Here is a 56,388-nt window from a genome sequence, read left to right on the forward strand (position 1 = left end):
GCAGCGGCGAACAAGTCCGAAGCCTGATTCTACGTTCATAGAGTTTCGCTCGACGACGCGTCTCCCGTAGGAGCTGTCGAGTGAAACGAGGCTGCGATCTTTTGATCTTCGGCCAGCAAAAAGCCCCGCACCTCGAAAGAGGGCGGGGCTTTTTGTTGGTTATATGAGTTGACTGAGTATCAAGGCTGAAATCGATAAAGATCGCAGCCTCGTTTCACTCGACAGCGCCTACTCTTCGCCCATCTGCGACTGCAGATAGTTTTCCAGGCCGATCTTGTCGATCAGGCCGAGCTGGGTTTCCAGCCAGTCGATGTGTTCTTCTTCCGACTCGAGAATGTCTTCGAGCAGTTCACGGCTGCCGAAGTCGCCAACGGTTTCGCAATGGGCGATGGCGGCTTTCAGGTCAGCGTGGCCGGTCTTTTCGATGCGCAGGTCGCATTCGAGCATTTCGCGGGTGTGTTCGCCGATGTGCAGCTTGCCCAGGTCCTGCACATTTGGCAGGCCTTCAAGGAACAGGATGCGCTTGATCAGCTTGTCCGCGTGTTTCATCTCGTCGATGGATTCGTGGTATTCGTGCTTGCCGAGCTTGTTCAGACCCCAATCTTCATACATGCGCGCATGCAGGAAGTACTGATTGATCGCGACCAGCTCATTGGCAAGGATCTTGTTGAGATGCTGGATGACTGTAATGTCGCCTTTCATGATCGGAGTCCTGCCCTGTATTAACTGTATATAAGGCGGAGTTTGAGCTTGGTGTTTATAAGTGTCAAACCTAAGTTATTGAATAATAAATGAAAATTAATCGGAATAAGAATGTTTGTGTTCCGCGTCTGGACGCTAAGCAATTGATTTTCAGGCATAAAAAAACCGGACGCGAAGTCCGGTTCTTTGAAATGGGGGCATTTACGCAGCAGTAAATTCTACAGGGTAGGGGATCGCGGCCTGGGCGGTTTGCAGCTTGGTCAGGGTTTCGCGGACCACTTCCTTGGCAAGGCAGGCGCATTTGCCGCACTGGCTGGCGACGCCGGTGGCCTGGCGAACTTCTTTGTAGCTGCAGCAACCTTCATAGATCGCTTCGCGGATCTGTCCGTCGGTGACGCCAGTGCAGAGGCAAACATACATAAGTAAGAACCGTCGCTGGTTGTGACTCAATTGCGATGGATCTTAATGTTAACGAGAATGATTGTCAAAGTGCTTTCGGAACGCTTCCCAGCCAATTTCCCAGCGACTGACGAACGGTATTTTCCAAATGCGCGTCTGACCCCATGAATACGCAGTGGATAACCGAACAGGGAAAATCCGTTACGGACAGGCCAAACACGCAGTGTATGATGGTCGTCCCTTGCGAAGAGGGTTCGTGTCACAGGGCTGTCGCCTGAGGGTGACAGGCTGGCCCGGACCCTGAACTTCAAGTTTCTACACCAGGAGATATCAATGAGCGTACTCGTAGGCAAACAAGCCCCAGACTTCACCGTCCCGGCCGTACTCGGCAATGGCGAGATCGTTGACAGCTTCACCCTGTCCTCGGCCATCAAAGGCAAATACGGCCTGGTGTTCTTCTACCCGCTGGACTTCACCTTCGTCTGCCCGTCCGAGCTGATCGCTCTGGACAACCGCATGGCTGACTTCAAGGCGCGCAACGTTGAAGTGATCGCTGTGTCGATCGACTCGCACTTCACCCACAACGCCTGGCGCAACACTCCAGTGAACAATGGCGGCATCGGCCAGGTGAAATACACCATGGCTGCCGACATGAAGCACGACATCGCCAAGGCATACGACGTTGAATCCGAAGGCGGCGTGGCTTTCCGTGGCGCGTTCCTGATCGACGACAAAGGCGTGGTTCGCTCGCAGATCATCAACGACCTGCCGCTGGGCCGTAACATGGAAGAGCTGATCCGTCTGGTCGACGCGCTGCAATTCCACGAAGAGCACGGCGAAGTCTGCCCGGCCAACTGGAAGAAAGGCGACAAAGGCATGAACGCTTCGCCGGAAGGCGTTGCGGCTTACCTGACCGAGAACGCTGCGGCCCTGTAAGGCGCAACGTCGAGGTACAAAAAAACCGGCCCACGTGGCCGGTTTTTTCATGCGCGGGATTTGCTCGACGAGGATCAGTCGTCGAAGTCTTCCCAGCCGCCCATCTGCTTCCAGCGATTGACGATGCCGCAGAACAGCTCAGCGGTCTTTTCGGTGTCGTAACGCGCCGAGTGCGCTTCACGCCCGTCGAAATCGATGCCGGCGGCCTGACAGGCTTTCGCCAGCACGGTCTGACCATACGCCAGACCCGCCAGGGTCGCGGTGTCGAAACTGGAGAACGGGTGGAACGGGTTGCGCTTCATATCCAGACGCGCAACTGCGGCGTTGAGGAAGCCCAGGTCGAAACTGCTGTTGTGTCCGACCAGAATTGCCCGCTTGCAGCCGTTGGCTTTGAGCGCCTTGCGGATGCCACGGAAGATGTCGGTCAGCGCGGTTTCTTCGCTGACGGCCATGCGCAGCGGATGATCGAGCTTGATCCCGGTGAACTCCAGCGCTGCCGCTTCAACGTTCGCACCTTCGAATGGCTCGACGCGGAAGAAGTAGGTGTGATCCGGGTACACGAAACCCTTTTCATCCATGGCGATGGTGGTCGCGGCAATCTCCAGCAGGGCATCGGTGGCTGCGTTGAAGCCACCGGTTTCTACGTCGACGACAACCGGCAGGTAGCCGCGAAAACGCGCTGCCATCGGGTGACGGGAACCGCCGCCACCACTTTGACCGTCCAGCTCATCGTCGAAATGCTCTTCACTCACGCGTGTTCCTCCAGCAGGCGCCAGCGCAGTTTTTCACCGGCGCGCAGCGGGATAACGGTCAGCTCGCCAAATGGCAGGCTGGTTGGGGCAGTCCATTCTTCGCGAACCAGGGTGATGCGATCGGTGTTTGCCGGCAGGCCGTAGAAACGCGGGCCGTTGAGGCTGGCGAAGGCTTCGAGCTTGTCCAGCGCATTACGCTGTTCAAACGCTTCGGCATACATCTCGATGGCGGCGTAGGCGGTATAGCAACCGGCGCAACCGCAGGCGGCTTCCTTGGCGTGCTGGGCGTGGGGCGCCGAGTCGGTGCCGAGGAAGAACTTGGCGCTGCCGCTGGTGGCGGCATCGAGCAAGGCTTCCTGATGGGTGTTGCGCTTGAGGATCGGCAAGCAATAAAAGTGTGGCCGAATCCCGCCCACCAGCATGTGGTTACGGTTGTACAGCAGGTGATGCGCGGTGATGGTCGCGCCGACGTTGGCCGAAGCCTCGTTGACGAATTGCACGGCGTCACCGGTGGTGATGTGCTCGAACACCACTTTCAGCGTCGGGAAGCGCTCGACCACGCGGCGCATGTGCTCATCGATGAAGATTTTTTCGCGGTCGAACACATCGACGTCGCCACGGGTGACTTCACCGTGGATCAACAGCGGCATGCCGACTTCGGCCATGGCTTCCAGCGCCGGGAAGATCTTGTCGATGCTGGTCACGCCGGAATCGGAATTGGTGGTCGCGCCGGCCGGATAGAGCTTGGCGGCGTAGACGAAACCGCTGGCCTTGGCCTGACGAATTTCTTCCGGTTGGGTGCGGTCGGTGAGGTACAGCACCATCAACGGCTCGAACTGACTGCCGGCCGGGCGGGCAGCGAGAATGCGCTGACGATAGCCGTCGGCTTCAGCGGCGTTGCGCACCGGCGGTACCAGGTTCGGCATGATGATCGCGCGCCCGAAGGTGCGGGCCACATCGGCAACGGTATTGGTCAACACGGCACCATCGCGAAGATGAATGTGCCAGTCGTCGGGACGCAGCAGGGTCAGGCGGTCGGACATGAGGGGATTCCAGGCGGGTCAAACTGAGGCGAATGCTACCGGAAAAGACTCTTGCAGGCACCCGCTATCAAGTTTTGCCACAAGCGTCCGATATCCCGAAGGTATGCCGTAAACATTGTGTGAATCGGTGTTTGTGTTTCACAAGCCAATGGAGCCTCCCGTGCGCCAGCGTTATTTAGCCCTGCTCAGTGTGTTTGCCAGCCTTCCCGCGATGGCGCTGACTTACCAGACCCGTCTGGAGAACATTGAGTGGACGGTCGCCGGCGACAAGTTCGAATGCCGCCTGACGCAACCGATCACTGATTTCGGCTCGGGCGAATTCGTGCGCAAGGCCGGTGAGCAGGCGATCTTTCGCCTGAACGCCTACAACGCCATGCTTGGTGGCGGCTCGGCGACGTTGCTCGCTGCCGCTGCACCGTGGCAGCCGGGGCGCGGCGACATCAATCTGGGCTCGGTACGGCTGGGCAGCGGCAATGTGTTGTTCAACAGCTCGCAATCCCAGGCCGGTGGGCTGATCAGCGGTCTGCTGGACGGCCGCAGCCCGGTAGTTCGCCGTGCGTCTGGCGATGGCCGGGTGTCGGAAGTGCGTTTGTTGCCGGTGAAATTCAGCAAGGCGTTCAACGACTATCAAGGCTGCGTGGCGAAATTGCTGCCGCAGAATTTCGACCAGATCAAGCAGTCGCAGATCGGCTTCCCCGGCGAAGGCGTTGAGCTGGACCCGGCTGCCAAGGCCAAGCTGCAAGTGATGCTCGAATACATGAAGGCCGACCCGACGGTGAACCACATTGACCTCGACGGCCATTCCGACAACAGCGGCAATCGCCTGACCAACCGCGAATTGTCGCGCCGCCGCGCGCTGGCGGTAGTCGATTTCTTCAAGGCCAACGGCATTCAGGAATCGCAGATCACCGTGCGTTTCCACGGCGAGCAGTATCCGATCGTGCCGAACACCAGCAAAGCCAATCGTGCGAAGAATCGCCGGGTCAATGTGAAACTGTCGCGTGCGGCTCCGACCACAGCTCCTGCGCCAGCGCCGCAAGCGAGTACGCCAGCCACCGCCGCAGCGACTTCCTGACTCGCCGGTCATCGTCGCGCTCTCGACAGATTCTGTCGCTTTGTCGTCTTAAGCTGTCGCGCCTCTGTAAATTATCGCGTTTGAGCGGTAGACTCCCCGGCTTTCCGTAGAACCCCGTGGAGTGATGGCATGGCGGACGTAAACAAGGTCGTTCTGGCGTATTCCGGCGGCCTGGACACTTCGGTGATCCTCAAGTGGCTGCAGGATACTTATAACTGTGAAGTGGTGACTTTCACCGCCGATCTCGGTCAAGGCGAAGAGGTCGAGCCGGCCCGCGCCAAGGCTCAGGCCATGGGCGTCAAAGAAATCTACATCGACGATCTGCGCGAAGAGTTCGTGCGTGATTTCGTGTTCCCGATGTTCCGCGCCAACACCGTTTACGAAGGCGAGTACCTGCTGGGTACCTCCATCGCCCGTCCGCTGATCGCCAAGCGCCTGATCGAAATCGCCAACGAAACCGGCGCCGACGCCATTTCCCATGGCGCCACCGGCAAGGGCAACGACCAGGTGCGCTTCGAACTGGGCGCCTACGCGCTCAAGCCAGGCGTGAAAGTGATCGCCCCTTGGCGCGAGTGGGACCTGCTGTCGCGCGAGAAGCTGATGGACTACGCCGAGAAGCACGCGATCCCGATCGAACGCCACGGCAAGAAAAAATCCCCGTACTCGATGGACGCCAACCTGCTGCACATCTCCTATGAAGGCGGCGTGCTGGAAGACACCTGGACCGAGCACGAAGAAGACATGTGGCGCTGGACCGTCTCCCCGGAGAAGGCTCCCGACACCCCGCAATACCTGGAACTGACTTACCGCAACGGCGACATCGTCGCGCTGGACGGCGTCGAAATGACCCCGGCCACCGTACTGGCGACGCTGAACAAGATCGGCGGCGAGCACGGCATCGGTCGTCTCGACATCGTCGAAAACCGTTACGTCGGCATGAAGTCCCGTGGCTGCTACGAGACCCCGGGTGGCACCATCATGCTGCGCGCTCACCGCGCCATCGAATCGATCACTCTGGACCGCGAAGTCGCTCACCTCAAAGACGAGCTGATGCCCAAGTACGCCAGCCTGATCTACACCGGCTACTGGTGGAGCCCTGAGCGTCTGATGCTGCAACAGATGATCGACGCTTCGCAGGTCAACGTGAACGGCGTAGTGCGCCTGAAGCTGTACAAGGGCAACGTCATCGTCACCGGCCGCAAGTCCGACGATTCGCTGTTCGACGCCAACATCGCCACCTTCGAAGAAGATGGCGGTGCTTACAATCAGGCGGATGCGGCGGGCTTCATCAAGCTCAACGCGCTGCGCATGCGCATTGCTGCCAACAAGGGCCGCAAGTTGTTCTGAGTGGCTCAGACCGACGCGCAATAAAAAAGGCGGCCTGTTGAGGGCCGCCTTTTTTTATCTTTTTTTTCTGGTTCATCAGGCTCCCTCGTGTATCTGCGCGCAGTCTTGACCCGGTTCAACTGGTTCGTCCCAGTAATGTCACCGTCTGCGAACACAGGTTATATACGATGCACAGTGTGGCTCCTGAGCCTTTCTTGGCCTGCCTGATCTGTTGCAATGCGGAGTGGGCAAGCGCGTCCGACGCATGATTACAAAGAAATACGAGAACCCGCGCGTGCTTTTTATCGACGCCTTTTAGCGTTTCGAAGATGGCATCGAATTCCTTCGCTGCATCAACTTCTCTTGCGTCAATGATGTTCAGTTCACTTACCCAGGGTGACAGCTTGATATTCTGCATAACCGGATGGGATGGGTCGCGTGGACCGAGCGGTGGGTCCGGCGCGTTGTGAACTCTGCAGGGAATCGGCACTCGGCCTGGCCCGGTTTTACCCGACACGATGCAACTGGTCAGCTCAAAAGCACAACGCTCGCCTGCTTCGCGAAAGGATTCGTCCCTCTGGTTATTTTGAGTGGTTTTCAAAAAGCTTTTGTCTTTGCCGAAGTCTGAAGGCGAGTAAAGCGAGCGATGATTGAAGTTGAGAGTGATAAAGAACAGGAATAACAAGTAAAAGGGGAAACTGATCAGAAACCAGACGTAAATTTCCCGGTCCTTGTTATCGAGAAATGGTAACGATACCGCCGCCGAGGTTTCCGAAAGAATTGCAAATATGGCGATGACTGTCATGGGGTTGGTGATTTTGTTTTTTATCTTTAGCATTGTTTTGCTTCTACATGGTTTGTCTAGTTTAAGTTGGTTGTTTCAGCGATAGTAAAGGCGCTTGTGTAAGTGCGCGGCTGTTAACTAAAGTTTTATAGAATCAACGATGTTGTGTCGAACAGGTGGTTGTGTCGGTTCGTTACGTCGTATGTCCCAGTGCTTGCCCAAGGCCAATTTGACAGGTAAATCATCGTGTATGAAGGTTCGTAATTGCGCCTGTTGAAGTTTTCCAACGACCCACCATGGCGTAGGACTCGACTGCATGAAGATCAAACTCCGCCGGTGTATGAAAGATCGGAAGGCGGTTGCAATGGGGCAAGGGCAGCGAATTTGTGGGAATTATCCTCAATGCCTGTAGGGAATGTCTCTGGATGCAAATGCGTGTAAAAGTTGCCATGCCTTGAAGCAAGTGACTGGGATATCGTGCGTGTTCTAAAAATTCGAACAGCGAAAACTGGACTTGCCCATGAATAAAGTGCTGATCGTGGATGACCACCCCGTCATTCGACTTGCGGTACGTATGCTGATGGAACGGCATGGCTACGAAGTCATTGCAGAAACGGATAATGGCGTTGATGCACTACAAATTGCTCGTGAACAAATACCCGATCTTGTCATCCTGGATATTGGAATACCCAAACTCGACGGGCTGGAAGTTATTGCGCGCCTGACCTCCACTGCCATGCCGGTGAAAGTGCTGGTGCTGACTTCCCAGGCTCCCGGGCATTTTTCAATGCGTTGCATGCAATCGGGCGCAGCGGGCTACGTGTGCAAACAGCAGGATCTGACCGAATTGCTCAGTGCGATCAAGGCAGTACTGTCCGGCTACAGTTATTTTCCCAATCAGGCGCTGCACACCGTGCGCACCAGTCTGGGCAATGCGAGTGAAGCGGACATGGTTGATCGTCTGTCCGGGCGGGAAATGATGGTGTTGCAGCAGTTGGCGCGCGGCAAGACCAACAAGGAAATCGCCGATGGCATGTTTTTAAGCAACAAGACTGTAAGTACCTACAAGACTCGCCTGTTGCTGAAACTCAATGCGCGTTCTCTGGTTGATCTGATCGAGCTGGCGCAGCGCAACGGCCTGGTTTGAACGATTCGACAGCTGAGAACGTCATGGGCCGATCAAGCTCGGTTGTCGCAGAAAATGAAAAGCCTCCGTCTAGGGAGGCCTTCAGATATCACAGATCATAATCGTAGTCGGCCAATTGCCTTTGCAGTCGGCGCTCCTCAAGCAGGTTGTCGATTGTGCGACGCTTGCTAAGGTTGGTCTTGGCCACTTCAACCACCGGTTCGACCTCATCGGCGTCGGTGGCAATAAGATCCTCTTCTACATCCAGTTGCTCTGTGTCGGTACTCATGAAGTCAACTCCCGGCTAAGACTGCCTTTGGCGCTCCTTATATCGACATTACTGCGGCGGGTAAAAAAGATTTTTTCAATCGATGGATGCGAAAAACCGATGACCGCTCAATCGTCAGAAGTTTTATGTTTGTATTCGCATAGATCTTCGATGCGGCAGCTGCCGCAGCGCGGTTTACGCGCCAGGCAAACATAACGACCGTGCAAAATCAGCCAGTGATGAGAGTCGAGCAGGAATTCTTTCGGTACAAACTTCATCAACTTCATTTCTACTTCCACCACATTTTTCCCCGGCGCGATGCCGGTGCGATTGCTGACGCGAAAAATGTGCGTGTCGACCGCCATGGTCAATTGGCGGAAAGCGGTGTTGAGCACCACGTTGGCGGTCTTGCGCCCGACGCCCGGCAAGGCTTCCAGTTCTTCCCGGGTTTGCGGGACTTCACCGCCATGACGCTCAACCAGCAAACGGCAGGTTTCAATGACGTTTTTCGCCTTGCTGTTGTAGAGGCCGATGGTCTTGATGTACTCGGACAGCCCCTCGACACCCAGCGCATGAATCGCGGCGGGTGTATTGGCGACGGGAAAGAGTTTGGCGGTCGCCTTGTTGACGCCGACATCGGTGGACTGCGCCGAAAGAATCACCGCAATCAGCAGCTCGAACGGCGAAGAGTAGGCCAGTTCGGTTTTCGGCTCGGGATTGTCTTCGTGCAGTCGGCGAAATATCTCAAGACGTTTTGCAGCATTCATGGGCGATGCGTTTCCTTGATGACAGAATTGCGGCGTGTCCACGCCTGACGGGCGGCGAGAAGCAGGCCCAGTAAAACCAAAGCGCCGGGAACCAGCGTAATCAGACGCAGCCCTTCGGGGAACAAAACCAGACCTGGCCAATGCTCCGAAAGGCCTCGGCCAAGGCTGCCATAACCGATGATCTCGCGCAGCCCGCCGACTACCAGCATGAGCGCGCCGAACATTGCGCAGCGTTTGAAGCTGACAGCGACGGGCTCGCGGAAGGCACCGTGGTATTCAAACACGACGCAGTGCAAGGCGATCAGCCCTATGTAGAGCTCAGACGTCTGCTGCCATGGCAAAAACCAGCGTTGCGCCACAATATCCGCGCAACTGGTCAACGTCGCAGCAAGTATCAGGCTGGCGAGCAAGGCACGGGTGCCCGTGAGGCGCTCGCGTAGCGGCGACATGCAGACGGCAAATACACCGAGTACCGCGCTGAGCATCAAGGTTATCCCCAGTGCAGCGCTGAATGTTGGTGTGGCGCCCAGTAGGGGCACCAGCATCAATAAATTCACCGTGCGCTTCATGGGCCAGTCCCCAACAGCAGCGCCCGATGCTCATCGAAATAACGCAGTGCGTCATGAATTGCGTCAATGGCGGCACGGGAGGTAATGGTCGCGCCAGCGATTTGATCGAACTCCCCCTGATCCTTTTTCAGCGCCCAGCCGGCGTCTGTGGGCTCAGTACGGGATTTGCCGATGAAGGCCTGAAGCCAGGCATTCGGCCATGCACCGATGTAACCACCCAATCCTGGCGTTTCGCGCTGCTCAAGGGTTTTCACGCCTAAAAGTTTGCCATTAGCATCAATGGCAATCAGCAGTTCCAGAGTACCTGCGTAACCTTCACTGCGACTGCGCAACAGCACCGCAACTGTCTGTCCGGAGCGGGTCGCTCGATAGCCGCCTGACAGCGTGCTATGGCGCAAAGCAGGCTCGGCGAGCGTCAGCGGTTGCTCCAGCGGCTGATTGTCGTAGAGCGCGGCAGGCATGACATCAAGCAATTTTCGGCTGTCGAGCAAGCGCTGCTCGCTGGCAATCTGCGGTGCACTGCTGCGCTGCAACACGTATGTCGCACTCACGCCAACGAGTGCCAGCAGCACCACCGTCGCGACACTCGCTGAGCGATTCACGCGTTCACCTTCGACTGGCGGCTGAGGGCGAAGCGTTCGAGTGCCGGCACCAGAAGATTCATCAGCAATACCGCAAACGCGACGCCGTCCGGGTAACCACCCCACGTGCGAATCAGATAAGTCAGCAGGCCGACGCCAACACCGAACAGCAGGCGGGCAAGGGCGCTTTTCGCGCCGGACACCGGCTCGGTCACAATAAAAAATGCCCCGAGCATGGTCGCGCCGCTGAGCAGGTGAAACAGCGGCGAACCATGGGAATCCGACCCCGAGCCGTTCCAGCACAACAGGCTGATGACGAACAGACTGGCGAGCATCCCCAGCGGTGCGTGCCAGGAAAAGATCCGCCGCTGCAACAGCCACAGGCCGCCGAGCAGAAACGCCAGATTCACCCATTCCACACCGCGCCCGCCGAAACGGCCGAAGGCCGGGTTGCTGGCGAACAGCTCCTGCATGGTCAGGCTTTTATTGATGCGCAAACTGTCGAGTGCCGTGGCTTGCACCCAAGCGTCCGGCGCCTGCGCTGGACTGAAAACCTGTTGCAGCGCCGCAAGAGAATCCAGGCCATGAGCGGGCCAATGGGTCATCGCTTGCGGGAACAGCACCATGCTCAGGACAAAGCCAAGCATCGCCGGGTTGAACGGGTTTTTGCCGACGCCGCCATACAGATGTTTGCCGAACAACAGACCTGAAGCGGTCGCAATGACCGTCAGCCACCAAGGGCAATAAGCCGGCAGCGCGGCGGTCAGCAACATCGCACTGACCAGCGCGCTGCCATCAAGCATTGCCGCTTGCACCGCTTGCACCGCTTGCCGACGCAGACAGGCGACGCCCGCTTCGACGAGCAAAGCACTGACAACCGCCAGGGAAAGGTTGATCAACACGCCCCAGCCATACAGCCAGAATAAAGCGAGCAGACCCGGCACAGCGGCCAGCAGCACGGTGTTCATCGCCTGTTGCAGGCGATCGTCCACTGGCTCAAGGGGCGGCATGGTCTTGCACCCGGCGCTCGGCGTCACTCACGGCTTGCTCCAGTGCTGCGATCTGCTCCGGCGCAGCCTCCGCTGCCTGAGCCTTTTTCAACTCGGCGCGGCGCATGGCCAACTGGATCTTGGCTCGCTTCAGTTCGGCGTCGTTGGTAGTTGCGGGAACGGCGGGAATTGCCGGTTGGCTGCTTTCCAGGTTCGCCAGCGCTTGCTCGGCGGCTTCGAATTGTTGCTGCAGGACGATCAATTGCGACTGCTGCTCGAACGTCGGCGGGTGACCGAAGGCTTTCAGCGATTTGTGCAGTTGCGCTCGACTCATCGCCACATCGACCTTGGCCTTCTTCAGCGCCGCATCAGCGTTCGCGGCTTTTTGTGCACGCACCCGCTCCAGCGCAGCCTGCACCGGGTCGGCGGTCGATACTTGCGGTTGTGCCGCACGCGCGGCTCGCGCTTCACGTTCAGCCTGCTTTTGCTGTTCTTCATGCAACAAGCGCTGGTTGCGGCGCTCGAAACGCTGGCGCGCATGGTCACGCTTTTCAGCGCGGGCGCGCTGTTCTTCGAGATCGAATGCGAGACCGCCAACCACTGGTATCGTGTTCGCAGGCAAAGGATGCATTTCGATGCAGTCGACAGGGCACGGCGCAACGCACAGATCACAACCGGTGCACTCGTCGATCAGCACCGTGTGCATGAGTTTTGCCGCGCCGACGATGGCGTCGACCGGGCAGGCCTGAATGCACTTGGTGCAGCCGATGCATTCGGCCTCGCGGATAAAGGCGATTTGCGGCGGTGCCGGGCCACGGCTGATGTCCAGTTCCAGGACCGGTATTTTCAACAGCTCGGCCAGCGCAGCGATAGTCTCCTCGCCGCCCGGCGGGCACTTGTTGATCGGCTCACCGTCAACAATGCCTTGCGCATAGGGTTTGCATCCGGGATGGCCGCACTTGCCGCATTGGGTCTGCGGCAGCAGGGCATCGATGCGTTGAATCAGACTCATGTTTTGATCAATCCACTGAATCCGAGAAAAATCACTGCGACCAGTCCGGCGCTGATCAGATCGATCGGCAGGCCGCGAAAGGGCAGGGGAATATCGTTGTCGACCGTGCGCTCGCGCAGGTCGCAGAACACGCTCAGCACCAGCCAGAAACCCAGCCCTGCACCCAGACTCAAAGCTGTCGCGTGCAGCAGGCCATGATCGTTTTGCGCATTGATCAAGGCCAGCCCGAGTACCCCGGCATTGCCCAGCAGCAGCGGCCACAATCCAGCGAACGGCCAATCGGGCAGGCCGCGCGCCAGCAGTTTCAGCAACGGCGCGATCAACAACACACTCAATGGCAGAAACACGAACAGGCGCAGCGCTTCAAGCTGCAACGGCAGCAGTATCCACTGCCAGATCGCCTGACCGATAACGCCGACCACCACCATCAGGCACAACGTCGCCAACCCCAGCGCATGGACCTGGCGTCGGCTGCCCGCCAGCAGCGGAGCGACGCCCAGCGGCCAGTGCAACACGAAGTTGTTGAGCAGCGCAGCACTGATCAGCGTTAACACGAGTTCGGTCATGGTTCTGCCAGCGAAACGGGCGGGTGTCTCTTAAGGGTAGGCACTATCGGGCCAGATATGAAAAATCCCACCGGCATGCAGAGCACGTCGGTGGGATCGTTTTACGGCAACCTCTTACTTGATGCGCTGACCCGGCTTGGCGCCGCTGTCCGGGCTCAGCAGGTAAATCTCTTCACCACCAGGGCCCGCCGCCATCACCATGCCTTCGGAAATACCGAACTTCATTTTCCGTGGCTTGAGGTTGGCGATCATCATGGTCAGGCGACCGTCGAGCTTGGACGGGTCCGGGTAGGCGCTCTTGATCCCGGAGAACACGTTGCGTTGCTCGTCACCGATGTCGAGGGTCAGGCGCAGCAGCTTGTCGGCGCCTTCGACGTGTTCGGCCTTGACGATCAAAGCGACGCGCAAATCGATGGCGGCAAAGGCGTCGAAATCGATTTCCGGCGACAGCGGATCCTTGGCCAGTTCGCCGTTGCCCGCAGGCTTGGCTTCGCCAGTGTCGGTCTGGCTGGCGGTCAGGTCTTCTTTCGATGCGTCGGTCATGGCTTGCACTTTTACCGGGTCGATGCGGGTCATCAACGGCTTGAATTCGTTGAGCTGGTGATTAGCCAGCAGGGTGGTGTGGTCATTCCAGGTCAGCGGCGCGACGTTGAGGAACGCCTCGGCATCTGCGGCCAGCAGCGGCAGTACCGGTTTGAGGAAGATCACCAACTGGCGGAACAGGTTGATGCCGGTGGCGCAGATCGCCTGGACTTCATCCTGCTTGCCTTCCTGCTTGTTTAGCGACCACGGCGCCTTGTCGGCGATCCACGCATTGGCACGGTCAGCCAGGGCCATGGTTTCACGCATGGCGCGGGCGAAGTCGCGGGCCTCGTAGGCGTCGGCAATGCTCGGCGCGGCGGCGAGGAAAGCCTCGGTCAGCTCCGGCGCGGCATTGTTGTCGACCAGCAGGCCGCCGTTGCCCTTGTGGATAAACCCGGCGCAACGGCTGGCGATGTTGACCACTTTGCCGACCAGGTCGGAGTTTACCTTCTGCACGAAGTCTTCGAGGTTCAGGTCGAGGTCATCGACGCCACGGCCAAGCTTGGCCGCGTAGTAGTAGCGCAGGTATTCCGGCGACAGATGATCCAGATAAGTGCGGGCCTTGATGAAGGTGCCGCGCGACTTGGACATTTTCTGGCCGTTGACGGTCAGGTAGCCGTGCACGTTGATGCCGGTCGGCTTGCGGTAGCCGGCGCCTTCGAGCATGGCTGGCCAGAACAGCGCGTGGAAATTGACGATGTCCTTGCCGATGAAGTGATACAGCTCGGCGGTTGAGTCCTTGCCCCAGAACGCGTCGAAGTCCAGCTCCGGCGTACGGTTGCAGAGGTTCTTGAAGCTGGCCATGTAACCGATCGGCGCATCCAGCCAGACGTAGAAATACTTGCCCGGCTCGCCCGGGATCTCGAAGCCGAAGTACGGCGCATCGCGGGAAATGTCCCACTGCTGCAGGCCGGCATCCAGCCATTCGGCGATCTTGTTGGCCACGGCGTCTTGCAGGGTGCCGCTGCGGGTCCAGGCCTGTAGCATTTCCTGGAAGTCCGGCAGCTTGAAGAAGAAGTGCTGGGAATCCTTGAGCACCGGGGTGGCGCCGGAGATCGCCGACTTCGGATCCTTCAGATCGGTCGGCGCGTAGGTCGCACCGCATTTTTCGCAGTTGTCACCGTACTGGTCTTCAGTGCCGCATTTCGGGCAGGTGCCCTTGATGAAGCGGTCGGCCAGGAACATTTTCTTTTCCGGGTCGAAATACTGGGTGATCGAGCGCTGGGCGATGTGCCCGGCGTCACGCAGCTTGAGGTAGATCTGGCTCGACAGCTCACGGTTTTCTTCGGCGTGAGTGGAGTGGAAATTGTCGAAATCGACAAGGAAGTCGGCAAAGTCGGCGCTGTGTTCAGCCTGCACGTTGGCGATCAGTTGTTCCGGGGTGATGCCTTCCTTTTCCGCGCGCAGCATGATCGCCGAACCGTGGGCGTCGTCGGCGCAGACATAAATGCATTGGTTGCCGCGATGCTTCTGGAAGCGCACCCACATATCGGTCTGGATGTATTCCAGCATGTGGCCAAGGTGAATCGAACCATTGGCGTAGGGCAGGGCGCTGGTGACGAGGATCTTGCGTGGCTCGGACATGGGGCTTCGCTACTTGATGAAACGGAGGTCGGCCACTATAAAGCGCCGGCGCATATTTTTCACCCCTGCGCCACTGGGTACTTTGAGTGTTCTTGTGGCGAGGGGATTTATCCCCGTTCGGCTGCGCAGCAGTCGTGGAAATCGTTACACACGCAGCTCCTGATGTACCGGGTGCGCAGGTTTTGGGGCGGCTTCGCCACCCAACGGGGATAAATCCCCTCACCACAGTGGCTTTTCAGCGCAAGTAATCTGTTCGCCTCAAATCGGTGTCCAGCGTACGATAGCCGCCATCTTTTCCAGTCTTGTTATCGGAGTTGCCCATGAGCGCCGTCACTCGCGCAGCGGTGGAAGCCGTCCTCAGCCAATACACCGACCCTTACCTGAACCAGGACCCGGTCAGCGCCGGGTGCGTGAAAAACATCGAGATCATCGGTGACCGCGTCAATGTGCAGCTGGAAATCGGCTACGCCGCCGGTCTGTTCAAGAGTGGCTGGGCGCAATTGCTGCAACTGGCCATCGAAAACCTCGACGGCGTGGTCATCGCCCGCGTCGAGGTCACCAGCGTGATCGCCGCGCACAAGGCCCAGGCGCAGATTCCCGGGCTGGCCAACGTCAAGAACGTCGTCGCCGTCGCTTCCGGCAAGGGCGGCGTGGGCAAATCCACCACCGCTGCCAATCTCGCGCTGGCGCTGGCCCGCGAAGGCGCCAAAGTCGGCATCCTCGACGCCGATATATACGGCCCGAGCCAGGGCATCATGTTCGGCATTCCCGAGCGCACCCGTCCTGAGGTCAAGGATCAGAAGTGGTTCGTGCCGCTCAAGGCCCACGGCGTGGAAGTCATGTCGATGGCCTTCCTGACCGACGACAACACGCCGATGGTCTGGCGCGGGCCGATGGTTTCCGGGGCGCTGCTGCAGTTGGTTACGCAAACCGCGTGGGGCGATCTGGATTATCTGGTCATCGACATGCCACCAGGCACCGGCGACATCCAGCTGACCCTGGCGCAGAAAGTCCCGGTGGCGGGTGCGGTGATCGTCACCACGCCGCAGGATCTGGCACTGCTCGACGCACGCAAAGGCGTGGAAATGTTCCGCAAGGTCAACATTCCGGTGCTGGGCGTGGTGGAAAACATGGCCGTGCACATCTGCTCGAACTGCGGGCATGCCGAGCATCTGTTCGGTGAAGGTGGTGGCGAGAAACTGGCGACCCAGTACGGCGTCGAACTGCTGGCCTCGCTGCCGCTGTCGATGCTGATCCGCGAACAGGCCGATGGCGGCAAGCCAACCGTGATCGCCGAGCCGGACAGCCAGATCGCCATGGTTTATCAGGAACTGGCCCGCCACGTCGGCGCGCGTATTGTCTTGCAGGAAGCGGCCACGCCGGCGATGCCGAATATCACCATCAGCGACGATTGAATAAACGCTGGATGAAATGTGGGAGCGAGCCTGCTCGCGAAGAGGGAGTGTCAGTCAACGAAGATGTTGGCTGACCCACCGCTTTCGCGAGCAGGCTCGCTCCCACAGTTGTTTTGTGTTGGCAGTCAGATCCGCAACCCGCCATCCATCTCCAGAATCCGCCCGGTGTAGTAGTCGTTCTCGAAGATATACGCCGCCGAATGGGCAATCTCTTCGGGCTTGCCCATGCGCTTGAGCGGAATCCCCGACGTCATCTTCTCCAGCGCTTCCGGTTTCATGCCCAAAGTCATTTCGGTTTCGATGAAGCCCGGTGCGATGCCCGCGACGCGAATGCCGTAACGCGCCAGCTCCTTCGCCCAGGTCACGGTCGCCGCTGCGACGCCGGCCTTGGCTGCGGAATAGTTGGTCTGGCCGACGTTGCCTGCGCGGGAGATCGAGGAAATATTGATGATCGCGCCGCTGTTCTTCAGCTCGACCATCTTCGCCGCGACTTCACGGGTGCAGAGGAACACGCCGGTCAGGTTGACGTCGATCACCGCCTGCCACTGGGCCAGGCTCATCTTGGTCATCTCACCGTCCTTGACCTTCAACAGCAGACCATCGCGCAAAATGCCTGCGTTGTTGATCAGGCCGTGGATGGCGCCGAAGTCTGCGGCCACTTGCGCGACCATGTGCTCGACCTGTTCTTCATTGGCGACGTTGCACAGGTAGCTGCGCGCTTCGACACCCTTGGCTTTACAGGCGGCCACGGCGTCGTCGAGTTTTTCCTGATTCAGATCGACCAGGGCCAGTTTCGCGCCCTTGCCGGCGAAATACTCGGCCATGGAACGGCCCAAACCCTGGCAACCGCCGGTGATAATGATTACTTTGTCGTTGAGTTGCATTCGCATGTCCCGCTGGCAGGTCTGAGTTGTTTTTGTTGTCGGCAACGCTCGATCGGCACCGGTCAGGCCTGGTAGCACACGAACATTTGCCCGATGCGCGCCGGTTACTTTTCGCTGCGCGCCTGTCCGTTTTCTAGACGGAACCCATTTAAGGAGTCACAAATTGAGCGCTGAAGTGGCGAAGAATGCCCGAGAATTGCTTCTCAAGGAATACCGAGGAGTGCTGTCGACCCACTCCAAATCGATGCCGGGTTTTCCCTTTGGCTCGGTTGTGCCGTATTGCCTGGACGAGCAAGGCCGGCCGCTGATCCTGATCAGCCGCATCGCCCAGCACACGCATAACCTGCAGAAAGATCCGAAGTGTTCGATGCTGGTGGGCGAGCGCGAGGCCGACGATGTGCAGGCGGTCGGGCGGCTGACTTATCTGGCCGAAGCGCAGAAGCTCGCAGAACCGGCAGCCATCGACGCTGCCGTCGAACGCTACTACCGCTATTTCCCCGACTCGCAGAATTATCACCAGGCCCACGATTTCGATTTCTGGGTGCTCAATCCGGTGCGCCATCGCTACATCGGCGGGTTTGGCGCGATTCACTGGATCGACGATCTGACCCTGGCCAACCCGTTCGCCGGCAAGGCTGAAATCAGCATGGTCGAGCACATGAACAGCGACCATGCCAAAGCCATCGCCCATTACGTCGAGCTGGCCGGGCTGCCCAACAGCACGCCGGCGCAACTGGCCGGCATCGACAGCGAGGGCATGCACCTGCGCATCGGTCAGGCCATCTACTGGTTGCCCTTCGCGGCGCCATGTAATACGCCGACACAAGTGCGCGAGGCCTTGGTTTCTCTGGCTCACGCCCAGTCCTGGCCGAAAAAAGCGCAAAGTTAAGCTTGAATTCACGCAAGGGCGACGTCATCTAGGGCTTACTGCAAGGCATTTCTTGCGTTGAGGAAACTTTGATGCGCCCTTTTCTGTTGCTCTTTCTGCTGTTTCCAGTGCTGGAGCTGTTCGTATTCGTCAAAGTGGCAGGCTCTATCGGGTTCTTCCCGGCCCTGCTGCTGATCATTCTCGGCTCGATGTTCGGTGTGTTCGTGCTGCGCGTCGCCGGTCTGGCCACCGCATTGCGTGCCCGGGAAAGCCTGAATCGCGGCGAGTTGCCCGCGCAGACCATGCTCGAAGGCCTGATGCTGGCACTGGCTGGTGGCCTGTTGATCATTCCCGGCTTCATCAGTGACGTCGTCGGTCTGGTGATGCTGTTGCCAGTCACCCGTCGTCTGCTGGCGAACAAGATGCGCCAGCGCGCCGAAGATCAGGCCATGCGTCAGCGCGCCTTCGCCGACGACCTGCAACCCCGTGGCGGCCCGGCCCCGCGCGAGCCGCTCGGTCGAGAGCCGAATGTGATCGAAGGCGAGTTCGAACACCGCGACAACAAGTGATATCAGCATCGACACGGCACCCTCGGGTGCCGTGCTCGTTTATGGCGCTTTTTTACGGTGTGGCGATGAAAAATTTTTTCCGCCAGCCCTTGTAATCGGCTTGTACGCCCCTATGTATCGGTCACCGAAAGGTTTCCGGTATTCAAACCGGACAGACTTGCGCGGTTCGCTCGACGGACCGCAACCGGCGCAGGCCGGATTCGTTAAACCCGCCGGGACTACACCGGCCGATGAAAACCACAATTAGGAGAGATCGACAATGAAGCTTCGTCCTCTGCATGACCGCGTCGTCATCCGTCGCAGCGAAGAAGAAAAGAAAACCGCTGGCGGTATCGTCCTGCCAGGTTCGGCTGCTGAAAAAGCCAACCACGGTGTGATTCTCGCTGTAGGCCCGGGCAAAGCTCTGGAAAACGGTGAAGTGCGTGCACTGTCCGTGAAGGAAGGCGACAAGGTTGTGTTCGGTCCTTACTCCGGCAGCAACACTGTGAAAGTCGATGGCGAAGACCTGCTGGTAATGAGCGAGAACGAAATTCTCGCGGTTATCGAAGGCTGATACTCCCGTTCATTTTCCCGTTACTACAAAGTATTTAAGGAATATCGATCATGGCTGCTAAAGAAGTTAAGTTCGGCGATGCCGCCCGCACCAAGATGCTCAAAGGCGTCAACGTTCTGGCTGACGCGGTAAAAGCGACCCTGGGCCCGAAAGGCCGTAACGTGGTTATCGAGAAGAGCTTCGGCGCTCCGACCATCACCAAGGACGGCGTTTCCGTCGCCAAAGAAATCGAACTGGATGACCGCTTCGAAAACATGGGCGCGCAGCTGGTCAAAGACGTTGCCTCCCGTGCCAACGATGACGCTGGTGACGGTACTACCACCGCTACCGTTCTGGCTCAGTCGATCGTCAACGAAGGCCTGAAAGCCGTCGCTGCCGGCATGAACCCGATGGACCTGAAGCGCGGCATCGACAAGGCGACCATCGCCATTGTCAAAGAGCTCAAAGCCCTGTCCAAGCCATGCGCTGACTTCAAAGCCATCGCTCAGGTCGGCACCATCTCGGCCAACTCCGACAACTCCATCGGCGACATCATTGCCGAAGCCATGGAAAAAGTCGGTAAAGAAGGCGTGATCACCGTCGAAGAAGGCTCGGGCCTGGAAAACGAACTGTCGGTTGTAGAAGGCATGCAGTTCGACCGTGGCTACCTGTCGCCATACTTCGTCAACAAGCCGGACACCATGGTTGCCGAGCTCGACGGCCCGCTGATCCTGCTGGTCGACAAGAAGATCTCGAACATCCGCGAAATGCTGCCAGTGCTGGAAGCCGTTGCCAAAGCCGGCCGTCCACTGCTGATCGTGGCCGAAGACGTTGAAGGCGAAGCCCTGGCGACTCTGGTTGTGAACAACATGCGTGGCATCGTCAAAGTCGCTGCCGTCAAGGCACCGGGCTTCGGCGACCGTCGCAAGGCCATGCTGCAGGACATCGCTGTTCTGACCGGCGGTACCGTTATCTCCGAAGAGATCGGTCTGAGCCTGGAAAGCACCACCCTGGAGCACCTGGGTAACGCCAAGCGCGTAACCCTGTCCAAGGAAAACACCATCATCGTTGACGGTGCTGGCGTGCAGGCAGACATCGAAGGCCGTATCGCCCAGATCCGCGCCCAGGTTGCCGAAACTTCCTCGGACTACGACCGTGAAAAACTGCAAGAGCGTCTGGCCAAGCTGTCCGGCGGCGTTGCAGTGATCAAGGTTGGCGCTGGTTCCGAAGTTGAAATGAAAGAGAAGAAAGCCCGCGTTGAAGACGCCCTGCACGCAACCCGCGCAGCCGTTGAAGAAGGCGTGGTACCTGGCGGTGGCGTGGCGCTGATCCGTGCTCTGGAAGCACTGACCGAGCTGACCGGCGACAACGCTGACCAGAACGTCGGTATCGCTGTGCTGCGTCGCGCTGTTGAAGCGCCGCTGCGTCAGATCGCTGCCAACTCCGGTGACGAGCCAAGCGTCGTCGTCAACGAAGTGAAGAACGGCAAAGGTAACTTCGGTTACAACGCTGCTTCCGGCGAATACGGCGACATGATCGAAATGGGCATCCTGGACCCAACCAAGGTAACCCGTTCGGCTCTGCAAGCTGCAGCCTCGATCGGCGGTCTGATCCTGACCACCGAAGCAGCGGTTGCCGACGCACCGAAGAAAGAAGGTGCAGCTGGCGGCGGTATGCCAGACATGGGCGGCATGGGTGGCATGGGCGGCATGATGTAAGCCAACCCTGGCCCTGTAACGCAAAACCCCGCTGGCGAAAGTCAGCGGGGTTTTTTATTACCCCAATTTCGAAGCTCACTGGTATCCCCCTGTGGGAGCGAGCCTGCTCGCGAAAGCGGTCTGTCATCCGACATGCAAGCCAGTTGAGCCGACAATTCGCGAGCAGGCTCGCTCCCACAGGTGCTTTATTTCAGGCATTGATCGGCTGTGTGTTCATCGCCGTCGAAGTCTTGCCAGCCGGGCGATACAGCACCCAGTAATAAGCCCCCAGGCAAATCAGCCAGCAGAAAATCGCCGTCCACACGTTGTGCGAAAAGAAGTGCGCGCCTTGCATCATGCGACTGATCGAGAACACCGAACCCAGCGCAAAGGCGAACACAAACGCCTGCCGCGCCAGTCGTGGACGGCGGTCGCGCAGCACGAAGAACAGTGCAAACAGGGTGAACCCGGTCGCCGCATGGCCACCCGGCCAGCAACGTCCCGGCTTGTCCGTGGCGGGGCGATGTTCCATGAGTTTGCTGTAGGTCTCGTGGCCGCCGAATTGCTCCAGGCTCCATGGGCACTGCACAGCGGTGACGGCTTTGACCGGAGTGACAAATGAAGTCGCCAGCCCCAGCGACAGCACCAGGCAGCCCAGTTCGCGCTTGAACGGTTTCAGCCGTTCGATGAAAAACGCGCCGATGAAACCCAGAATGGCAAACACCGAGAAGCCGATCACCAACTGTTTTGCCCGGTCATGCAGGATGTCTTCAAGCACATAGCTGTGCCGCCCGATGAAATCCCCCGCGACCGGGTCGTAGAACATCTGCGCCAGAACTATGTCCAGATCGGTCAGTTCGAGCAACAGCAGAATGATCGCCGCCGCTGCGGGAATGCCCAGACACAACCACCAGTTCAGCGGTCTTGAAGCGGGAAGGGCAGAGGTCGACACCATGGCAGGTTCCTTGGTCGATGAACGGAGGAGAGAGCGTAATCGCGCGGAGTCTGCGCGCGCTGGCGTCGGCGATTTGTTAACCGAAAGTGAAAAAAACGTCGTCGCGCGCGCAGTGCAGGTTTATCGAAAAACGCCCCTAGCCCTGAGCCACACTTGGCCGTAAGCTGCGCGGGCCAAGACGGCCGTTACCCCGTTCGGAGGAGATGTCCATGCGAATTCTGCTGGTCGAAGACAACCGTGACATCCTGGCCAATCTGGCCGACTACCTGGGCCTCAAGGGCTATACCGTCGATTGCGCCCAGGATGGTCTGTCCGGTCTGCATCTGGCGGCGACCGAGCATTACGATCTGATCGTGCTCGACATCATGCTGCCCGGCATCGACGGCTACACCTTGTGCAAACGCCTGCGCGAAGACGCCCGGCGTGACACGCCGGTGATCATGCTCACCGCCCGCGATCAACTCGACGACCGGCTGCAAGGCTTCAAGTCCGGCGCCGACGATTACCTGATCAAACCGTTTGCGCTGTCTGAGCTAGCGGCCCGCGTCGAAGCGGTCATGCGCCGTGCTCAGGGCGGCGGTCGCCGGGCGTTGCAGGTCGGTGACCTGAGCTACGACCTCGACACCCTGGAAGTGACCCGCGAAGGCAAGCTGCTCAAGCTCAACCCGGTCGGCCTCAAGCTGCTCGCGGTGTTGATGCAGAAGAGCCCGCACGTGCTGCGTCGGGAGATTCTTGAAGAAGCGCTGTGGGGCGATGACTGCCCGGACAGCGACAGCCTGCGCAGCCATGTCCACCAATTGCGCCAGGTGATCGACAAGCCATTCGCCAAGCCACTGCTGCACACCGTGCACGGTGTCGGTTATCGCTTGGCCGAGGGGCGAGATGGAGTTTAAGCAGAGTCTTTCCCAGCGGATCATCATCGCCTTTGCGCTGATGAGCGCACTGGTCGCCGGCGCTTTCGCCATGGGCATCGTTGCGACGGTGCACCTGGTGGAAGAGAAACTGATTTCCGCAGGGCTGGGCGGCGACCTGCAACGTTTGCTGCTGATGGACAATGTCTCCGACTGGAGCCATCGGCCCGAGCCGGATCAGTTGTTCTACTTCAGTGGCGGGCCGGGGGATTTTGACCTGCCCAAGGATCTGCGTCACCTCGATGCCGGTTTCCATGAGGTCTTTCGCGAGCAGCTGTCCTATCACGCCATGGTCGAAGTGGTGGATGGTCGGCGTTATGTCTTGCTGCAGGACCAGAGCGATTTCGAAGAGCGCGAGCGCGTGCTGTTTGCGGTGGTGCTGGTGGGCTTCGTGCTCAGTCTGGCGCTGGCGGTGTTTCTTGGCTGGGTGCTCGCGCGCAAGGTGATGGCGCCGGTGGTGCGCCTGGCGCGGCAGGTCCGTCATCGCGACCAGCTGCTCGGGCTGGCGCCACCCTTGGCGCCGGACTACGCGGCGGATGAAGTCGGTGAACTGGCGGTGGCGTTCGATGCCACCCTGGGGCGCTTGCGTCAGGCACTGACCCGCGAGCGTCTGTTCACCAGCGACGTCAGCCATGAATTGCGCACGCCGCTGATGGTCCTGGCCAGTTCCTGCGAACTGCTGCTGGAAAACCCCGGAATCGATCAGCGCGGTCGTGCCCAGGTCGAGCGCATTGCCCGGGCCAGCGAGGAGATGCGCGAACTGGTACAGACCTTCCTGATGCTGGCGCGCACGCAGAACGAAGAGGCCGCAGCGGCGCCCCAGCAGAACCTCACACAAGTGGCCGAGAGCCTGCTGTGCCTGTGGCGTGAGCCGATCGAGCGCAAGGGGCTGACACTGATATTCGAGCCGGGCACACCAGCGGATACTCGCTACAACGCGACCTTGCTGAACGCGGTGATGGGTAACCTTTTGCGTAACGCACTGCATTACACCGAACAGGGCTTCATTCGCCTGACGCTCACCGCCAACGGTTTCGTCGTTGAGGATTCGGGCGTGGGCATTCCCGAGGAAAAACGCGAGGCGATGTTCGAGCCCTTTGTGCGCGGCAGCGAGAAGCGTGGCGAAGGGCTGGGCCTGGGTTTGTCGCTGGTGCAGCGTATCTGCGAAAACCAGGGCTGGACGGTCAGCTTGAGCACGATGGACCCCAATGGCTGCCGATTCGAGGTAGATCTTGGCGTGAATGCCAGCAAATAGTGGCTCGAGGCTACTCCCGTACACCTGTCTGAATCCTGTATAACGTTGTAATAATTTACGGATTTACCTGACAGATTTTTCACAATTGGATGACCTGACGCTGACACGCCGCTGTTTAAGGTGGCGTCATCAGAACAGGAGTCCAGATGATGGCCGGCCCGATCAAGCTCGATTTTTCCGAAAAGTACGACGACCAACACGCACAACGATATCTGCGCAAGCACCAGCAAAGCCTCGGTCGCCGCCTGTCGCACTTGCGCGATGAGCAAGTCGGTCGCAAGGCCTTGGCGCTGGCGGGAGATCCCGGGCTGGTGCTGGATCTGCCCTGCGGTGCCGGGCGTTTCTGGCCAATGCTCGCGGAGAAGCCCAACCGGGTGATCATCGGCGCGGACAATTCCGAGTCGATGATCAAGACCGCGATGCAGGGACAACCGGCCGAGGTGGTCAAGCGTGTACAACCGCTGCACACCTCGGCATTCGATATCGCTCTGCCGGATAACTCGGTCGACAGCATCTTTTGCATGCGTCTGTTGCACCACATCGGCGAGGCCGAGCACCGTCGGGTGATCCTGCGCGAGTTCGAGCGGGTGACCCGCGACAGCGTGATTGTTTCGTTGTGGGTCGACGGCAATTTCAAGGCCTGGAAGCGCAAGCGTGCCGAGCGGGATCGGCCAAGTCATGATTACCAGAATCGGTTTCTGATTCCGGCGGCGACGATCGAGAAAGAATTTGAACAGGCGGGTTTCCGCATTCAGGAACAACTGGACTTCATACCGCTCTATGCGATGTGGCGAGTTTACGTATTACGCAAGAGGTAGAGGATGGCAGTGCAAGCAGCGGTTGAAGCGGATGTCGCTCCCCAGGATCGTTTCGATTATTACTGGAACCAGCGCGGCGAATGGGTTGAAGAGCCCAATGTGCGCCGTGGTGGCGAAAGCGGGGTGCAGCGCATCGTCGACCGTGACGGGCAGCTTTTGTACGCCAAGCGCCAGACCGGGCACATCTATCGCAGTTGGTTGCACCCCTTCGGTCGCCCGACCGTATTGCGTGAACTCGACGCCCTGACTGGCGTTAGCAAACTCGGCGTGCGCGTACCGCAGATCGTCTTTTGCGGCGCCCAGCCGGATCCGCAGCACAAATGGCGCGCGCTGCTTGTCACCAAATCGCTCGATGGTTTCCAGGAACTGGAACACTGGCTGGCCGCTGCCGGTGGTCGCGATCAGTGTGGCGACGTGGTTTACGAGAAAGTCCTCAAGGACCTCGCCGAGAACCTGGCGCGCATGCACAAGGGCCGCTGGCAGCACAGCTGCATTTACATCAAGCACGTTTTCGTTCGGGTCACCGGCGAAGGCGAAGCGGCGAAGGTTGAAGTGGCGTTGATCGATCTGGAGAAGTGCCGCCAGCGTCTGACCCCCTATCGCGCCGCGCAGCATGACATGAAGCAACTGCGTCGCCATTCGTCGTTCCGCGATGCCGACTGGAAGAAACTCGTCTACTTTTATGAGACGGCGTTTGGCAGCGCTATCAAAGGTTTATAGCGATGAAACTCGAAATTGCACGAGGTTTGTTCCTGATCGGGGCCTTGGCAGTTGCTTCACTGGCGGTGGCTGCCTGGGAGCAGCCGCGCATGCAGGTCATAGGGGCGTCCGGGAACGACGCTCATTGTTCGGTTCCACGGGTGGCGAAAGCCTCTGTGGCAACCCAGCCCGATCATGATCTGCTGTTGTTCATGTTCGGACTGTCCCAAGGGATGAGGCCAGCCAGTTGACACGATTCAAGCCCAAATAAAAGGCCTCGCAATTGCGAGGCCTTTTTTATTCCACAACTTTCAAGATATATATCGTCCTCTGTGGGAGCGAGCCTGCTCGCGAAGGTGTGTCAGTCGACATCAATGCAACTGAAATACCGCATTCGCGAGCAGGCTCGCTCCCACAGGGAAATGTGCTTATCTGGCATCTGGCTTAGCAAGGAAGGTATAAACACACGGCAGCACGAACAACGTAAACAACGTGCCAATCGACATCCCTGTGGCAATCACCATGCCGATATCAAAGCGGCTCACGGCGCCCGCGCCGGTTGCCAGAATCAGCGGCACCATGCCGAACACCATTGCCGCCGTCGTCATCAGTACCGGGCGCAAGCGAATTGCTGCCGCTTCCTCCACCGCGTCACGGGCGCTCAGGCCCTTGTCCTTGCGCAACTGGTTGGCGAATTCGACGATCAGGATGCCGTGCTTGCTGATCAGGCCGATCAGCGTCACCAGCCCCACCTGGGTGTAGATGTTCATGCTCGACCAGCCGAGGAACAACGGGATCAGCGCGCCGCAGATCGACAGCGGTACGGTGACCAGAATCACCAACGGATCGCGGAAGCTTTCGAACTGTGCGGCCAGCACCAGAAAGATGATCGCCAGCGCCAGAGCGAATGTGACCCACAATGCGCTGCCTTCCTGCACGTACTGGCGCGAGGCACCACCGTAATCGAAGGCAAACCCGGCCGGTGCTTCTTCGCGGGCAATCTGCAGCACGGTATCGATGGCTTCGCCCATGCTCACCAGCGGGAAACCGGAAATCTTCGCCGCGTTGAGCTGCTGGAACTGATTGAGCTGGCGCGGCCTTGCGCGGTCGCTGACCTTGATCAGCGTCGACAGCGGCAGCAATTCGCCCTGGGTGTTTTTCACGTAGTAATTGTTCAGCCAGTCCGGGTTGTCGCGGTAGGCCCGTTCGACCTGGGCGATGACCTTGTAGCTGCGCCCGTCGATGGTGAAGCGGTTGATCTCCGCCTCGCCCAGCAAGGTCGCCAGCGTGCTGCCGAGGTCTAGCATCGACACGCCCATCTGCGCAGCCTTGTCGCGGTCGATATCGACCACTACTTCCGGCTTGTCGAACGCCAGATCGAGGTCGACGAAGGCGAACTTGCCTGACTCCATGGCGCGTTTCTCGATGCGCTCGGCGACTTGCAGCAGCAGTTCATAGTCATTGGCGGTGTTGACCACGAATTCGAAGGGCAGGCCTTCACCGGTGCCGGGCAGGGAGGGCAGGTTGAAACCGAAGATCTGCAGGCCGGGAATGCTCTCCAGTTTGCTCTGCACCTCGGGGAGGATTTCCATCTGCGTGCGGCTACGCTCATTCCATGGCTTGAGCAGGAAGCCGCCGATACCGGCCTGCACGCCGCTATAGCCGTTGATCTGGAACGAGGAGTAGTACTCGGGAAACTCCTTGAAGATGGTGATGAATTCGTCGGTGTAGGTGCTCAGGTAGTCGAGGTTGGTCGGCTGCGGCGCGCTGGCCATCATGAAAATGATGCCCTGGTCTTCGTCCGGGGCCAGTTCCGACTTGGTGAACTTGAGAAACACCGGAATCAGGCACAGCACGATCACCGCGAACACCAGCACCACCGGCCGAGTATTCAGCGTGCCATGCAGCATGCTTTGATAACGGCGCTTGAGGCCTTCAAAGACTCGGTCGAGACGATGGGCCAGGCCGCTGGGATTCTCTTCGTGGCGCAGCAGAAACGCGCACATCATCGGCGACAGCGTCAGGGCGACGACGCCGGAAATCACCACTGCGCCGGCCAGGGTCAGAGCGAACTCCTTGAACAGCGCCCCGGTCAGCCCGGTGAGGAAACCGATCGGCGCATACACCGCCGCCAGGGTGATGGTCATCGACACCACCGGCATCGCAATTTCCCGGGCGCCTTCCAGGGCTGCATCGAACGGCGTCTTGCCTTCCTCGATGTGCCGGTGGATGTTTTCCACCACGACGATCGCGTCGTCCACCACCAGACCGATGGCCAGCACCATCGCCAGCAGCGTCAGCAGGTTCATCGAGTAACCCATCATCTGCATGAAGAACATCACGCCGATCATCGACAGCGGAATGGTCACCACCGGGATCACCACCGAACGCAACGCGCCGAGGAACAGGAACACCACGACGATGACGATCAGTACCGCTTCGAACAAGGTCTTCACCACCTCATCGATGGAGGCCTGAATGAACAGCGTGGCGTCGTAGGCGATTTCGCTTTTCAGGTTCGGCGGCAGCTGCGCTTCCAGCTCGGGCATCAGCTTGCGCACTTCCTTGATCACGTCCAGCGGGTTGGCGCCGGGAGTGGCCTTGATGCCGATATACACCGACGGCGTGCCGCCGAACGAGCTGATCGAATCGTAGTTTTCCGCGCCCATTTCCACCCGCGCGACATCACGCAGCAACACGCGGCTGTCGCCATCGACCTTGAGCGGAATCGCCGCGAAGGCTTCCGCGGATTTCAGTTCGGTGTTGGCGTTGATGCTGGTGACGGTGTACTCGCCTTTCACCTCGCCGGCGGCGGAGAGGAAGTTGTACTGGCGCACCGCCGCGGTCACGTCGGCGGCGCTGAGGCCGAAGCCGGCGAGTTTCACCGGGTCGAGCCACAGACGCATGGCGAACACCTGATTGCCGAGAATTTCCGCTTCGGCCATGCCCGGCAGCGTCGCCAGTTTTGGCTGGATGACACGCGACAGGTAATCGGTAATCTGCGGGTTGCTCAGGTCCTTGCTGAAGAAACTGATGTACATCAGCGCCGAAGCGTCGGCGGATTCCTTGCTCAGCACCGGGTCTTCGGCGTCCTGCGGCAGCTTGTTCTTCACCTCGTTGGCCTTGGCCAGCAGTTCGGTGAACAAGCGGTCGGTGTTGGCACCGATGCGCGCGTAGATCGAAATCACCGAGAAGTTCTGCCGGCTCACCGAAGTCATGTAATCGATGCCTTCGGCGCTGGCCAGACTCTGTTGCATCGGCTGGGTGATGTAGCCCTGAATGGTTTCGGCGTTGGCCCCGGGATAAGCCGTGGTCACCGTGATCAGGGCGTTTTCCATTTGCGGGTACTGGCGCAGCGGCAGCTTGCTCCAGGCCTGAAAGCCCAGCAGCACAATCAGCAGGCTGACCACGGTGGCGAGCACCGGGCGGCGGATGAACGGATCGGTAAAAGCCATGGGGATTCCTTGATCAGTCGGCGCGAGGCGGACTGTTCTGCTCGCCGAGGGTCTTGTCGTCGCTGATGGCAATGTGGGCGCCGTTGTCCAGTTTGATCTGGCCAGCCGTCACCACTTGTTCGCCGCTCTGCACGCCCTTGTTGATCATCACCAGGCCATCGCGGCGTTCACCGGTTTCGACGAAACGACGTTCGGCGATCAGCAGCGGTTGGCCGTTTTCATCCTTGGCGACGCTGCCGTCCTCGGCCTTCTTCTGCCCGACCACATAAACCGAGTTGCCGTACAGGGTGTAGGTGATCGCGCTTTCCGGCACGACGATGTGCTTCTGCGGATCGGGCAGCAGCACTTCAAGGCTGGCGAACATCCCCGGCAGCAGCTTGCCGTCGGGGTTGGCCAGGGTGGCGCGGACGAGGATATTGCGCGTGGTGCTTTCGACGATCGGGTTGATCGCGCTGATCTTGCCGGCAAAGTTCTGCCCCGGATAAGCGGCGACGGTGAACTGCACGGGCTGGCCGATAGCGAGTTTTGGCACCGCTTGTTCCGGCACGTAGAAGTCAGCGTAGAGGCTGCTCAAATCCTGCAACGTGGCGATTTTGGTGCCGCTGGCGAGGAAGTCGCCAACGTCGACCTGACGGATGCCGATGGTGCCGCTGAATGGCGCGAGGATGCGCTTTTTCGCCAGCGACGCGTTGAGCTGATTGACCGTGGCCTTGTTCTTTTGCAGCACGGCGGAGAGGCGGTCGTACTCGCCTTTGGAGATCGCGCGGCTGTCGACCAGTTGCGCGCCACGGCCGAAGTCCAGTTGCGCCAGGCCCAGATCAGCCTTGGCGGTTTCCAGCAGAGCGGTCTCTACGGCGCTGTCGAGTTGCAGCAACGGTTGCCCGGCCTTGACCTTCTGCCCGGATTCGAATTTGAGTTCAGTGACGGTGCCGGAGACTTCCAGACTCAAGTCGACACCTTGCAGTGCCTTGAGCGTGCCGACGGTGGGCAGACGCATCTGCCACGGCTGTTCGCCGGCAGTGGCCACGGCGACACTGATCGGCGGCTTGGGCTTGGAAAAGCCCTGGATCATCGTGTAGATCGAAAAGGCTTTGTATCCGCCCAGCACCAGGACGAGCAGCAAAACAACACCCAACATGATCAGCATGCGGCGACGCAGCATATGTCCAGTTCCTTGGATAAATCATGAGACAGGCGGGCACATTACTCCGAGTCAGGTGGGGATTCCAACTGGCAGTTATTACGTGAAGGCCGGATATGAACCCTGTGGCGAGGGGATTTATCCCCGTTGGGCTGCGAAGCGGCCCCCTGAATCCTTCAGTCATACCGCAATTGCAGTTTTAAGGGCGGCTGCGCCACCCAACGGGGATAAATCCCCTCGCCACAGGATGGGGGGCCATCTCAAAAATGAGCGGGTATCAGGCCATCAAGTGCAGATGGTTGTCCCAGAGCCCCGCCGGCAATTCCAGCGGCTTGGCCAGCAGTTGTTCCTGGCGGCAATCGTAGTAACGGCAACGGCCCTGCCCCGAGGTCACGACAAAGCCATCCTTTACCGCACCGACGCCGGCGCAATCAGGCAAAGGCGCATCGAGGCGCAGTTCGCCGCTGTCCAGATCCCAGATAAAGAAACGATTGCCACGCGGTGCCGTCAACGCGACCAGACGCAGATCGCTGTGCACCGCGACGCTGGCGGTGTAGTGCCCCATCGCCTGCAACTGCTGCTCGGCCACCGGGAACGCCACGAACGCTTGTCCCGGTCGCTTGATCGCCAACAGCTCCGAACGCTCGTGGGACGGCCCCATGAATTGCTGACCGGCGACGATGGTGCCGTCACTGGCGATGCCCAGGTGGCGGACGCTGTTCATCTGCTGGGCGAGGGTTTCCTTGCTCAGCAACGTGCCGTCGCGCTGCATCAGCACCAGGCTCGGTTCCATGGCGTTAAGGTTCATGTCGACGCGGCTTTCCGCCTCGGTGCGAATGCCGCCGTTGGCCACTACCAGCGTCTCGCCGTCTGGCATCCACGACACCTGATGCGGGCCGAGACCGTGAGTGGAAATCTCGCCCGTGTGCACCAGCCGTTCGCCCTCGAACTTGTACACGCCGAGCAGGCCACGGCCGGGATCGCTCGTGTCATTCTCGGTGGCGTACAGGTATTCGCCGTCCTTGTGCACCACGGCGTGGCCGTAGAAGTGCCGGTCCGGCTGCGAGGTCACGGTCTGCAGCAGCTTGCCGTCGCGCAGGTCGATCAGGTAACTCTCGGTTCCCGGACGCCGCGCGACGAACAGCGCCAGCGGCTGCGTCGGATGATTGATGATGTCGTGGCAACGCTGGCCGACGTGGGTGGCGAACACCCGCGTACCGTCGAGCCGATAGCCGACTGCGTAATGCTTGCCGTCAGTATCGTCGCGCGCCGACAGCAGCAGCGGGCTCTGATCCTTGCGTTTGAACAGCGTCCAGCCGCCCAGCGTCACTGCTCCCAGCAGTGCACTACCTAAAGTCAGAACCTGACGTCGCAGCATGGCACTCGCCCTCATCAGTCACCGTCGTTGGCGTTGAAGCCCAGTTGGATGCCCAGCGCCTTGGCCAGCTCGCCTTCATGCAGGCGATGGACGACGTTGAGGCTGTCGTAGATATCGTTGAGTTGCTGGCGCCCGGCGTCGTCCTCGAGCATTTCGCCGAGCGAACGCTGGGTGCTGTCGAACAGCTTCAGCGAAGCGGCATAGGCGGCGTCGATCTTGTCGGCCAACGGCTTCTGTTCGGCCGGCAGCAGACCGCGCAGGCCTTTGTTGTCGACGCCTTCCCAGACGGTTTTGGCGGCGGCAAGGCTGGCTTCCAGCGCCGTCAGCGACGACTGGCTGCGCCACGCATCCGCCTGGAATGGCTGCGGCACGCCTTTGCTCTGGCGGCCCATAGGCGTGCCGAGTTTTTTCTTCAGGGTATCCAGTGCCGTCACTTGTACGCGCAGCAGATCGGCGATCGCTTCGTGGGAGTCGGCGTAGCGCTGGTTAGGGAACTTGCTCATCTGCGCGAGCATGCCGTCGGTATTGTTCCAGCCCTGCAGGATCTCTTCGGCCAGTTGCTTCTGGCGTTCGCCGATGGCGATCAGCAGCGGGCAGTATTTGGCTTTCTGCGCATCGTTGGCGACGTCAGGCTTGGCGTCGAAGAGGATGTATTCGTAAGCCGACAGTCCCTGCACCACGACGCTGGATTTGGCCAGCGCGGCGGCGTCGATCTGCGGCTGGGCGACGACCAGTTGCTCGACCTGACGGCCGACGAGGTTTTTCTTGTCCGGCCAGAACTGCACTTGCCACGAACGATTGCCTTCGGCCAGCGGACCGATCAGCAGCGGTTGCAGTTCGGCCCAGGCTTTCTGCGCGTGAAGGAAATCGGCACGGGCAGTTTCCAGGCTTTCCTTGCCCTGGCAATAGGCGAGGGCGCTGACCGCCAGTTGCCGGTCGGCTTCGACCCAACGGGTGTAGGTCGGCAGGATCACCGATTTGGCGATCGCCGCCGAAGTGACCGCTTGCGGGTCCTGCGGCGAGCAGGCGCCGAGGGCGAGCGCGGCAAGGCTGGTGAACAGTAACTTGGGACGGAACATGTCGGGCTCCCGATGTTTTTTCAGTATTTAAAGTGAGTTCAGAAACGCCAGCAACGCAGCGCGCTGCTCGGCATTGAAAGACAAAACCTGTTGCTGCGCCGCCGTCGCTTCGCCGCCATGCCAGAGCACCGCTTCGAGCAGGTTGCGTGCGCGACCGTCATGCAAAAACTGGGTGTGACCGCTGACCGCTTGCGTCAGACCGATCCCCCACAACGGCGGCGTGCGCCAGTCGCGGCCGGAGGCCTGAAATTCGGTGCGGTTGTCCGCCAGGCCTTCGCCCATGTCATGCAGCAGCAAGTCGCTGTATGGACGAATCACCTGATTGGCCAATTCCGGTTCGGCGGCATCGGCGGCAGTGGTGTATTTCGGCGTGTGGCACGACTGGCAACCGGCCTGGAAAAACAGATTCTTGCCGGCCAGCACCTGTGGATCGTTGACGCCACGGCGCGCCGGCACTGCGAGATTGCGGCTGTAGAACAGCACCAGCCGCAGGATGTTGTCGCTGACTTCCGGTTCGCCGTCCGGGCCATTGCCGTTCGGCGCCTGTTTGCAGGCAGTCTGCGCCTCGGTGCAATCGTCGAACGGCCGCAGGCTGGTGGTCAGGCCCATGTCACCGGAGAACGCGTGAACATTCTGTTGATTGAGATTCGGTTGCCCGGCTTTCCAGCCGAACCGGCCGATAACGGTTTTCTGCAACTGGTCATCCCAGACCTGGTTGGGTCGGCCATTGATGCCGTTGCTCTCTTTCGCCTGGGCGGCGGCGTTGGCGAGGATCGCTTGCTCAGGGATGGCTTCGAGCAGGCCCAGACCAATCATCGGCGGCGCCACCCGCGCGGAAAAACGCGTGTCCGGGTGCATCGGCCCGTAACCGAGTTGAGTGATCTGCAAGGTCGGTTTGCGCAGCTCGACCTCAGTGCCGTCCTTGAAGCGTACGGGCACCGGCGTGTAGTCCACCCGCACCTTGCCTTCCGGGGCAACGCCGGGCACGGCCATATCCTGGAACTGCCCGCCATATACCGGCTCCGGCACCACGCCGAGCTGTTGGATGACTTTGGCGTATTGCGGCGCGTCGGGAATCGACAGGCGCACCAGCATCGACACCGCATTGGATGCGTCAGGTGCCGGCGGATGCCCGCGACCGTCCTTGATGTGGCAATTCTGGCAGGCGTTGGTATTGAACAACGGGCCGAGGCCATCGCGGGCCGTGGTGGTCGACGGCGCGATCACCCACGGGCTGCGAAAGAAACTGTTGCCGACACTGAAGTCCACCCGCCGCGAGGGCGGCAAGTTGGCCGATGGCAGGGAGAAGGCGTTCTGATCGCTCTTGCGCACAGTCGCCGCACCGCCCGAACGCGCTTCCCCCGGCTCGGCCTTGGTGAAACGCGGGGCGTCATCGCAGGCACTCAGGCCCAGGGCCAGCAACAGTGCGGACAAGCGAAGAGGCAGCGAGGGCATCAGACATCCTGCGGACGGGCAAAAATGAAGGCGCAAAGTCTAACAGGGCGGGGGAGTTTGAATAAGAGGAATTATCGTTTGCTTGATACAGCGCAAATCTGCAGAGCGATGCAAACCCCCTGTAGGAGCTGCCGAAGGCTGCGATCTTTTGATTCTGATCTTCAAAAATCAAGATCAACAGATCGCAGCCTTCGGCAGCTCCTACAGGGGACTGTGAACATGGGGTATGAAAAAGGCGACCCGAAGGTCGCCTTTTTTTGACGCGGACGCTGCGATCAGAATTCGTGATCGGCGCTGTCCGGGTTCAGGTCGCTGATGCCCAGTTTGCCCGCAGCGGCTTCGATCGAGCCGGTCTGCTTGACCAGCGCGGCGATGGCGTCGCGAACGACCTGGTTGCCAGCGGTGTTGCCGGCAGCGATCAACTGGTCGTAGTGCTCACCCTTGTTGGCGTGATCGACCATGACCTGGATCTTCGCTTCGGTCGCGGCCAGATCGGCTTTCAGCGCGGTGTCGGCAGCCGGATCGGCCTTGGCCACCAGCGACGACAGGCTGGCGCCGGTCATCTTGGTGCCGTCAACACGGGTGTACTCGCCCAGGTAAACATTACGAATGCCTTTGGCGTCGTAGAAGTGCGAGTAGTGGGTGTTGTCGCTGAAGCAATCCTGCTCGTCTTCAGGGGAGTTGGCTTCCAGGGAAACCTTCATGCGCTCGCCCGCCAGTTCACCCAGGGACAGGCTGCCCATGCCGAAGAGCATTTTGCGCAGGCCGGTTTCGCCTGGCTCCGCTTCCAGGGTGGCGCGGTAGTTGTCGGCCACGTTCGGCTTCCAGTTGGCGACCATTTCTTCCAGATCGCTGACCAGCAGTTGGGTCACGGCTTTCAGGTAGGCGCGACGACGGTCGTTGTGACCACCGGTGGCGCCGGCGCCTTCCAGGTAGTCCGAGGCCGGACGGTTGCCAGCGCCAGGGCCGGTGCCGTTCAGATCCTGGCCCCAGAGCAGGAATTCGATCGCGTGGTAGCCGGTGGCGACGTTGGCTTCGGAACCGCCCAGCTCGTTGAGGCTGGCGAGTTTTTCCGGGGTGATTTCTTTCACGTCGACTTTGTCTTCGCCGACCTGCACTTCGGTGTTGGCAATGATATTGGCGCTGGCGCCCGGGTTACCCAGTGCGTGCTCGTAGGATTTGTCGACGTAGTCGATCAGGCCTTCGTCCAGCGGCCAGGCGTTAACCTGACCTTCCCAATCGTCAATGATGGTGTTGCCGAAGCGGAACACTTCGCTCTGCAGGTACGGCACGCGCGCGGCGACCCAGGCAGCCTTGGCGGCTTTGAGGGTGTCGGCATTCGGCTTGGCGAGGAACGCGTCGACCGCAGTTTGCAGGGTTTTCGCAGTGGATTCGGCATCGCTGTAAACGGCGAAGACCATGTCGGCATAGTGCGCGACCACAGCCTTGGCGGCAGCATCGTCAACTTTACCGGCAGCAGGAGCCGGTGCAGCGGCAGGGGCTGGAGCAGCGCTGCTGGAAGCCGGAGTCATTTCGGAGGCTTTTTCTTTGTCCTTGCCTTCGCCGCAACCGGCGAGGGAAATAGCGATGGCCAGCAGACTGGCGGTAGCCAGAGGCATACGAATCATGGCGAACATCCTGCTTCGGTAGTTGAATGGACTGGCGCCGGGGGCGCGCAAAACTGCGACATAATGCAAATCTTTCGCATTATGTGTAAAGGCGTGCTTGGAAATATTTCTTATTTGCGCATGAAGATCAAAAGATCGCAGCCTCGTTGCACTCGTCAGCTCCTACAGGAGGAACGCATTTCAAATGTAGGAGCTGCCGAAGGCTGCGATCTTTGCTTTTATAAAAAAGCTGCGATCTTTTGATCTTATAAAATAGCCGCGTTGCTGCGTTGCGCCTGCTTGAGGTAAATACCCAGCTCCCGCGCCGGCAGCGGTTTGCTGTAGTGGTAGCCCTGACCTTCGTGGCAACCCTCGGAAATGATGTAGGTTTCCTGCTCGGCGGTTTCTACGCCCTCGGCAATCACCTGCATGCCCAGGCTCTTGCCCAGCTGGATGATCGCGCGAACGATGGTCGCGTCATCGTCGTCATCGAGCAGGTCCTGCACGAAGCTCTTGTCGATCTTGATCTTGTCCAGCGGCAGGCTTTTCAGATAACTGAGGGACGAGTAGCCGGTGCCGAAGTCGTCGATCGCGATCAGCGCACCGGAGCGGCGCAGGCTGAGCAGATGCTGGGCGGCGGTGGTGATGTCTTCCATCAGGCCGGTTTCGGTGACTTCCAGTTCCAGACTGCGCGGCGGCAAGCGGTACATCTGCAACAGGTTGTTGACCACCCGTGGCAGCTCGGCGTGGTGCAGTTGCACGGTGGACAGATTGACCGCCATGCGCAGATCGACAAAACCCTGATCGTGCCACTCGCGCAATTGCTTGCAGGCCTGATCGAGCACCCACTCGCCGATGGCGATGATCGTGCCGTTCTGTTCGGCCAGCGGAATAAACAGGTCCGGCGGCACCAGCCCGTGTTCCGGATGTTGCCAGCGAATCAGCGCTTCGACGCCAACCACGCGGTGATCGCGATAACTGATCTGCGGCTGATAGACGAGGTAGAACTGGTCGCGGATCAGCGCATCGCGCAAATCTTTTTCCAGCTCGCGACGACGGCGCATCTCGCTGTCGACGCTGGCGATATAGAACTGATAGCGATTGCGCGAGCGGGTCTTGGCCAGGGTCATGGTCTGCTCGGCTTTCTGCAACAGCTTCTCGGTGCTGTCGCCGTCCTCCGGAAACAGGGTGATGCCGATGGTCGCGCGCAGGCGGATTTCCTGATCGTCGAGGGCGAAGGGCGCCTCAAGATCATCGAGAATGCTCTGCGCCAGTTCTGCTGCTTCATAAGGCTGTTCAATGTCGGCCTGCACCAGCGCGAACTGATCGCCGCCCAGGCGAGCGAGGGCGCCGAGACGACCGCTGTGGGCACGTAGACGATCGGCCAGGGCCAGCAGCAATTGGTCGCCGGTCTGGTAGCTGAATTGCTCGTTGATGCCCTTGAAGTCATCCAGGCCGACGCACAACACCGCGACGCGGCGCTGCAGCTTGCCGGCATCCACCAGAATCTTGTCCAGTTGCTGCTGCAATTGCTGGCGGTTCGGCAGGCCGGTGAGGAAGTCGTACTGGGCCATGCGCAGCAGGCTGTTTTCCGCTTCGTGGCGCAGATGGGTGTTGCGCTCGATGGACTCGAGCAACTGGTTGGCGGTGTTGATCCACAGGCCCAGCTCGTTTTTTTCGTGGCCCTTGATCTGCGGAATCTTGTGCTCGCTGGGACGATCCGGGTTGATCTCGGTGAGGTGCTCGATGATTCGTGACAGCGGTTTGGTCAGCAACCAGTGATAGACCAAATACAGCACCAGGCCCAACGCCAGTGCGCGCAACACCCCGGAAATGAAAATGATCACTGAGCTGACGATAAACCCTTCGCCATAAGTGGCAGTGTCGAGGGTGATGCTCAGGTCGCCGTAATATTCGCTGTAGGGGCCACGGCCGACCAGTTGCGTGGTGAAGGTGCGTTCCTGACCGAGAATCAGGTCGGTCAGCCAACGGCTATTGGAATGCTGCAGTTCGCGGGATTTTTGCGCCAGCATGGCTTCGTTGGGATGGCCGATGGAGGCCTGACGCACGGCGTCGTCCTGGAACAGCCCTTCGATCACCTGCATGCCCATTTCCCGGTCCAGGCTGTACACGGCCTGGGTCGATGGATCGCGGAACATGTCGAGGATGCGCTCGGCGTCGCCGGCAACCGCCTGACGGGTCTTGTAGGCATCGAAGACAATCTGCGCGCAGCTCAAGACTACGCCTACGATCAATGCCGACAGGAGCACGACCCGGAGCAACTTCACCGACAAGCTGTTCTTGAGTTCCAGCTTCAAAGGGTTATTCCTTGTTCCGTGCGGGTAGCGTCAAGTTGCCATGAGTATTGGCAATCCCGGGTTGGCAGTCAAAGGGACAATCGGGCACGGGAAAAGTCGCCGTGATCCTGGCCGCAATGTCGTCATTTGAGTAATAGCTCTGAATTAACTGTGTCGGTTGCAATTGCCTTCAACTTGAGCACTGGGCCAAAGATTTTTTCCTGTCTGTGATGGTAGACCGCTGGGGGCTGGCGGCAAACGGCGCGAAGCTACTTTTACCGTGCGAGAAACGCCATGCGCCGGGCATAAAAAAACCCGGCCGAAGCCGGGTTTATCATCTGGCGCGCAGCTTAAGCGGTGAAGGTTTTGCCTTCGAACTGCTCGGCCACGAACTTCCAGTTGACCAGGTTCCAGAACGCTTCAACGTACTTCGGACGCAGGTTGCGGTAGTCGATGTAGTAAGCGTGTTCCCAGACGTCGCAGGTCAGCAGCGGGGTGTCGCCGCTGGTCAGCGGGTTGCCGGCGCCGATGGTGCTGGCCAGGGCCAGGGAACCGTCAGCTTTTTTCACCAGCCAGCCCCAGCCGGAACCGAAGGTGCCGATCGAGGTTTTGCTGAATTCTTCCTTGAACTTGTCGAACGAACCGAACGCTGCGTTGATGGCATCTGCCAGGGCGCCGGTTGGTTGACCGCCGGCGTTTGGCGCCAGGCAGTTCCAGTAGAAGGTGTGGTTCCAGACCTGAGCGGCGTTGTTGAAGATGCCGCCCGAAGAAGTCTTGACGATTTCTTCCAGGGTCTTGCCTTCAAACTCGGTGCCTGGCACCAGGTTGTTCAGGTTCACGACGTAGGTGTTGTGGTGCTTGTCGTGGTGGAACTCCAGGGTTTCCTTGGAGATGTGCGGCTGCAGGGCATCGTGTGCGTAAGGCAGCGGCGGCAATTCGAAAGCCATGATGATTCTCCTAATCAGGTCTGTTGCGGTGAGCGCAAGGCCGATCACGGGCGGCCGGAAATGCACCGGCGAGTTTTTACTCTTTGCGGCGCAGGGTTCGGATCATAGCACCGGGGTCGCGCCTTAACCACGCAACAACTGTGTGGGATAGAGGTTCCAGAGCCTTTGGCAATTATTCATCCGGCGATGATCAACTGCGCGGCCACGGCAAACATCATCAACGCCACCACCAGATCGAGAATGCGCCACGTGCTCGGGCGGGCCAGCCACGGTGCCAGCCACGCCGCGCCTAGGGCCAGGGTGAAAAACCACAGCAACGATGCACTCGCCGCGCCGACCACATAAGCGCCCGGCACCGATTGCTGCGCGCCCAGCGAGCCGATCAGCAAAACCGTATCGAGATAAACGTGGGGGTTGAGCAAGGTCACCGCCAGCGCGCTGAGCATCACTGCGCGCAGCGAACGCACGCTCTGGTTTTCGCCTTGCTCAAGGCTCTGTTTCGAGCAGGCCCGGCGCAGCGCCTGGCTGCCGTACCAGATCAGAAACGTCGCACCGCCCCAACGGGCGATCGCCAGCAGGGTCGGGTTCTGCGCCAGGATCGTCGCTAGGCCGAACACCCCGGCCGCGACCAGAATTGCGTCACACACCACGCACAATGCCGCCACCGGCAAATGGTGTTCACGGCGCAGGCTTTGCGCCAAGACAAAAGCGTTCTGCGTGCCGATCGCCATGATCAGGCCGAACGCCACCAACAGGCCGTTTACGTAGCTTTGCCACATGGGAGAGATCCTTGAAAGAGAGTGCTTGCTGGCTATTCTCCGGTGTGACGCTGTATAAGAAAAACCAATAGTGCTGATCGCCCATTAGGAAAACTGATGTTCGACTATAAATTGCTTTCCGCGCTCGCCGCTGTGGTCGAGCAGGCCGGATTCGATCGCGCCGCACAGGTGCTCGGCCTGTCGCAGTCGGCGATTTCCCAGCGCATCAAATTGCTTGAAGCGCGGGTCGGCCAGCCAGTGCTGGTGCGCGAAACACCGCCATCGCCGACCGAGATCGGCCGACGCTTGCTCAACCATGTGCAGCAGGTGCGTCTGCTCGAGCGCGACTTGCAATCAGTGGTGCCGGCGCTGGACGAAGAAGGCCTGCCCGATCGCCTGCGCATCGCCCTCAACGCCGACAGCCTCGCCACTTGGTGGGCCGAGGCCGTCGGCGATTTCTGCGCCGAGCAGCATTTGTTGCTCGACCTGATCGTCGAAGACCAGACCGTTGGCCTCAAGCGCATGCGTGCCGGTGAAGTGGCCGCATGCCTGTGTGCCAGCGAGCGGCCGGTGGCGGGAGCCCGCAGCGTATTGCTCGGCGCCATGCGTTATCGGGCGCTGGCCAGTCCAGCCTTCCTCGCTCGGCATTTTCCCGAAGGCGTGCGCGCCGAACAGCTGCCGCGCACCCCGGCGCTGGTGTTCGGTCCGGACGATTTCCTTCAGCATCGCTATCTGGCGCTGTTGGGCGTCGACGGCGCGTTCGAGCACCATTTATGCCCGTCCTCCGAAGGCTTCATCCGCCTGACCGAAGCCGGTCTGGGCTGGGGCCTGGTGCCGGAACTGCAGGTGCGCGAGCAATTGCAACGCGGGGTGCTGCGCGAATTGCTGCCAGATAAACCGATCGATGTGCCGCTGTACTGGCATCATTGGCGCAATGGCGGCCAGTTGCTCAATCTACTGACCGAGCAACTGCTGCGCTCCTCAAAGCAATGGCTAGTGGCTTGAACGCAGCAACAAGCGTCAAGCTGCAAGCGGCAAGAACACGTACCGTTTCAACTTGCAGCTGAAAGCTCGAAGCTTGCAGCTGCTTCCCTGGAGTTTTTGATGAAGATTTTGGTTACCGGCGCCAGTGGCTTTATTGGCGGGCGCTTTGCGCGTTTCGCCCTGGAGCAGGGCCTTGAAGTGCGGGTCAACGGTCGCCGGGCCGAGAGCGTCGAACATCTGGTGCGCCGGGGCGCGGAGTTCGTGCCGGGCGATCTGACCGACGCCGATCTGGTGCACGACCTGTGCAGCGATGTCGAGGCCGTGGTGCATTGCGCCGGTGCTGTCGGTGTGTGGGGGCGTTATCAGGACTTTCATCAGGGCAACGTCGAAGTCACCGAAAACGTCGTCGAAGCCTGCCTCAAGCAGCGGGTGCGGCGGCTGGTGCATCTGTCGTCGCCATCGATCTATTTCGATGGCCGCGACCATGTAGGCCTGACCGAAGAGCAAGTGCCCAAACGCTTCAAGCATCCCTACGCCGCGACCAAGTATCTGGCCGAGCAGAAAGTCTTCGGTGCCCAGGAATTCGGTCTGGAAACCATCGCCCTGCGCCCGCGTTTCGTCACCGGTGCCGGTGACATGAGCATCTTCCCGCGCCTGCTGAAGATGCAGCGCAAGGGCCGGCTGGCGATCATCGGCGACGGCTTGAACAAGGTCGATTTCACCAGCGTGCAAAATCTCAACGAAGCCATGCTTAGCAGCCTGTTGGCGCAAGGTTCGGCGCTGGGCAAGGCCTACAACATCAGCAACGGTACGCCGGTGCCGCTGTGGGACGTGGTCAATTACGTGATGCGCCGGATGGACGTCGATCAGGTGCGCAAATATCGCTCCTACGGTCTCGCGTACAGCGTCGCGGCGCTCAATGAAGGCGCGTGCATGCTCTGGCCGGGACGCCCGGAGCCGACCCTGTCGCGTCTGGGCATGCAGGTCATGAAAAAAAATTTCACCCTCGACATCAGCCGCGCCCGGCATTATCTCGACTACGATCCGAAAGTCAGCCTCTGGGCTGCCCTCGATGAGTTCTGTGCGTGGTGGAAAGCCCTGGACATCCGTTGAAACGATTCGGCCGGGCGGCAATGAACCGCCTTGCGGGTTGAGGGTCAATGCCTGCGGCTGCGGCGGTTATACTTCGCTGCATTTAGCCATCACCGCGTTTGCCAAAGGTTGCCTCAATGTCCATGCGAAACGATGCCCACGACGACGATTTCGATAACGTGCCAAGCCTGCGCGCTGACCCGTTCGACGACGATGACATCGCGCCCGGCCCCCGTACTTCCGTGCATTCGCGCAGCGCGCCAGTGGTCAAGGTCAAGGCCGCCAGCACCGGGCCGCTGTGGGCGCTGGTCGGTGCGTTGTTTTTCGCCTTCATCGGTCTGGCCTGGTGGAGCTTCCAGCAGATCTCGCTGATGGAACAGCAACTGGTCGCCACCCAGGAAAGCTTCGCCCGCATCAGCGAAGAAGCGGCGGGGCGCCTGCAGGATATTTCCGGCAAGGTCGTCGCCAGCCAGAGCAACGTCAACAGTGACAGCGAAGCGCTGAAGCTGCAGATCAAACAACTCGAAGGCAAGCTGCTCGACCAGAGCAAGCAGCAGCAAGGCGTGGCCGGGCAGACCAGCGAGCTGGACAAGCGGCTGGCGCAAATGACCGCGCAGACCACCGAACAGCAGAACGCCAATACGCAGTTGCAGGCTCAGGTCAAAGCCTTGAGCGCCGAGCTGGCGACCATCAAGAGCACCCCGGCCGATACCAGCAAGGTCGATGCGCAGTTGAAAGCCTTCGACGCCCAGTTCAAAAGCCTCGGTGCCGATATCGCCGCGCTGAAGAAACAGGGCAACCCGAGCGCGGCGATCGATCGTCTGGAGCAGGACATCGTGGTGCTGAAAAGTCAGCAGGACAATCGCCCGGCAGCGCCGCAGGGTGGTAGCAATACCGCCGAGTTCGATGCGTTCCGCGCGCAGATGACCCGCAACCTCAATACCTTGCAGGCGCAGATCCAGAATCTCCAGCAGCAGATCAATTCCCGCCCGTAGCGACTGATCTGTTGCCTGGAGGGCTTTGTCCCTCACCACAGGGGCCTGTAATCCCCTGCATCATTCTGAATACTCGTACATCAGCCCAAGCCGTCTACGCTCTTGAGACACCAAAAAGAACGAGGGATGCGCTATGGGGTTTTTGCATAAAGTGGCCTGGCTCGGCCTGATTCTGTTGGCCGGTTTCGGCCAGGCCAGCGCCGCCACCGCCGCCAAGGATGACAGTCAGGCGGCCATCGCCCTGCTGGAAAAAGCCTTGGCCTACTACCACGACAATGGCGACAAGGCCTTCGCCGCCTTCAGCCGCCAGGGTGAGTTCGTCGACAAGGATCGCTACGTGTTCGTCCTCGACACCAAAGGCGTCATGCTTGCCAGTGGCGGGCCGTCATCGGCGCTGATCGGTCGTGATGTCAGCGAAGTGCTCGGGCCGGATCTGCAGAAGGCGTTCAAGGATGCGCTGAAAGTGCCGGAAGGCAACGGTATCCAGCAGGCCGAATACCGCTGGCAGAACTGGGCCGACGGCAAGGTCGAGCGCAAGCATGTGTTCTACCAGCGCGTCGGGCAGCGCATTCTCGCGGTGGGTTACTACCTGCCACGGGCCTCAGCTGAGCAGGCCAGGGCCTTGCTGGACAAAGCCGCGACGGATCTGAGCAAGGACGAGAAGGGCACGCTGGTTGCGATCAACTCGCTCAAGGGCGGATACCTGCAGGATGACCTGTATGTCTTCGTGGTCGATCTGAACAACCAGCGTTATGTCGCCCACGGCACCAATCTGCGCTTGATCAACACTGATTTTGGCAAGGTCAAGGACCCGGAAGGCAAGCCAGTGGGCGAGCCGATTCTGGCGCTGATCGGCAAGCAGGATGAAGGCGAATACGAATACCGCTGGAAAAACCCGGTAACCGGCAAGATCGAGGACAAGCATGCGTACCTGAAAAAGGTCGGGCATTTCCTCGTCGCGGTGGGCTATTACAGCCCTTGAGCGAACACCGTTCCCTTGTGGGAGCGAGCCTGCTCGCGAAGCGCTGTGTCATTCAGCTATGTGTCGGCTGACACCGCGCATTCGCGAGCAGGCTCGCTCCCACAGTGGTATTTGTTGCGGCAATCATTTCGCGCCGTGTTCGCGTCCGCGCAGCAGGTTGTTCGGCATGGCAATCGCCGCTGCCAGCCCCAGCAACGACACTGCCGTGCTGACCCAGAGCAAGTGGCGGAAGGTCACCAGCAGTTCCGCGCGCAAAGCGTTCTGCGCTTCGCCGGGTGCGGCGTTCAGGCCATCGAGCAGGACGTTGCCCGAATGCCCTTCGCTGATCAGCGAACTGTTCGTCAGGTGGGCGAAACTGGAATCGTGCAGCAACGCCAGCAGCAGCGCCGACATCAACGCCACGCCCACCGCGCCGCCCAGTGAGCGGAACAGGTTGGTGGTGCTGGTGGCGACGCCGATGTCGCGTTGTTCCACCGAGTTTTGCGTGCCGACCAGCGAGGTCGGGAACTGCATGCCGCCGGCGATGCCGCTGAGCAGCATGAACAGACCGCTGAGCAGCGTTGCTTGTGGCGGACTGAAGGCCATGCCGAGAATCGCGATTGGCATGAGGATCGCCCCGGTGAGAATCTGCGGTTTGTAGCGTCCGGTAATCGAGGTGCGGCGGCCGGCGAAATAGGCACCGATCGGCAAGCCCATCGCCAATGGCAGCAAGTGCAGCGCTGCGCTGTCGGCGCCAGCGCCGGTGACGCTTTGGAAGCGCAATGGCATCAGCACGATCAGCGAAATGGCCTGGAAACTGGTGAAGAAGATCGTGCACCAGCACAGCAGCGCGCTGCGATTGGTGAACAAGTGCATCGGCAGCAATGGCTCGCGTGCACGGCGTTCATGCCAGACGAACAGCGCCAGCACCACCACGGCACAAGCGAACAGGCCGAGCACTTCGCTGCTGCGCCATGAATGACCCTGGCCGACTTCGGTGATGCCGAGCAGCAACGCGGTCAGGCCGATGATCATCAGCACCGTGCCGAGATAATCGATCACCGGTTTGCGCTGCGGAATCGGCAAGCCGCGCAGGTTGCGCCGTGCCACCCACCACGCGCCAAGCCCCAGCGGCAGGTTGATCAGAAACACCCAGCGCCACGACAGGTATTCGGTCATGTAGCCGCCGAGCACCGGGCCGGCGACGCTGGCCACGGCGTACATGCTGCTGAAGTAACCCTGATAGCGCCCGCGTTCACGTGGCGGGACGATGTCGCCGATGATCGCCTGACTCACCGAGATCATGCCGCCGGCGCCGATGCCCTGAAGGATCCGCGCCAGCACCAGTTGCTCCATGCTCTGCGCCATGCCGCAGAACAGCGAGGCGAGGGTGAACAGGCCCATGCCGAACAACATCAGTTTGCGCCGCCCGTACAGGTCGCCGAGTTTGCCGTAGATCGGCACCGCCACGGTCATCGCCACCATGTAACCGGAAATCACCCAGGCCAGCAGGCTGACGTCCTTGAATTGCGCGGAGATCGCCGGCATCGATACGGCGACGATGGTCTGGTCCAGCGCACCGAGGAAGATCGCCATCATCAAGGCGACCAGCACGCTGCGAATGGCCGGTTTGGGCGTTTCAGGTTGATTGAGAGTGGTCACGGGCGAGCCTGCGGGCATTGATGGACCCGCGCGGCCATCGCGCGCGGGTGGATGCTCGCAGTGTAAGTCGGTAGGAAGCTATTCGATAGCCTCGTACGGAAGCCCGACGTAATTTTCTGCAATGGTTTTTTGCCCGGCTTGCGAGCTGACAAAATAGTCCAGTTCCGAAGCGCAGATGCGCTGGCTGAATTCATCGTGCTCGTCGAAGCGATGCAGCATCGACGTCATCCACCAGGAAAACCGTTCGGCTTTCCACACCCGGCGCAGGCAGATCTCCGAGTATTTTTCCAGCAGATCAGTGCGATCTTCGCGATACACCTTCAGCAGAATATTGAACAACGTGCTGACATCACTGGCGGCCAGGTTCAGGCCCTTGGCGCCAGTGGGCGGGACGATATGGGCAGCGTCGCCAACGAGAAACATGCGCCCGTACTGCATCGGCTCGACGACAAAGCTGCGCAACGGCGCGATGCTTTTCTCGATCGAAGGGCCGGTCACCAGTTTTTCCGCAAGAGCAACCGGCAGGCGTTTTTTCAGTTCATCCCAGAAACGCTGATCGCTCCAGTCATCGACGTTTTCATCCGCCGGCACTTGCAGGTAATAGCGGGTGCGGGTGGCCGAACGCATGCTGCACAAAGCGAAGCCACGCTCATGGCGGGCATAGACCAATTCGTCGTGAACCGGCGGCGTGTCGGCGAGAATGCCCAGCCAGCCGAACGGGTAGACCCGCTCGAAGATCTTCAGGCAATCGGCCGGAATCGACTGCCGCGCGACGCCATGGAAACCATCGCAACCGGCGATGTAATCGCAATCGACGCGCCAGCTTTCACCGTCCTTTTCGAAGGTGACGAAAGCTTCGTCGCTTTTCATGCCGTGGGGAACGACATTGCTTGCCTGATAAATTGTCGGCGCCCCCGCATCCCGACGAGCGGCCATCAGGTCGCGGGTGACCTCGGTCTGACCGTAGACCACTACTGTTTTACCGCCGGTCAGAGCGTGCAGATCGATGTGCACCTGACGCCCGTCCAGCGCCAGATCGAAGCCGCCATGAACCAGGCCTTCGGCATCCATTCGCTGACCGACGCCGGCCTCACGCAGCAGCTCTACCATGCCTTGTTCAAGCACACCGGCACGGATGCGCCCAAGAATGTAATCAGGCGTCTGGCGTTCGAGGATCAGGGTTTCGATGCCAGCGTTGTGCAGCAACTGGCCGAGGAGCAGTCCGGAAGGACCGGCGCCGATAATGGCGACTTGGGTTTTCAGGGTTTTCATTGTTTTTATGACTCGCAAGCTTCACGCAGCAACAGCCGGTGAATGATTTTATGGATCGAGTGCTTGCATTTTTCCCTTGCGGGTCTGTCAATTGAAGGTGAAAACTGAGCCGATACCTGTACATTCTGCCAATCGGTGCGATTATCGCCCAAAAACCAGAGGCCTGGATTGAAGTATGAACAAGCCTGCCCTGCCTTCTATTCCGGTGTTCAAGCTCTACGGTGAAAGCCTGGACTGGCCGACCCCGGACTTGCTGCACTGTGAAACCATTTCCTCGCGCAGTCGCGAACATCAATGGGAAATCAAACCTCACCGCCATGCGGATCTGTGCCAGCTGCTGTTCGTTTTCAAAGGTCAGGCCGAGCTCGAAATCGAAGGCCAGCGCACGCAGCTTGAGACTCCGGCGATACAGGTGCTGCCACCGTTATCGGTGCACGGGTTTCGTTTTTCCGAGGATGTTGAAGGCTTCATCGTCACCTTGGCCACGCCGCTGATCAATCATTTGCAGGCGCAATTGGGCGATTCGGTACACGCGTTGGCCCGGGCGGAGAACTACCCGGCCGGCAAGGATGGCGATTATCTCAACAGCCTGTTTTCAGCCTTGCAGGCCGAGTACAACGGTCATCAACCGGCGCGGGAAATGCTCATGCATTCGCTGGTCAGCGTGATCATGGTCTGGGTCAGCCGCCAGGCGATCGTCCGCCACAAGGCCAGCCAACGGCCGCAACGCCAGCGCGAATACCTCAACGGTTTCATTCAGTTGGTGGAAGAGACTTACCGCCAGCACGTCAAGGTCGAAGACCTCGCCCATCGCCTGGGCATCTCCGTGTCGCACCTCAACGGCACCTGCCGTGAACTGGCCGGGCAACCGGCGTTGCAGATCATGCACGAGCGGCAGTTGCTGGAAGCCAAGCGCCTGCTGACCTACACCAGCATGACGATTTACGAGATGTCGGAGTTGCTGGGGTTTTCCGATCCGACCAACTTCACCCGCCTGTTCCGCCGCCGCGTGGGAATTTCGCCAAAGGCGTTCCGCGACCGACTCAAGGCCGAGCAACAATCCTGAAAGCGCTGATGAGCCCTGTGGGAGCGAGCCTGCTCGCGAATACGGTCTTTCATTCAGCAACTAGGCTGGCTGACACAGCGCATTCGCGAGCAGGCTCGCTCCCACAGCAGTTGCATTCCAGCGCAGGTCTATCAGCGCAATGCGTTCAGCGTGGCATTGTGCGGAATACACCGCTCGTAGTTGCAGCTCGCATACTCACGCGGCAGCTGGCGCAACTGCTCGACCCGCCAGGCAGCGGTGCCGTACAGCGCCAGTGTGGCGGCGCAGGTGATGAAAATGGCGGCGTATCTTTTTGTTTTGATGTTCATGGTGTTCGACCTCTGAACGTCTACCTTGCGGTATTACTTTGAGCATAGGTCAGCGGCGCGTACTTGCCAGCGAGTGCGCTTGAGGATTTAGCCGGCCATTCAGCGAATTGATGCCTATGTGGGAGCGAGCCTGCTCGCGAAGGCGGTGGTCCAAGCGACATCAATGTTGAATGTACTGGCCTCTTCGCGAGCAGGCTCGCTCCCACAAGGGATCGGGTTTACAGGCCAGCATCCCAGGCCGGGGCCTCGGGAAAGCGCTGCACAAGAAAGTCGAGCATGCTGCGCAGTGCCGCCGGCATGTGTTTGCGTGAGGCGTACACCGCGTAGATATTCATCTGGCGCGGTTCGACATGTGGCAGCAAGCGCAGCAGTTCGCCGCTGTGAATATGCACGCCAGCCTGGTAGGTCGGCAGCATCGCCACGCCCGCGCCGGCCAGGGTTGCGCGCAGGAGGGTGCTGGCCTCGTTGGCGCTGATATTGCCCTGCACCGGCACCGAAACCGGTTCGCCATCCTCCTCGAAATGCCACAGGCTCTTGCCGAAATAGGAATGGGTCAGGCAGTTGTGTCGGCTCAGTTCCTCCACCCGCAGCGGCGCCGGATGCTCAAGCAGATACGCCGGTGCTACGCAGACCACCGAACGGCACACGGTCAGGCGCCGGGCGATCAGATTCGGATCAAGATCATTGCTGGTGCGAATCGCCAGATCGATGCGCTCATCGACCAGATTCACCGTACGGTCGAGCATCTGCAGATCGATGCTCACGCCTGGGTAAAGCTTGACGTATGCCGCCATCGCATCGGCCAGTTGCGCCTGGCCAAACGAGGTGCTGACGCTGATCCGCAGCAATCCGCGCGGCGCGTCATGGGGTTCGCTGACGGCGGCTTGCATGTCGTGCGACAGGTCGATCATCTGCCGGCAGCGCGGGAGGATTTCACTGCCGGCGGCGGTCAGGCTCAATTTGCGCGTGGTGCGGTGCATAAGCCGCGCGCCGACCCAGTCTTCCAGCTCCGCCAGATAGCGCGACACTACCGGCCGCGACAGATCGAGGTGGTCGGCCGCCGCCGACTGGCTGCCCAGGTCCACGACCGTGACGAATACCCGCATTGCTTGAAGCCGATCCATGATTTGCCCGCTTTAAGAAACAAACTATGTTCAAGCATCGCATTTTTTGTACTGAGTCTGGCAACTAAGCTCTGTTGCATCGCCAGACTGGCATTAGCAATCCGGAGCAACACATGATCGGCTTCACCCCCTTCAAACGCGTTCTGCTCGCCGCAGCATTTTTCGGCTTTGCCGCCCATGCATCCGCTGCCGAGCTGAGCCTTGATGTCTACAACCCGGGCACCCAGGCGATTTTCCCGGTCAGCTCGGTGCTGGTCAGCGGTGAGAAAGAAGCGATTCTGGTCGACGCGCAATTCGGCAAATCCCAGGCTGAGCAGGTCGTGGAAAAGATCCGCGCCAGCGGCAAGCAATTGACCACCATCTACATCAGCCATGGCGACCCGGATTACTACTTTGGCCTCGACACCCTGACCAAGGCATTCCCGCAGGCGAAAGTGCTGGCTTCGCAGCCGACTGTCGATCACATCAAGCACACCGTCGACGGCAAACTGGCCTACTGGGGGCCGAAAATGGGCGCCGACGTGCCGGCGAAAACCATCGTCCCGGACGTGCTCAAGGGCGACAGCCTGACCCTCGAAGGCAAGCAATTGCAGGTGATCGGCCTCGACGGCAAGCAACCGGATCGCAGCTTCGTATGGATCCCGTCGCTCAAAGCAGTGGTCGGTGGCGTAGTGGTCGCCGAGAACATTCATGTGTGGATGGCCGACACCCAGACCGCGCAATCCCACGCCGATTGGCTGCACACCCTGCACACCATCGAAAGCCTGAAACCGCAAACCGTGGTGCCCGGTCATTACCTGGGTGACAGCAGCCGCTCGCTGGCCAGCGTGAAATTCACCGCCGATTACATCAAGGCCTTCGATGCCGAAACCGCCAAGGCCAAAGACTCCGCTGCACTGATCGCGGCGATGAAAAAACGCTACCCGCAGCTGGGCGAGGAAAGCTCGCTGGAGCTCAGCGCGAAAGTCGCCAAGGGCGAGATGCAGTGGTAAGCCGAACCTGAACACGCAGCATTTTCAAGCCAACTGGAGAATGTCATGAGCAAGATCGCAATCATTGGCGCCACCGGCCGTGCCGGTAGCCAATTGCTGGAAGAAGCCCTGCGTCGCGGCCACAGCGTCACCGCCATTGCCCGCGATACCTCGAAGATCGGCAGCCGTGCCGGTGTCGTCAGCAAGAGCCTCGACGTACTGGATTCGGCAGCGTTGCAAGCGGCGGTGGCCGGTCACGACGCAGTGATCAGCGCAGCGCATTTCGCCTCCGTCCCGGCCTCGGCGATTGTCGGACCGGTGAAGCAGACGGGCGTGAAGCGCTTGCTGGTGGTCGGCGGCGCCGGTTCGCTGTTGCTGCCGGATGACACGCGGGTGATCGACAGTGCCGGTTTCCCGGCCGAATACAAAGCCGAGGCGAGCGCAGGTGCTGAGTTTCTTGATGCGTTGCGTCACGAGCAGGAACTGGACTGGACCTTTTTGTCGCCGTCGGCGGAGTTCGTCGAGGGTGAGCGCAGTGGCACATTCCGCGTCGGCAAGGATCATCTGTTGGTCAGTGCCGAAGGACGCAGCTGGATCACCTTTGCCGATTACGCGATTGCGCTGATTGACGAAGTGGAAACGCCGAAGCATTCGCGCCAGCGTTATACCGTCGGGTATTGAGTCAAGCCTTTTCCCCTCACCCCAGCCCTCTCCCGGGGGAGAGGGAGCCGACCGAGTTGTCTTGGGTCACACATTGACCTGAACGACCGTGTCGATTATGGATTCGGCGTGGCTGTGTCAGGTCGATGAATTTCTTGAGTATCCCCAATCAGTTCCCTCTCCCTGGGGAGAGGGAGCCGACCGAGTTGTCTTGCGTCACACATTGACCTGAACGACCGTGTCGATTATGGATTCGGCGTGGCTGTGTCAGGTCGATGAATTTCTTGAGTATCCCCAATCAGTTCCTTCTCCCTGGGGAGAGGGAGCCGACCGAGTTGTCTTGGGTCACGCATTGACCTGAACGACCGTGTCGATTATGGATTCGGCGTGGCTGTGTCAGGTCGATGAATTTCTTGAGTATCCCCAATCAGTTCCCTCTCCCTGGGGAGAGGGCTAGGGTGAGGGGAGAGGCTTCAGCGCAAATGAGCCTGCTCAACCAGCCAGAGCATCAGTTCCTCAAGTTGCGGCGAGGGTTCGGCTCCAGCAGGCACCACCACGTAATACGCCAACCCCGTCTTCACCTTCAACGCAAACGGCATCACCAGCCGTCTTGCGTCCAGATCATCACCAATCAGCGACCAGTCCCCGATCGCCACCCCCGTGCCGTGCGAGGCCATCGACATCGCCTGATCCAGCGTTTCGAAATGCTGCCCGCTGCCAAGGTTGCCCAGTCGCAATCCCGCCGCGTCGAGCCACACCGACCAGTCCTGAATGTCGTGGGTCGGGTGCAATAACAGATGCTCTTGCAAATCCTGCGGTGAATTCAGCGCCGGCGAGCCTTTGAGCAGTTGCGGCGAGCAGACCGGTGTCAGTTGCTCGTCGAACAGATGCAGTGCGCCTGGCGAATTGTCCGGCGGCGGACCGTAGATCACCGCGGCGTCGAATTGCTCGCGCTGGAAATCCACACCGTGTTGCAGTGACGCCGTCAGTTTCACCGGCACGTCCGGGCGTTCCTTCTGCCATTGCAGCAGACGCGGCAGCAGCCAGCGCATCACGCAGCTCGGCGCCTTGAGTTGCAAGGTTTGCCGCGTCTGACCGATCTGCTCGGTCGCTTCACTGATCAGCCCGAAGACCTTTTCCACTCGCGGCAGCCATTCGCGGCCTTCGGCCGTCAGCGCCAGACCTCGGGCCAGACGGATGAACAGCGGATAACCGAGCTGTTCTTCCAGCCCGGCGATCTGCCGGCTCACCGCGCCCTGAGTGATGTGCAACTGCTCGGCGGCGCGAGTGAAATTGCAGCATTGCGCGGTGATCCAGAACGTATGCAGAGCGGGCAGGGGTGGCAGGCGTTTCATGGCGATCCGAGGTATGACGTGGCGACATGGCTAGTATGACTTTTAATCGATTGTTGCTGCCAGTTGCGCACCGTTCCAATGGGCACTCCACGGACCCTGTGGGAGCGAGCCTGCTCGCGAAGACGGTTCAAGGTTCGACACGGATGTTGGCTGGACCGCTTATTCGCGAGCAGGCTCGCTCCCACAGGGAGTGTTCAGTGAATGAAAGGGCAATCAACATGGCAACGTGCGGCGAAGTATTGGTCAGGCTGTTGGAAAATTACGGGGTCGAGCAGGTGTTTGGCATTCCCGGTGTGCATACCGTTGAGCTGTACCGAGGCCTCGCCCGCTCAAGCATCAACCACGTCACGCCTCGTCATGAACAGGGCGCCGGGTTCATGGCTGACGGCTACGCGCGTACCAGCGGCAAACCCGGTGTGTGCTTCATCATCACCGGCCCGGGCATGACCAATATCACCACGGCCATGGGCCAGGCTTACGCCGATTCGATTCCGATGCTGGTGATCTCCAGCGTGCAGTCGCGCAGTCAGTTGGGCGGTGGGCGCGGCAAGTTGCATGAGCTGCCGAACCAGAGCGCACTGGTCGGCGGCGTCGCAGCGTTCTCGCACACGCTGATGTCCGCTGCCGAACTGCCGGTGGTGCTTGCTCGCGCTTTCGCGCTGTTCCAGGCCGGACGACCACGACCGGTGCATATCGAAATTCCGTTGGACGTGCTGGTGGAAAAGGCCGATGAATTGCTCGCCAGCCTGCCGGTGAATATCGATCGCGCCGGCGCCGCACCGGCTGCCGTGAGCCGCATGAGCGAAATGCTGGCCAGCGCGCAACGTCCACTGATTCTTGCTGGCGGCGGTGCTATCGACGCGGCGCCGGAGCTGACCCGACTCGCCGAACTGCTCGACGCTCCAGTGGCGCTGACCATCAACGCCAAAGGCATGCTGCCGACCAGCCATCCGTTGTTGATCGGTTCGACGCAAAGCCTGGTCGCCACTCGCGCACTGGTCGCTGAAGCCGACGTGGTGCTGGCGATCGGCACGGAGCTGGCCGAGACCGATTACGACGTCACTTTCGCCGGCGGCTTCGAGATTCCCGGCAAGCTGCTGCGCATCGACATCGATGCCGATCAGACCGTGCGCAACTACCCGCCGCACGTCGCACTGGTCGCTGATTCGCGCAATGCCGCGCAAGCATTGCTCAGCGCCTTGTCGCACCAACCTCTGGCCGAGCGCCGCAATGATTGGGGCCAGGTTCGCGCCGCGCGTCTGCGTGATGAATTGGCGGCGAGCTGGGATGCGCCGACGCTGGCGCAGACGCGTTTCCTCGAAACCGTGCTGCACGAGCTGCCTGACGCGGTGTTCGTCGGCGACTCCACGCAACCGGTGTACACCGGCAACCTCACTTTCAACCCCGAGCGTCCACGTCGCTGGTTCAACGCATCCACCGGTTACGGCACCCTCGGCTATGCGTTGCCGGCGGCGATCGGTGCGTGGCTCGGTGGACAACTCGATAACGGCGCGCGCCCGCCGGTGGTGTGCCTGATCGGTGACGGCGGCTTGCAATTCACCCTGCCGGAACTGGCCAGCGCCGTTGAAGCACGGGTGCCGGTGATCGTGCTGCTGTGGAATAACCAGGGTTACGAGGAGATCAAAAAGTACATGGTCAACCGCGCCATCGAACCGGTTGGCGTGGACATCTACACCCCGGACTTCGTCGCCGTGGCCAAGGGCCTCGGTTGCGCCGCGCAAGCCATCAGCAATATCGACGAATTGCGCGCAGCGCTGCGTAAAGCGACGGACCGGCAAGGCCCGACGCTGATTGAAATCGACCAGAACCAGTGGATGCAGGCGGTGGCCCAATGATCAGCTTTCCAACCACACTCGACGGGCTCTACATCAATGGCCAATGGTCGTCGGGCCGCGAACATCTGCGGGTGATCAACCCCGCTACCGAAGCGCTGCTGACCACCGTCAATGGCGGCGACGAACAGGCCGTCGACCAGGCGATCAGCGCGGCGACCGAGGCGTTCAAACACTGGTCGACAACCACCGGCGCCGAACGCGCTGCGATCCTGCGCAACATTGCCAACGGCGTGCGCAACGGTCGCGATCACTTGATGAATCTGCAGTCGAGTAATAACGGTAAACCGCAGTACGAAGCGGCCATCGATGTCGATGACGTGATCGCCACGTTCGACTATTACGCCGAACTCGCCGAAGGCCTCGACGCCGGGCAGGACAGCAACGTGCCGTTGCCCAGCGATGATTTCAGTGCGCGCCTGCGGCGCGAGCCGTGCGGAGTGGTCGGGCTGATCGTGCCGTGGAATTTCCCCATGGTCACCACCGCTTGGAAGCTCGCCCCGGCGCTCGCCGCCGGTTGCTGCGTGGTGCTGAAACCTTCTGAAGTGACGCCGTTGCCGGAGCTGGAACTGGCCGCGATCATCGCTGCATCCGGTTTGCCCGACGGCGTGTTCAATCTGGTCTGCGGCACTGGTCTGGCGGTAGGCGCGCCGTTGTCGGCGGATCCTCGCATCGCCAAGATCTCCTTTACCGGCAGCAACGCGGTTGGTGTGCAGGTGATGCAACGCGCTGCTGAAACCGTGAAGGGTGTGAGCCTGGAGCTGGGTGGCAAATCGTCGTTGCTGGTGCTGGCGGATGCTGATCTGCAGCTGGCGGTGGAACTGGCTTGTGGCGGGGCGTTCTTCAACGCCGGGCAGATGTGCTCGGCCACCAGTCGGGTGCTGGTTGCCGAGGAATTGATGGATGAGTTTCTTCAGCGTCTGCAAAAGCGCGCAGAGGCGATTCGAGTGGCCGATCCGTTCGATCCGGACGTGGAGATGGGCGCGCTGGTCAATCAGGCGCAGTACCAGCGGGTGCTTGGGCATATTGATCGCGGTTTGAGCGCCGGGGCGAGGTTGGTGTGCGGCGGTAATCGTCCGGCGCATTTGCCGCGCGGTTATTTCCTGCAACCGACGGTGTTCACCGACGTGCCGCTGGACAGCGCGTTATGGCGTGAAGAGATTTTCGGCCCGGTGGTGTGTGTGCGCGGTTTCGCCAGTGAGAACGAGGCGATTGCGCTGGCCAACGACACGCAGTTCGGCCTGGTCGCGAGCGTAGTGACACGCGATGCCACAGCGGCGGATCGTGTGGCCAATGCCTTGCAGGCAGGGCTGGTGTGGATCAATGCACCGCAGGTGATCTTCCCGCAGGCGGCATGGGGTGGGTACAAGCAGAGCAGCGTCGGCCGCGAACTGGGGCCTTGGGGGTTGGCGGCGTTTTTGGAGATCAAGCACGTCGTGCGCGCGGTGTAGAAGCCTGCCCTCACCCCAGCCCTCTCCCGGGGGGAGAGGGAGCTGACCGAGGTGTCTTGCGTTCTCCGTCGACCTGAAAAACCGAGTCGATTATGGATTTGAAGGTCATCAACCCAACGCCGGGTTGGCCTGGCTTGGCTGATTCCGGATTCAGCACCGATATCGCAAGTCGCTGAACCTCTCCAATATCCCACAATCGGTTCCCTCTCCCTCTGGGGAGAGGGAGCTGACCGAGGTGTCTTGCGTTCTCCGTCGACCTGAAAAACCGAGTCGATTATGGATTTGAAGGTCATCAACCCAACGCCGGGTTGGCCTGGCTTGGCTGATTCCGGATTCAGCACCGATATCGCAAGTCGCTGAACCTCTCCAATATCCCCCAATCGGTTCCCTCTCCCTCTGGGAGAGGGCTAGGGTGAGGGGCTTCTATGGAGTCACACCGAAAGCCGCAACCGCGCCAGATCCCGCAACGGCGGCGCACCAAACAGTCGGCTGTACTCGCGGCTGAACTGCGACGGACTTTCATAGCCCACCCGATACCCCGCCGCCGACGCTTCCAGCCCTTCGGTCAACATCAGCCGACGCGCCTCTTGCAGGCGCAACTGTTTTTGATACTGCAACGGACTCATCGCAGTCATCGCCTTGAAACGATGATGCAGAGTCGACACGCTGAGGTTTACTTCCCGCGCCAGATCATCGATGCGCAGCGGTTGCTCGAAATTGCCGTTGAGCCATTTGATGGCCTGGCTGATGCGATGGCTCTGGCTATTGGCAATCGCAATCTCATACAAACGATGACCCTGCGGACTACGCAGCAGGCGATAGAGAATCTCCCGGCGAATCAGTGGCGCGAGCA

General features: G+C 60.1%; 54 protein-coding genes and 1 pseudogene (2 of these 55 only partly in view). 24 read left to right on the forward strand and 31 right to left on the reverse strand.

Features of this window, described 5'->3' with window-relative positions; translation table 11 throughout:
- On the forward strand, positions 1-27 hold the 3' end of the coding sequence (gene grxD, locus ACV8MC_RS12470) for a Grx4 family monothiol glutaredoxin (protein ID WP_016773402.1). The gene continues 315 nt to the left of window position 1, outside the view; 27 of the gene's 342 nt are visible here — the last part of the coding sequence; the start codon falls outside the window, past its left edge; it ends in the stop codon at positions 25-27.
- 201 nt (positions 28-228) lie between these two features.
- Here grxD and bfr read toward each other — a convergent pair whose 3' ends face one another.
- Positions 229-702, reverse strand: a complete 474-nt coding sequence (gene bfr / locus ACV8MC_RS12475; protein ID WP_016773403.1) for a bacterioferritin — start codon at positions 700-702, stop codon at positions 229-231.
- 201 nt (positions 703-903) lie between these two features.
- Positions 904-1,122 carry a bacterioferritin-associated ferredoxin gene (locus tag ACV8MC_RS12480; protein WP_003227725.1) on the reverse strand — a complete coding sequence of 73 codons (219 nt, stop codon included), beginning with the start codon at positions 1,120-1,122 and terminating at the stop codon, positions 904-906.
- Positions 1,123-1,434: 312 nt separating this feature from the next.
- On the opposite strand from ACV8MC_RS12480, the gene ACV8MC_RS12485 reads away from it, so the two are divergent.
- A complete protein-coding gene (locus tag ACV8MC_RS12485) occupies positions 1,435-2,037 on the forward strand; it encodes a peroxiredoxin (RefSeq protein WP_003227723.1) in 603 nt (200 codons plus the stop codon).
- 74 nt (positions 2,038-2,111) lie between these two features.
- On the opposite strand, the gene rnt is transcribed toward ACV8MC_RS12485, so the two are convergent.
- The gene (rnt, locus tag ACV8MC_RS12490; protein ID WP_041479868.1) at positions 2,112-2,789 is read right to left on the reverse strand and encodes a ribonuclease T; all 678 of its coding nucleotides are present in this window, start codon (positions 2,787-2,789) and stop codon (positions 2,112-2,114) included.
- Entirely contained in the window at positions 2,786-3,832 is a 1,047-nt protein-coding gene (gene pyrC / locus ACV8MC_RS12495; protein ID WP_016773405.1) for a dihydroorotase, read from the reverse strand. The genes rnt and pyrC overlap by 4 nt, the downstream gene beginning before the upstream one ends.
- A 160-nt stretch (positions 3,833-3,992) precedes the next feature.
- On the opposite strand from pyrC, the gene ACV8MC_RS12500 reads away from it, so the two are divergent.
- On the forward strand, positions 3,993-4,907 hold the full coding sequence (locus ACV8MC_RS12500; protein ID WP_150637377.1) for a flagellar protein MotY: 915 nt from the start codon (positions 3,993-3,995) through the stop codon (positions 4,905-4,907).
- Positions 4,908-5,036: 129 nt separating this feature from the next.
- On the forward strand, positions 5,037-6,254 hold the full coding sequence (locus ACV8MC_RS12505; protein ID WP_007953201.1) for an argininosuccinate synthase: 1,218 nt from the start codon (positions 5,037-5,039) through the stop codon (positions 6,252-6,254).
- A gap of 115 nt (positions 6,255-6,369) precedes the next feature.
- Here ACV8MC_RS12505 and ACV8MC_RS12510 read toward each other — a convergent pair whose 3' ends face one another.
- Complete coding sequence (locus ACV8MC_RS12510) at positions 6,370-7,071, reverse strand: hypothetical protein (protein ID WP_095181788.1); 702 nt, start codon at positions 7,069-7,071, stop codon at positions 6,370-6,372.
- Between the two features lie 466 nt (positions 7,072-7,537).
- Here ACV8MC_RS12510 and ACV8MC_RS12515 point away from each other — a divergent pair, with 466 nt between their 5' ends.
- Positions 7,538-8,164 carry a response regulator transcription factor gene (locus tag ACV8MC_RS12515; protein ID WP_016773408.1) on the forward strand — a complete coding sequence of 209 codons (627 nt, stop codon included), beginning with the start codon at positions 7,538-7,540 and terminating at the stop codon, positions 8,162-8,164.
- A gap of 88 nt (positions 8,165-8,252) precedes the next feature.
- Here ACV8MC_RS12515 and ACV8MC_RS12520 read toward each other — a convergent pair whose 3' ends face one another.
- The 8 genes from ACV8MC_RS12520 to metG all read right to left on the reverse strand — a co-directional run bounded on the left by ACV8MC_RS12520 (position 8,253) and on the right by metG (position 15,061).
- The gene (locus ACV8MC_RS12520; protein WP_041479865.1) at positions 8,253-8,432 is read right to left on the reverse strand and encodes a PA3496 family putative envelope integrity protein; all 180 of its coding nucleotides are present in this window, start codon (positions 8,430-8,432) and stop codon (positions 8,253-8,255) included.
- A gap of 107 nt (positions 8,433-8,539) precedes the next feature.
- A complete protein-coding gene (nth, locus tag ACV8MC_RS12525; protein WP_016773410.1) occupies positions 8,540-9,178 on the reverse strand; it encodes an endonuclease III in 639 nt (212 codons plus the stop codon).
- Entirely contained in the window at positions 9,175-9,747 is a 573-nt protein-coding gene (locus ACV8MC_RS12530; protein ID WP_457265424.1) for an Rnf-Nqr domain containing protein, read from the reverse strand. Before ACV8MC_RS12530 ends, nth begins: the two co-directional genes overlap by 4 nt.
- Positions 9,744-10,349 (reverse strand): RnfABCDGE type electron transport complex subunit G, encoded by a 606-nt coding sequence (locus ACV8MC_RS12535; RefSeq protein ID WP_457265426.1) that lies wholly within the window; start codon positions 10,347-10,349, stop codon positions 9,744-9,746. The genes ACV8MC_RS12530 and ACV8MC_RS12535 overlap by 4 nt, the downstream gene beginning before the upstream one ends.
- Complete coding sequence (locus ACV8MC_RS12540) at positions 10,346-11,338, reverse strand: RnfABCDGE type electron transport complex subunit D (protein ID WP_310218124.1); 993 nt, start codon at positions 11,336-11,338, stop codon at positions 10,346-10,348. The genes ACV8MC_RS12535 and ACV8MC_RS12540 overlap by 4 nt, the downstream gene beginning before the upstream one ends.
- On the reverse strand, positions 11,325-12,329 hold the full coding sequence (rsxB, locus tag ACV8MC_RS12545; protein WP_457265428.1) for an electron transport complex subunit RsxB: 1,005 nt from the start codon (positions 12,327-12,329) through the stop codon (positions 11,325-11,327). Before rsxB ends, ACV8MC_RS12540 begins: the two co-directional genes overlap by 14 nt.
- Positions 12,326-12,895 (reverse strand): Rnf-Nqr domain containing protein, encoded by a 570-nt coding sequence (locus ACV8MC_RS12550; protein ID WP_325717560.1) that lies wholly within the window; start codon positions 12,893-12,895, stop codon positions 12,326-12,328. The genes rsxB and ACV8MC_RS12550 overlap by 4 nt, the downstream gene beginning before the upstream one ends.
- Positions 12,896-13,009: 114 nt before the next feature.
- Complete coding sequence (gene metG / locus ACV8MC_RS12555; protein WP_095181794.1) at positions 13,010-15,061, reverse strand: methionine--tRNA ligase; 2,052 nt, start codon at positions 15,059-15,061, stop codon at positions 13,010-13,012.
- A 320-nt stretch (positions 15,062-15,381) separates the two neighbouring features.
- Here metG and apbC point away from each other — a divergent pair.
- Positions 15,382-16,383, forward strand: a pseudogene (gene apbC / locus ACV8MC_RS12560) (iron-sulfur cluster carrier protein ApbC); the annotation flags it as partial.
- Between the two features lie 2 nt (positions 16,384-16,385).
- On the opposite strand, the gene ACV8MC_RS12565 reads toward apbC, so the two are convergent.
- Complete coding sequence (locus tag ACV8MC_RS12565; RefSeq protein WP_457265551.1) at positions 16,386-16,463, reverse strand: hypothetical protein; 78 nt, start codon at positions 16,461-16,463, stop codon at positions 16,386-16,388.
- A gap of 138 nt (positions 16,464-16,601) precedes the next feature.
- A complete protein-coding gene (locus ACV8MC_RS12570) occupies positions 16,602-17,360 on the reverse strand; it encodes an SDR family oxidoreductase (RefSeq protein ID WP_053123391.1) in 759 nt (252 codons plus the stop codon).
- A 163-nt stretch (positions 17,361-17,523) separates the two neighbouring features.
- On the opposite strand from ACV8MC_RS12570, the gene ACV8MC_RS12575 reads away from it, so the two are divergent.
- From ACV8MC_RS12575 to groL, 4 genes are all read left to right on the forward strand, one after another.
- Positions 17,524-18,249 (forward strand): HugZ family pyridoxamine 5'-phosphate oxidase, encoded by a 726-nt coding sequence (locus ACV8MC_RS12575; RefSeq protein WP_457265431.1) that lies wholly within the window; start codon positions 17,524-17,526, stop codon positions 18,247-18,249.
- 71 nt (positions 18,250-18,320) lie between these two features.
- Positions 18,321-18,797, forward strand: a complete 477-nt coding sequence (locus tag ACV8MC_RS12580; RefSeq protein ID WP_016773418.1) for an FxsA family protein — start codon at positions 18,321-18,323, stop codon at positions 18,795-18,797.
- A 259-nt stretch (positions 18,798-19,056) separates the two neighbouring features.
- Positions 19,057-19,350 carry a co-chaperone GroES gene (locus ACV8MC_RS12585; RefSeq protein WP_007916610.1) on the forward strand — a complete coding sequence of 98 codons (294 nt, stop codon included), beginning with the start codon at positions 19,057-19,059 and terminating at the stop codon, positions 19,348-19,350.
- A 50-nt stretch (positions 19,351-19,400) separates the two neighbouring features.
- Positions 19,401-21,047, forward strand: coding sequence for a chaperonin GroEL (gene groL, locus ACV8MC_RS12590; protein ID WP_016773419.1), 1,647 nt, complete (start codon positions 19,401-19,403; stop codon positions 21,045-21,047).
- 190 nt (positions 21,048-21,237) lie between these two features.
- On the opposite strand, the gene ACV8MC_RS12595 is transcribed toward groL, so the two are convergent.
- Complete coding sequence (locus tag ACV8MC_RS12595; RefSeq protein WP_457265433.1) at positions 21,238-21,981, reverse strand: phosphatase PAP2 family protein; 744 nt, start codon at positions 21,979-21,981, stop codon at positions 21,238-21,240.
- A gap of 209 nt (positions 21,982-22,190) precedes the next feature.
- Between ACV8MC_RS12595 and colR the strand changes: the two genes are divergently transcribed.
- The 5 genes from colR (at position 22,191) to ACV8MC_RS12620 (ending at position 25,915) form a co-directional block, all read left to right on the forward strand.
- Positions 22,191-22,874 (forward strand): two-component system response regulator ColR, encoded by a 684-nt coding sequence (gene colR / locus ACV8MC_RS12600; protein ID WP_041479855.1) that lies wholly within the window; start codon positions 22,191-22,193, stop codon positions 22,872-22,874.
- Positions 22,864-24,147 carry a sensor histidine kinase gene (locus ACV8MC_RS12605; RefSeq protein WP_041479854.1) on the forward strand — a complete coding sequence of 428 codons (1,284 nt, stop codon included), beginning with the start codon at positions 22,864-22,866 and terminating at the stop codon, positions 24,145-24,147. Before colR ends, ACV8MC_RS12605 begins: the two co-directional genes overlap by 11 nt.
- Before the next feature lie 149 nt (positions 24,148-24,296).
- A complete protein-coding gene (locus ACV8MC_RS12610) occupies positions 24,297-24,965 on the forward strand; it encodes a class I SAM-dependent methyltransferase (protein ID WP_041480029.1) in 669 nt (222 codons plus the stop codon).
- 3 nt (positions 24,966-24,968) lie between these two features.
- A complete protein-coding gene (locus ACV8MC_RS12615) occupies positions 24,969-25,685 on the forward strand; it encodes a lipopolysaccharide kinase InaA family protein (protein WP_252876824.1) in 717 nt (238 codons plus the stop codon).
- A gap of 2 nt (positions 25,686-25,687) precedes the next feature.
- Positions 25,688-25,915 carry a hypothetical protein gene (locus tag ACV8MC_RS12620; protein ID WP_041479852.1) on the forward strand — a complete coding sequence of 76 codons (228 nt, stop codon included), beginning with the start codon at positions 25,688-25,690 and terminating at the stop codon, positions 25,913-25,915.
- A 177-nt stretch (positions 25,916-26,092) separates the two neighbouring features.
- Here the strand turns inward: ACV8MC_RS12620 and ACV8MC_RS12625 are convergent, their stop codons facing one another.
- From ACV8MC_RS12625 to ACV8MC_RS12665, 9 genes are all read right to left on the reverse strand, one after another.
- Positions 26,093-29,119, reverse strand: coding sequence for a multidrug efflux RND transporter permease subunit (locus ACV8MC_RS12625; RefSeq protein WP_258707132.1), 3,027 nt, complete (start codon positions 29,117-29,119; stop codon positions 26,093-26,095).
- Positions 29,120-29,132: 13 nt separating this feature from the next.
- Positions 29,133-30,281 carry an efflux RND transporter periplasmic adaptor subunit gene (locus ACV8MC_RS12630; RefSeq protein ID WP_457265436.1) on the reverse strand — a complete coding sequence of 383 codons (1,149 nt, stop codon included), beginning with the start codon at positions 30,279-30,281 and terminating at the stop codon, positions 29,133-29,135.
- Between the two features lie 256 nt (positions 30,282-30,537).
- Positions 30,538-31,638 (reverse strand): DUF1513 domain-containing protein, encoded by a 1,101-nt coding sequence (locus tag ACV8MC_RS12635; RefSeq protein WP_056789981.1) that lies wholly within the window; start codon positions 31,636-31,638, stop codon positions 30,538-30,540.
- Positions 31,639-31,652: 14 nt separating this feature from the next.
- Complete coding sequence (locus ACV8MC_RS12640) at positions 31,653-32,717, reverse strand: imelysin family protein (protein ID WP_024014143.1); 1,065 nt, start codon at positions 32,715-32,717, stop codon at positions 31,653-31,655.
- Positions 32,718-32,744: 27 nt separating this feature from the next.
- On the reverse strand, positions 32,745-34,172 hold the full coding sequence (locus tag ACV8MC_RS12645; RefSeq protein ID WP_457265438.1) for a di-heme oxidoreductase family protein: 1,428 nt from the start codon (positions 34,170-34,172) through the stop codon (positions 32,745-32,747).
- A gap of 275 nt (positions 34,173-34,447) precedes the next feature.
- The gene (locus ACV8MC_RS12650) at positions 34,448-35,800 is read right to left on the reverse strand and encodes an imelysin family protein (protein WP_457265440.1); all 1,353 of its coding nucleotides are present in this window, start codon (positions 35,798-35,800) and stop codon (positions 34,448-34,450) included.
- 245 nt (positions 35,801-36,045) lie between these two features.
- Entirely contained in the window at positions 36,046-38,097 is a 2,052-nt protein-coding gene (locus ACV8MC_RS12655) for a putative bifunctional diguanylate cyclase/phosphodiesterase (protein ID WP_016773430.1), read from the reverse strand.
- 329 nt (positions 38,098-38,426) lie between these two features.
- Positions 38,427-39,023 (reverse strand): superoxide dismutase, encoded by a 597-nt coding sequence (locus ACV8MC_RS12660; RefSeq protein WP_016773431.1) that lies wholly within the window; start codon positions 39,021-39,023, stop codon positions 38,427-38,429.
- A 176-nt stretch (positions 39,024-39,199) separates the two neighbouring features.
- Positions 39,200-39,802 (reverse strand): LysE/ArgO family amino acid transporter, encoded by a 603-nt coding sequence (locus ACV8MC_RS12665; protein WP_056789970.1) that lies wholly within the window; start codon positions 39,800-39,802, stop codon positions 39,200-39,202.
- Between the two features lie 96 nt (positions 39,803-39,898).
- On the opposite strand from ACV8MC_RS12665, the gene ACV8MC_RS12670 reads away from it, so the two are divergent.
- From ACV8MC_RS12670 to ACV8MC_RS12685, 4 genes are all read left to right on the forward strand, one after another.
- A complete protein-coding gene (locus tag ACV8MC_RS12670; RefSeq protein WP_041479845.1) occupies positions 39,899-40,786 on the forward strand; it encodes a LysR family transcriptional regulator ArgP in 888 nt (295 codons plus the stop codon).
- 99 nt (positions 40,787-40,885) lie between these two features.
- On the forward strand, positions 40,886-41,878 hold the full coding sequence (locus ACV8MC_RS12675; protein WP_457265443.1) for an NAD-dependent epimerase/dehydratase family protein: 993 nt from the start codon (positions 40,886-40,888) through the stop codon (positions 41,876-41,878).
- 116 nt (positions 41,879-41,994) lie between these two features.
- On the forward strand, positions 41,995-42,852 hold the full coding sequence (locus tag ACV8MC_RS12680; protein ID WP_457265445.1) for an ATPase: 858 nt from the start codon (positions 41,995-41,997) through the stop codon (positions 42,850-42,852).
- Positions 42,853-42,985: 133 nt separating this feature from the next.
- Entirely contained in the window at positions 42,986-43,834 is an 849-nt protein-coding gene (locus ACV8MC_RS12685; RefSeq protein WP_457265447.1) for a cache domain-containing protein, read from the forward strand.
- A 123-nt stretch (positions 43,835-43,957) separates the two neighbouring features.
- On the opposite strand, the gene ACV8MC_RS12690 is transcribed toward ACV8MC_RS12685, so the two are convergent.
- Together ACV8MC_RS12690 and pobA are read right to left on the reverse strand one after the other, a co-directional pair.
- Positions 43,958-45,475 carry an MDR family MFS transporter gene (locus tag ACV8MC_RS12690; protein WP_457265449.1) on the reverse strand — a complete coding sequence of 506 codons (1,518 nt, stop codon included), beginning with the start codon at positions 45,473-45,475 and terminating at the stop codon, positions 43,958-43,960.
- Positions 45,476-45,553: 78 nt separating this feature from the next.
- The gene (gene pobA / locus ACV8MC_RS12695; protein ID WP_457265451.1) at positions 45,554-46,747 is read right to left on the reverse strand and encodes a 4-hydroxybenzoate 3-monooxygenase; all 1,194 of its coding nucleotides are present in this window, start codon (positions 46,745-46,747) and stop codon (positions 45,554-45,556) included.
- A gap of 175 nt (positions 46,748-46,922) precedes the next feature.
- Here pobA and ACV8MC_RS12700 point away from each other — a divergent pair, with 175 nt between their 5' ends.
- Positions 46,923-47,813 carry a helix-turn-helix domain-containing protein gene (locus tag ACV8MC_RS12700; protein ID WP_024014136.1) on the forward strand — a complete coding sequence of 297 codons (891 nt, stop codon included), beginning with the start codon at positions 46,923-46,925 and terminating at the stop codon, positions 47,811-47,813.
- A 131-nt stretch (positions 47,814-47,944) separates the two neighbouring features.
- Here the strand turns inward: ACV8MC_RS12700 and ACV8MC_RS12705 are convergent, their stop codons facing one another.
- Both ACV8MC_RS12705 and ACV8MC_RS12710 read right to left on the reverse strand, forming a co-directional pair.
- The gene (locus ACV8MC_RS12705; RefSeq protein WP_016773438.1) at positions 47,945-48,121 is read right to left on the reverse strand and encodes a hypothetical protein; all 177 of its coding nucleotides are present in this window, start codon (positions 48,119-48,121) and stop codon (positions 47,945-47,947) included.
- Between the two features lie 218 nt (positions 48,122-48,339).
- Complete coding sequence (locus ACV8MC_RS12710) at positions 48,340-49,245, reverse strand: LysR family transcriptional regulator (RefSeq protein WP_457265453.1); 906 nt, start codon at positions 49,243-49,245, stop codon at positions 48,340-48,342.
- 113 nt (positions 49,246-49,358) lie between these two features.
- Here ACV8MC_RS12710 and ACV8MC_RS12715 point away from each other — a divergent pair, with 113 nt between their 5' ends.
- Both ACV8MC_RS12715 and ACV8MC_RS12720 read left to right on the forward strand, forming a co-directional pair.
- Positions 49,359-50,237, forward strand: a complete 879-nt coding sequence (locus ACV8MC_RS12715) for an MBL fold metallo-hydrolase (protein WP_056789950.1) — start codon at positions 49,359-49,361, stop codon at positions 50,235-50,237.
- Between the two features lie 45 nt (positions 50,238-50,282).
- Positions 50,283-50,897: an NAD(P)-dependent oxidoreductase gene (locus ACV8MC_RS12720; protein WP_252868189.1), complete on the forward strand. Its 615-nt coding sequence runs from the start codon at positions 50,283-50,285 to the stop codon at positions 50,895-50,897.
- A gap of 452 nt (positions 50,898-51,349) precedes the next feature.
- On the opposite strand, the gene ACV8MC_RS12725 is transcribed toward ACV8MC_RS12720, so the two are convergent.
- Positions 51,350-52,231, reverse strand: a complete 882-nt coding sequence (locus ACV8MC_RS12725) for a LysR substrate-binding domain-containing protein (protein ID WP_457265455.1) — start codon at positions 52,229-52,231, stop codon at positions 51,350-51,352.
- A 218-nt stretch (positions 52,232-52,449) separates the two neighbouring features.
- Between ACV8MC_RS12725 and ACV8MC_RS12730 the strand changes: the two genes are divergently transcribed.
- Both ACV8MC_RS12730 and ACV8MC_RS12735 read left to right on the forward strand, forming a co-directional pair.
- A complete protein-coding gene (locus ACV8MC_RS12730; protein ID WP_457265456.1) occupies positions 52,450-54,087 on the forward strand; it encodes a 5-guanidino-2-oxopentanoate decarboxylase in 1,638 nt (545 codons plus the stop codon).
- A complete protein-coding gene (locus tag ACV8MC_RS12735) occupies positions 54,084-55,535 on the forward strand; it encodes an aldehyde dehydrogenase family protein (protein ID WP_457265458.1) in 1,452 nt (483 codons plus the stop codon). The genes ACV8MC_RS12730 and ACV8MC_RS12735 overlap by 4 nt, the downstream gene beginning before the upstream one ends.
- 431 nt (positions 55,536-55,966) lie before the next feature.
- On the opposite strand, the gene ACV8MC_RS12740 is transcribed toward ACV8MC_RS12735, so the two are convergent.
- Positions 55,967-56,388: the final stretch of an AraC family transcriptional regulator gene (locus tag ACV8MC_RS12740; protein WP_016773445.1), read on the reverse strand. The gene runs 508 nt beyond the window's last position; the window shows 422 of its 930 coding nt (coding positions 509-930); its start codon lies beyond the right edge, outside the window — the gene reads right to left on this strand; it ends in the stop codon at positions 55,967-55,969.

Source organism: Pseudomonas sp. PK-RTE-24 (assembly GCF_054052265.1).

Coding starts and splice junctions, on each gene's coding strand:
- bfr (WP_016773403.1), bottom strand. CDS start 702: ATGAAAGGCGACATTACAGTCATCCAGCATCTCAACAAGATCCTTGCC.
- ACV8MC_RS12480 (WP_003227725.1), bottom strand. CDS start 1,122: ATGTATGTTTGCCTCTGCACTGGCGTCACCGACGGACAGATCCGCGAA.
- ACV8MC_RS12485 (WP_003227723.1), top strand. CDS start 1,435: ATGAGCGTACTCGTAGGCAAACAAGCCCCAGACTTCACCGTCCCGGCC.
- pyrC (WP_016773405.1), bottom strand. CDS start 3,832: ATGTCCGACCGCCTGACCCTGCTGCGTCCCGACGACTGGCACATTCAT.
- ACV8MC_RS12505 (WP_007953201.1), top strand. CDS start 5,037: ATGGCGGACGTAAACAAGGTCGTTCTGGCGTATTCCGGCGGCCTGGAC.
- ACV8MC_RS12510 (WP_095181788.1), bottom strand. CDS start 7,071: ATGCTAAAGATAAAAAACAAAATCACCAACCCCATGACAGTCATCGCC.
- ACV8MC_RS12515 (WP_016773408.1), top strand. CDS start 7,538: ATGAATAAAGTGCTGATCGTGGATGACCACCCCGTCATTCGACTTGCG.
- ACV8MC_RS12520 (WP_041479865.1), bottom strand. CDS start 8,432: ATGAGTACCGACACAGAGCAACTGGATGTAGAAGAGGATCTTATTGCC.
- nth (WP_016773410.1), bottom strand. CDS start 9,178: ATGAATGCTGCAAAACGTCTTGAGATATTTCGCCGACTGCACGAAGAC.
- ACV8MC_RS12530 (WP_457265424.1), bottom strand. CDS start 9,747: ATGAAGCGCACGGTGAATTTATTGATGCTGGTGCCCCTACTGGGCGCC.
- ACV8MC_RS12540 (WP_310218124.1), bottom strand. CDS start 11,338: ATGCCGCCCCTTGAGCCAGTGGACGATCGCCTGCAACAGGCGATGAAC.
- rsxB (WP_457265428.1), bottom strand. CDS start 12,329: ATGAGTCTGATTCAACGCATCGATGCCCTGCTGCCGCAGACCCAATGC.
- ACV8MC_RS12550 (WP_325717560.1), bottom strand. CDS start 12,895: ATGACCGAACTCGTGTTAACGCTGATCAGTGCTGCGCTGCTCAACAAC.
- metG (WP_095181794.1), bottom strand. CDS start 15,061: ATGTCCGAGCCACGCAAGATCCTCGTCACCAGCGCCCTGCCCTACGCC.
- ACV8MC_RS12565 (WP_457265551.1), bottom strand. CDS start 16,463: ATGGTGATATTCGGCATCGCCGGCGTGGCCGCTTCCTGCAAGACAATA.
- ACV8MC_RS12570 (WP_053123391.1), bottom strand. CDS start 17,360: ATGCAACTCAACGACAAAGTAATCATTATCACCGGCGGTTGCCAGGGT.
- ACV8MC_RS12580 (WP_016773418.1), top strand. CDS start 18,321: ATGCGCCCTTTTCTGTTGCTCTTTCTGCTGTTTCCAGTGCTGGAGCTG.
- ACV8MC_RS12585 (WP_007916610.1), top strand. CDS start 19,057: ATGAAGCTTCGTCCTCTGCATGACCGCGTCGTCATCCGTCGCAGCGAA.
- groL (WP_016773419.1), top strand. CDS start 19,401: ATGGCTGCTAAAGAAGTTAAGTTCGGCGATGCCGCCCGCACCAAGATG.
- ACV8MC_RS12595 (WP_457265433.1), bottom strand. CDS start 21,981: ATGGTGTCGACCTCTGCCCTTCCCGCTTCAAGACCGCTGAACTGGTGG.
- colR (WP_041479855.1), top strand. CDS start 22,191: ATGCGAATTCTGCTGGTCGAAGACAACCGTGACATCCTGGCCAATCTG.
- ACV8MC_RS12605 (WP_041479854.1), top strand. CDS start 22,864: ATGGAGTTTAAGCAGAGTCTTTCCCAGCGGATCATCATCGCCTTTGCG.
- ACV8MC_RS12610 (WP_041480029.1), top strand. CDS start 24,297: ATGGCCGGCCCGATCAAGCTCGATTTTTCCGAAAAGTACGACGACCAA.
- ACV8MC_RS12615 (WP_252876824.1), top strand. CDS start 24,969: ATGGCAGTGCAAGCAGCGGTTGAAGCGGATGTCGCTCCCCAGGATCGT.
- ACV8MC_RS12620 (WP_041479852.1), top strand. CDS start 25,688: ATGAAACTCGAAATTGCACGAGGTTTGTTCCTGATCGGGGCCTTGGCA.
- ACV8MC_RS12625 (WP_258707132.1), bottom strand. CDS start 29,119: ATGGCTTTTACCGATCCGTTCATCCGCCGCCCGGTGCTCGCCACCGTG.
- ACV8MC_RS12630 (WP_457265436.1), bottom strand. CDS start 30,281: ATGCTGCGTCGCCGCATGCTGATCATGTTGGGTGTTGTTTTGCTGCTC.
- ACV8MC_RS12635 (WP_056789981.1), bottom strand. CDS start 31,638: ATGCTGCGACGTCAGGTTCTGACTTTAGGTAGTGCACTGCTGGGAGCA.
- ACV8MC_RS12640 (WP_024014143.1), bottom strand. CDS start 32,717: ATGTTCCGTCCCAAGTTACTGTTCACCAGCCTTGCCGCGCTCGCCCTC.
- ACV8MC_RS12645 (WP_457265438.1), bottom strand. CDS start 34,172: ATGCCCTCGCTGCCTCTTCGCTTGTCCGCACTGTTGCTGGCCCTGGGC.
- ACV8MC_RS12650 (WP_457265440.1), bottom strand. CDS start 35,800: ATGATTCGTATGCCTCTGGCTACCGCCAGTCTGCTGGCCATCGCTATT.
- ACV8MC_RS12660 (WP_016773431.1), bottom strand. CDS start 39,023: ATGGCTTTCGAATTGCCGCCGCTGCCTTACGCACACGATGCCCTGCAG.
- ACV8MC_RS12665 (WP_056789970.1), bottom strand. CDS start 39,802: ATGTGGCAAAGCTACGTAAACGGCCTGTTGGTGGCGTTCGGCCTGATC.
- ACV8MC_RS12670 (WP_041479845.1), top strand. CDS start 39,899: ATGTTCGACTATAAATTGCTTTCCGCGCTCGCCGCTGTGGTCGAGCAG.
- ACV8MC_RS12675 (WP_457265443.1), top strand. CDS start 40,886: ATGAAGATTTTGGTTACCGGCGCCAGTGGCTTTATTGGCGGGCGCTTT.
- ACV8MC_RS12680 (WP_457265445.1), top strand. CDS start 41,995: ATGTCCATGCGAAACGATGCCCACGACGACGATTTCGATAACGTGCCA.
- ACV8MC_RS12685 (WP_457265447.1), top strand. CDS start 42,986: ATGGGGTTTTTGCATAAAGTGGCCTGGCTCGGCCTGATTCTGTTGGCC.
- pobA (WP_457265451.1), bottom strand. CDS start 46,747: ATGAAAACCCTGAAAACCCAAGTCGCCATTATCGGCGCCGGTCCTTCC.
- ACV8MC_RS12700 (WP_024014136.1), top strand. CDS start 46,923: ATGAACAAGCCTGCCCTGCCTTCTATTCCGGTGTTCAAGCTCTACGGT.
- ACV8MC_RS12705 (WP_016773438.1), bottom strand. CDS start 48,121: ATGAACATCAAAACAAAAAGATACGCCGCCATTTTCATCACCTGCGCC.
- ACV8MC_RS12710 (WP_457265453.1), bottom strand. CDS start 49,245: ATGGATCGGCTTCAAGCAATGCGGGTATTCGTCACGGTCGTGGACCTG.
- ACV8MC_RS12715 (WP_056789950.1), top strand. CDS start 49,359: ATGATCGGCTTCACCCCCTTCAAACGCGTTCTGCTCGCCGCAGCATTT.
- ACV8MC_RS12720 (WP_252868189.1), top strand. CDS start 50,283: ATGAGCAAGATCGCAATCATTGGCGCCACCGGCCGTGCCGGTAGCCAA.
- ACV8MC_RS12725 (WP_457265455.1), bottom strand. CDS start 52,231: ATGAAACGCCTGCCACCCCTGCCCGCTCTGCATACGTTCTGGATCACC.
- ACV8MC_RS12730 (WP_457265456.1), top strand. CDS start 52,450: ATGGCAACGTGCGGCGAAGTATTGGTCAGGCTGTTGGAAAATTACGGG.
- ACV8MC_RS12735 (WP_457265458.1), top strand. CDS start 54,084: ATGATCAGCTTTCCAACCACACTCGACGGGCTCTACATCAATGGCCAA.